General features: G+C 71.7%; 48 protein-coding genes and 5 pseudogenes (2 of these 53 only partly in view). 28 read left to right on the top strand and 25 right to left on the bottom strand.

Going from position 1 to position 56,277, the window contains the following annotated elements:
* Positions 1–655, bottom strand: the 5' portion of a protein-coding gene (locus ACZ6S6_RS10725) for a DODA-type extradiol aromatic ring-opening family dioxygenase (RefSeq protein WP_469705011.1). 95 nt of this gene lie to the left of the window's left edge; only the first 655 of its 750 coding nucleotides appear in the window; the start codon lies at positions 653–655; its stop codon lies beyond the left edge, outside the window.
* A 270-nt stretch (positions 656–925) separates the two neighbouring features.
* On the opposite strand from ACZ6S6_RS10725, the gene ACZ6S6_RS10720 reads away from it, so the two are divergent.
* Positions 926–1,399: a MarR family winged helix-turn-helix transcriptional regulator gene (locus ACZ6S6_RS10720; RefSeq protein ID WP_362963034.1), complete on the top strand. Its 474-nt coding sequence runs from the start codon at positions 926–928 to the stop codon at positions 1,397–1,399.
* A 41-nt stretch (positions 1,400–1,440) separates the two neighbouring features.
* Here ACZ6S6_RS10720 and ACZ6S6_RS10715 read toward each other — a convergent pair.
* Both ACZ6S6_RS10715 and ACZ6S6_RS10710 read right to left on the bottom strand, forming a co-directional pair.
* Positions 1,441–1,560: pseudogene (locus ACZ6S6_RS10715) on the bottom strand (pyridoxamine 5'-phosphate oxidase family protein); the annotation flags it as partial.
* A gap of 112 nt (positions 1,561–1,672) precedes the next feature.
* Positions 1,673–2,122, bottom strand: a pseudogene (locus tag ACZ6S6_RS10710) (fibronectin type III-like domain-contianing protein); the annotation flags it as partial.
* Between ACZ6S6_RS10710 and ACZ6S6_RS10705 the strand changes: the two are divergent.
* The gene (locus tag ACZ6S6_RS10705) at positions 2,111–3,238 is read left to right on the top strand and encodes a LacI family DNA-binding transcriptional regulator (protein ID WP_469704870.1); all 1,128 of its coding nucleotides are present in this window, start codon (positions 2,111–2,113) and stop codon (positions 3,236–3,238) included. The pseudogene ACZ6S6_RS10710 and the gene ACZ6S6_RS10705 overlap by 12 nt on opposite strands.
* Positions 3,239–3,359: 121 nt before the next feature.
* Here ACZ6S6_RS10705 and ACZ6S6_RS10700 read toward each other — a convergent pair whose 3' ends face one another.
* Both ACZ6S6_RS10700 and ACZ6S6_RS10695 read right to left on the bottom strand, forming a co-directional pair.
* A complete protein-coding gene (locus ACZ6S6_RS10700; protein ID WP_469704868.1) occupies positions 3,360–5,834 on the bottom strand; it encodes a polysaccharide lyase 8 family protein in 2,475 nt (824 codons plus the stop codon).
* 301 nt (positions 5,835–6,135) lie between these two features.
* Positions 6,136–7,059: an NmrA/HSCARG family protein gene (locus tag ACZ6S6_RS10695; protein ID WP_469704866.1), complete on the bottom strand. Its 924-nt coding sequence runs from the start codon at positions 7,057–7,059 to the stop codon at positions 6,136–6,138.
* 129 nt (positions 7,060–7,188) lie between these two features.
* On the opposite strand from ACZ6S6_RS10695, the gene ACZ6S6_RS10690 reads away from it, so the two are divergent.
* On the top strand, positions 7,189–7,755 hold the full coding sequence (locus ACZ6S6_RS10690; protein WP_469704864.1) for a TetR/AcrR family transcriptional regulator: 567 nt from the start codon (positions 7,189–7,191) through the stop codon (positions 7,753–7,755).
* A gap of 27 nt (positions 7,756–7,782) precedes the next feature.
* On the opposite strand, the gene ACZ6S6_RS10685 is transcribed toward ACZ6S6_RS10690, so the two are convergent.
* Together ACZ6S6_RS10685 and modA are read right to left on the bottom strand one after the other, a co-directional pair.
* Entirely contained in the window at positions 7,783–9,732 is a 1,950-nt protein-coding gene (locus ACZ6S6_RS10685) for an ABC transporter permease (protein ID WP_469704862.1), read from the bottom strand.
* Between the two features lie 76 nt (positions 9,733–9,808).
* A complete protein-coding gene (gene modA / locus ACZ6S6_RS10680) occupies positions 9,809–10,615 on the bottom strand; it encodes a molybdate ABC transporter substrate-binding protein (RefSeq protein ID WP_469704860.1) in 807 nt (268 codons plus the stop codon).
* 502 nt (positions 10,616–11,117) lie between these two features.
* On the opposite strand from modA, the pseudogene ACZ6S6_RS10675 reads away from it, so the two are divergent.
* Positions 11,118–11,318 (top strand): annotated as a pseudogene (locus ACZ6S6_RS10675) (TOBE domain-containing protein); the annotation flags it as partial.
* A 62-nt stretch (positions 11,319–11,380) separates the two neighbouring features.
* On the opposite strand, the gene ACZ6S6_RS10670 reads toward ACZ6S6_RS10675, so the two are convergent.
* Both ACZ6S6_RS10670 and ACZ6S6_RS10665 read right to left on the bottom strand, forming a co-directional pair.
* On the bottom strand, positions 11,381–11,884 hold the full coding sequence (locus ACZ6S6_RS10670) for a molybdopterin-dependent oxidoreductase (RefSeq protein WP_469704858.1): 504 nt from the start codon (positions 11,882–11,884) through the stop codon (positions 11,381–11,383).
* Between the two features lie 94 nt (positions 11,885–11,978).
* A pseudogene (locus ACZ6S6_RS10665) lies at positions 11,979–12,290 on the bottom strand (molybdopterin cofactor-binding domain-containing protein); the annotation flags it as partial.
* 312 nt (positions 12,291–12,602) lie between these two features.
* Here ACZ6S6_RS10665 and ACZ6S6_RS10660 point away from each other — a divergent pair.
* Positions 12,603–14,123 (top strand): PucR family transcriptional regulator, encoded by a 1,521-nt coding sequence (locus tag ACZ6S6_RS10660; RefSeq protein WP_469704856.1) that lies wholly within the window; start codon positions 12,603–12,605, stop codon positions 14,121–14,123.
* A 40-nt stretch (positions 14,124–14,163) separates the two neighbouring features.
* Here the strand turns inward: ACZ6S6_RS10660 and ACZ6S6_RS10655 are convergent, their stop codons facing one another.
* The gene (locus ACZ6S6_RS10655) at positions 14,164–14,571 is read right to left on the bottom strand and encodes a TOBE domain-containing protein (RefSeq protein ID WP_362963014.1); all 408 of its coding nucleotides are present in this window, start codon (positions 14,569–14,571) and stop codon (positions 14,164–14,166) included.
* A gap of 46 nt (positions 14,572–14,617) precedes the next feature.
* Here ACZ6S6_RS10655 and ACZ6S6_RS10650 point away from each other — a divergent pair, with 46 nt between their 5' ends.
* A complete protein-coding gene (locus ACZ6S6_RS10650; protein WP_362959134.1) occupies positions 14,618–15,709 on the top strand; it encodes an IS630 family transposase in 1,092 nt (363 codons plus the stop codon).
* A gap of 35 nt (positions 15,710–15,744) precedes the next feature.
* On the opposite strand, the gene ACZ6S6_RS10645 is transcribed toward ACZ6S6_RS10650, so the two are convergent.
* A complete protein-coding gene (locus ACZ6S6_RS10645; protein WP_469704853.1) occupies positions 15,745–16,353 on the bottom strand; it encodes a TetR/AcrR family transcriptional regulator in 609 nt (202 codons plus the stop codon).
* 241 nt (positions 16,354–16,594) lie between these two features.
* Between ACZ6S6_RS10645 and ACZ6S6_RS10640 the strand changes: the two genes are divergently transcribed.
* Genes ACZ6S6_RS10640 through ACZ6S6_RS10625 form a run of 4 tightly spaced genes read left to right on the top strand, consistent with a single transcriptional unit; the run spans position 16,595 to position 21,474 of the window.
* Positions 16,595–17,182, top strand: coding sequence for a 2Fe-2S iron-sulfur cluster-binding protein (locus ACZ6S6_RS10640; protein ID WP_469704851.1), 588 nt, complete (start codon positions 16,595–16,597; stop codon positions 17,180–17,182).
* On the top strand, positions 17,179–18,171 hold the full coding sequence (locus ACZ6S6_RS10635; RefSeq protein WP_469704849.1) for an FAD binding domain-containing protein: 993 nt from the start codon (positions 17,179–17,181) through the stop codon (positions 18,169–18,171). The genes ACZ6S6_RS10640 and ACZ6S6_RS10635 overlap by 4 nt, the downstream gene beginning before the upstream one ends.
* Entirely contained in the window at positions 18,168–20,333 is a 2,166-nt protein-coding gene (locus ACZ6S6_RS10630) for a xanthine dehydrogenase family protein molybdopterin-binding subunit (protein ID WP_469704846.1), read from the top strand. Before ACZ6S6_RS10635 ends, ACZ6S6_RS10630 begins: the two co-directional genes overlap by 4 nt.
* Positions 20,326–21,474 (top strand): XdhC family protein, encoded by a 1,149-nt coding sequence (locus ACZ6S6_RS10625; RefSeq protein ID WP_469704844.1) that lies wholly within the window; start codon positions 20,326–20,328, stop codon positions 21,472–21,474. Before ACZ6S6_RS10630 ends, ACZ6S6_RS10625 begins: the two co-directional genes overlap by 8 nt.
* Before the next feature lie 42 nt (positions 21,475–21,516).
* Here the strand turns inward: ACZ6S6_RS10625 and ACZ6S6_RS10620 are convergent.
* Positions 21,517–21,768: pseudogene (locus ACZ6S6_RS10620) on the bottom strand (glycoside hydrolase family 95-like protein); the annotation flags it as partial.
* Between the two features lie 279 nt (positions 21,769–22,047).
* Here ACZ6S6_RS10620 and ACZ6S6_RS10615 point away from each other — a divergent pair.
* The gene (locus ACZ6S6_RS10615) at positions 22,048–22,761 is read left to right on the top strand and encodes an NPP1 family protein (protein WP_469705009.1); all 714 of its coding nucleotides are present in this window, start codon (positions 22,048–22,050) and stop codon (positions 22,759–22,761) included.
* A gap of 24 nt (positions 22,762–22,785) precedes the next feature.
* On the opposite strand, the gene ACZ6S6_RS10610 is transcribed toward ACZ6S6_RS10615, so the two are convergent.
* Positions 22,786–23,298, bottom strand: coding sequence for an ROK family protein (locus ACZ6S6_RS10610; RefSeq protein WP_362963000.1), 513 nt, complete (start codon positions 23,296–23,298; stop codon positions 22,786–22,788).
* 20 nt (positions 23,299–23,318) lie between these two features.
* Between ACZ6S6_RS10610 and ACZ6S6_RS10605 the strand changes: the two genes are divergently transcribed.
* Both ACZ6S6_RS10605 and ACZ6S6_RS10600 read left to right on the top strand, forming a co-directional pair.
* Positions 23,319–23,711, top strand: coding sequence for a hypothetical protein (locus tag ACZ6S6_RS10605; RefSeq protein ID WP_469704842.1), 393 nt, complete (start codon positions 23,319–23,321; stop codon positions 23,709–23,711).
* Positions 23,642–25,195 (top strand): alpha-galactosidase, encoded by a 1,554-nt coding sequence (locus ACZ6S6_RS10600; protein WP_469705007.1) that lies wholly within the window; start codon positions 23,642–23,644, stop codon positions 25,193–25,195. The genes ACZ6S6_RS10605 and ACZ6S6_RS10600 overlap by 70 nt, the downstream gene beginning before the upstream one ends.
* A 134-nt stretch (positions 25,196–25,329) precedes the next feature.
* On the opposite strand, the gene ACZ6S6_RS10595 is transcribed toward ACZ6S6_RS10600, so the two are convergent.
* Entirely contained in the window at positions 25,330–25,560 is a 231-nt protein-coding gene (locus ACZ6S6_RS10595) for a hypothetical protein (RefSeq protein ID WP_362962996.1), read from the bottom strand.
* Between the two features lie 217 nt (positions 25,561–25,777).
* Positions 25,778–26,743 carry a TauD/TfdA dioxygenase family protein gene (locus ACZ6S6_RS10590; RefSeq protein ID WP_469704840.1) on the bottom strand — a complete coding sequence of 322 codons (966 nt, stop codon included), beginning with the start codon at positions 26,741–26,743 and terminating at the stop codon, positions 25,778–25,780.
* A 699-nt stretch (positions 26,744–27,442) separates the two neighbouring features.
* On the opposite strand from ACZ6S6_RS10590, the gene ACZ6S6_RS10585 reads away from it, so the two are divergent.
* Both ACZ6S6_RS10585 and ACZ6S6_RS10580 read left to right on the top strand, forming a co-directional pair.
* Positions 27,443–29,113 carry an MFS transporter gene (locus tag ACZ6S6_RS10585; RefSeq protein WP_469704838.1) on the top strand — a complete coding sequence of 557 codons (1,671 nt, stop codon included), beginning with the start codon at positions 27,443–27,445 and terminating at the stop codon, positions 29,111–29,113.
* 175 nt (positions 29,114–29,288) lie between these two features.
* A complete protein-coding gene (locus ACZ6S6_RS10580; protein ID WP_469704836.1) occupies positions 29,289–32,417 on the top strand; it encodes a GH92 family glycosyl hydrolase in 3,129 nt (1,042 codons plus the stop codon).
* Between the two features lie 74 nt (positions 32,418–32,491).
* Here ACZ6S6_RS10580 and ACZ6S6_RS10575 read toward each other — a convergent pair whose 3' ends face one another.
* Entirely contained in the window at positions 32,492–34,642 is a 2,151-nt protein-coding gene (locus ACZ6S6_RS10575; RefSeq protein WP_469704834.1) for an MMPL family transporter, read from the bottom strand.
* Between the two features lie 217 nt (positions 34,643–34,859).
* Positions 34,860–37,151 carry an exo-beta-d-1,3/1,6-glucosidase gene (locus ACZ6S6_RS10570; protein ID WP_469704832.1) on the bottom strand — a complete coding sequence of 764 codons (2,292 nt, stop codon included), beginning with the start codon at positions 37,149–37,151 and terminating at the stop codon, positions 34,860–34,862.
* Positions 37,152–37,425: 274 nt separating this feature from the next.
* On the opposite strand from ACZ6S6_RS10570, the gene ACZ6S6_RS10565 reads away from it, so the two are divergent.
* Together ACZ6S6_RS10565 and ACZ6S6_RS10560 are read left to right on the top strand one after the other, a co-directional pair.
* Positions 37,426–38,025: a TetR/AcrR family transcriptional regulator gene (locus ACZ6S6_RS10565; protein WP_362962984.1), complete on the top strand. Its 600-nt coding sequence runs from the start codon at positions 37,426–37,428 to the stop codon at positions 38,023–38,025.
* 112 nt (positions 38,026–38,137) lie between these two features.
* Positions 38,138–38,602, top strand: a complete 465-nt coding sequence (locus ACZ6S6_RS10560; protein ID WP_469704829.1) for a hypothetical protein — start codon at positions 38,138–38,140, stop codon at positions 38,600–38,602.
* Between the two features lie 65 nt (positions 38,603–38,667).
* Here ACZ6S6_RS10560 and ACZ6S6_RS10555 read toward each other — a convergent pair whose 3' ends face one another.
* On the bottom strand, positions 38,668–40,725 hold the full coding sequence (locus tag ACZ6S6_RS10555; protein ID WP_469705005.1) for a SpoIIE family protein phosphatase: 2,058 nt from the start codon (positions 40,723–40,725) through the stop codon (positions 38,668–38,670).
* Positions 40,726–40,936: 211 nt separating this feature from the next.
* On the opposite strand from ACZ6S6_RS10555, the gene ACZ6S6_RS10550 reads away from it, so the two are divergent.
* The 4 genes from ACZ6S6_RS10550 (at position 40,937) to ACZ6S6_RS10535 (ending at position 44,614) form a co-directional block, all read left to right on the top strand.
* Complete coding sequence (locus tag ACZ6S6_RS10550) at positions 40,937–41,191, top strand: WhiB family transcriptional regulator (RefSeq protein ID WP_362962980.1); 255 nt, start codon at positions 40,937–40,939, stop codon at positions 41,189–41,191.
* Between the two features lie 74 nt (positions 41,192–41,265).
* The gene (locus tag ACZ6S6_RS10545) at positions 41,266–41,577 is read left to right on the top strand and encodes a YkvA family protein (RefSeq protein WP_362962978.1); all 312 of its coding nucleotides are present in this window, start codon (positions 41,266–41,268) and stop codon (positions 41,575–41,577) included.
* 152 nt (positions 41,578–41,729) lie between these two features.
* Positions 41,730–43,898, top strand: a complete 2,169-nt coding sequence (locus tag ACZ6S6_RS10540; RefSeq protein WP_469704826.1) for a discoidin domain-containing protein — start codon at positions 41,730–41,732, stop codon at positions 43,896–43,898.
* A gap of 206 nt (positions 43,899–44,104) precedes the next feature.
* The gene (locus ACZ6S6_RS10535) at positions 44,105–44,614 is read left to right on the top strand and encodes a mycothiol transferase (RefSeq protein ID WP_469704824.1); all 510 of its coding nucleotides are present in this window, start codon (positions 44,105–44,107) and stop codon (positions 44,612–44,614) included.
* Positions 44,615–44,620: 6 nt separating this feature from the next.
* Here the strand turns inward: ACZ6S6_RS10535 and ACZ6S6_RS10530 are convergent, their stop codons facing one another.
* Positions 44,621–45,439 carry a helix-turn-helix transcriptional regulator gene (locus ACZ6S6_RS10530; RefSeq protein ID WP_469704822.1) on the bottom strand — a complete coding sequence of 273 codons (819 nt, stop codon included), beginning with the start codon at positions 45,437–45,439 and terminating at the stop codon, positions 44,621–44,623.
* Positions 45,440–45,578: 139 nt separating this feature from the next.
* Between ACZ6S6_RS10530 and ACZ6S6_RS10525 the strand changes: the two genes are divergently transcribed.
* A complete protein-coding gene (locus ACZ6S6_RS10525; protein ID WP_362963612.1) occupies positions 45,579–46,010 on the top strand; it encodes a DUF2000 domain-containing protein in 432 nt (143 codons plus the stop codon).
* 48 nt (positions 46,011–46,058) lie between these two features.
* Here the strand turns inward: ACZ6S6_RS10525 and ACZ6S6_RS10520 are convergent, their stop codons facing one another.
* The 5 genes from ACZ6S6_RS10520 to ACZ6S6_RS10500 form a co-directional block, all read right to left on the bottom strand.
* Complete coding sequence (locus ACZ6S6_RS10520) at positions 46,059–47,108, bottom strand: polyprenyl synthetase family protein (protein WP_469704820.1); 1,050 nt, start codon at positions 47,106–47,108, stop codon at positions 46,059–46,061.
* Positions 47,105–48,169: a tetratricopeptide repeat protein gene (locus ACZ6S6_RS10515; protein WP_362963616.1), complete on the bottom strand. Its 1,065-nt coding sequence runs from the start codon at positions 48,167–48,169 to the stop codon at positions 47,105–47,107. The genes ACZ6S6_RS10520 and ACZ6S6_RS10515 overlap by 4 nt, the downstream gene beginning before the upstream one ends.
* Positions 48,170–48,398: 229 nt before the next feature.
* Complete coding sequence (locus tag ACZ6S6_RS10510) at positions 48,399–49,691, bottom strand: phosphoribosyltransferase family protein (protein WP_362963618.1); 1,293 nt, start codon at positions 49,689–49,691, stop codon at positions 48,399–48,401.
* Between the two features lie 204 nt (positions 49,692–49,895).
* Complete coding sequence (locus tag ACZ6S6_RS10505; RefSeq protein ID WP_469704817.1) at positions 49,896–50,591, bottom strand: formylglycine-generating enzyme family protein; 696 nt, start codon at positions 50,589–50,591, stop codon at positions 49,896–49,898.
* A gap of 58 nt (positions 50,592–50,649) precedes the next feature.
* Complete coding sequence (locus tag ACZ6S6_RS10500; protein ID WP_362963622.1) at positions 50,650–51,042, bottom strand: nuclear transport factor 2 family protein; 393 nt, start codon at positions 51,040–51,042, stop codon at positions 50,650–50,652.
* A gap of 70 nt (positions 51,043–51,112) precedes the next feature.
* On the opposite strand from ACZ6S6_RS10500, the gene ACZ6S6_RS10495 reads away from it, so the two are divergent.
* The 6 genes from ACZ6S6_RS10495 (at position 51,113) to ACZ6S6_RS10470 (ending at position 56,166) form a co-directional block, all read left to right on the top strand.
* Positions 51,113–51,724 carry a PadR family transcriptional regulator gene (locus tag ACZ6S6_RS10495; protein ID WP_362963624.1) on the top strand — a complete coding sequence of 204 codons (612 nt, stop codon included), beginning with the start codon at positions 51,113–51,115 and terminating at the stop codon, positions 51,722–51,724.
* 9 nt (positions 51,725–51,733) lie between these two features.
* Entirely contained in the window at positions 51,734–52,435 is a 702-nt protein-coding gene (locus tag ACZ6S6_RS10490) for an alpha/beta fold hydrolase (protein ID WP_469704813.1), read from the top strand.
* A gap of 118 nt (positions 52,436–52,553) precedes the next feature.
* Positions 52,554–53,231, top strand: coding sequence for an ABC transporter permease (locus tag ACZ6S6_RS10485; RefSeq protein WP_469704811.1), 678 nt, complete (start codon positions 52,554–52,556; stop codon positions 53,229–53,231).
* Complete coding sequence (locus ACZ6S6_RS10480) at positions 53,228–53,905, top strand: ABC transporter permease (protein WP_362963629.1); 678 nt, start codon at positions 53,228–53,230, stop codon at positions 53,903–53,905. The genes ACZ6S6_RS10485 and ACZ6S6_RS10480 overlap by 4 nt, the downstream gene beginning before the upstream one ends.
* A complete protein-coding gene (locus tag ACZ6S6_RS10475) occupies positions 53,902–54,855 on the top strand; it encodes an ABC transporter substrate-binding protein (RefSeq protein ID WP_469704809.1) in 954 nt (317 codons plus the stop codon). Before ACZ6S6_RS10480 ends, ACZ6S6_RS10475 begins: the two co-directional genes overlap by 4 nt.
* Before the next feature lie 162 nt (positions 54,856–55,017).
* Positions 55,018–56,166 (top strand): serine hydrolase domain-containing protein, encoded by a 1,149-nt coding sequence (locus tag ACZ6S6_RS10470; protein ID WP_469704807.1) that lies wholly within the window; start codon positions 55,018–55,020, stop codon positions 56,164–56,166.
* A 39-nt stretch (positions 56,167–56,205) separates the two neighbouring features.
* Here ACZ6S6_RS10470 and ACZ6S6_RS10465 read toward each other — a convergent pair whose 3' ends face one another.
* Positions 56,206–56,277: the end of an ABC transporter ATP-binding protein gene (locus ACZ6S6_RS10465; protein ID WP_469704805.1), read on the bottom strand. Its footprint extends 1,092 nt past the window's final position; only the last 72 of its 1,164 coding nucleotides appear in the window; its start codon lies beyond the right edge, outside the window; it ends in the stop codon at positions 56,206–56,208.

Here is a 56,277-nt window from a genome sequence, read left to right as displayed (position 1 = left end):
GCAGCAGTGGGACGAAGTGGTCGGCCGTCGGATGGGCGACCGCGGCGCCGGGTGCCTTGTTGCGGTAGTCGGTGAGGGCGTCGGCGTCGCCCCGGGCGAGAGCGTCAACGGCCCATTCGTCGAACGCCGTGGTGTCGGCTGCGAGCTCCGGCCGGCGGAAGACGGCGAAGCTGTGCGTCATGAAGCCCGAGCCGAGAACGAGGATGCCTTCCTCGCGCAGCGGCCGCAGGCGTGCCCCGAGCTCGATCAGGGCGCTGGGGTCGAGGCTGGGCATCGACAGCTGCACGACCGGGACGTCGGCCGCGGGATACATGGCCATGAGCGGGATGAAGGCGCCGTGGTCGAGGCCGCGGTCGGCGAACTCGTGCACCGGCGTCCGGCCCAGCAGGCCCGTGAGCCGACGAGCCAGGTCGGTGGCGTCCGGGGTCGCGTAGGGAAGGGTCTTGTAGCGGGGGTGGAAGCCGCTGAAATCGTAGTGGAGCGGGGTGCCGGCGGCGGCCCCGGATATCGCGACCGGTGCCCGTTCCCAGTGCGCCGAGACGACAACGATGGCGCGGGGTTTGGGCATCGACCCGGCCCAGTCGAAGAGCTCGCCGAGCCACTGCGGGTCGTCGAGGGTGAACGGGGCCCCGTGGCTCACGAAGAGGCTGGGCAGGGGCCCGTCGGAGGGGGTCCACACCCGCTGCTCACGCGCCTTCGGCAGGACCCGGGCAAGGAGGTCGTCGTACGCCGCGGCCGGTGTGCGTAACGGGAAGGGGGAAGTCAGGCCGTTCGGGGAGGCCAGGCTGCTCGTGGTGGTCATCGAAACCAGCTCCTTCACTTGCCTGGGCAAGTGCTTTCACTTGCTCAGGCAAGTGAAAACGTAGCTCATTGAGAGTTGCCCAGGCAAGTGACCCGACTTGCCTGGGCAAGTATGATGGGGCTCATGGAAACCCAGTCACCCTGGCTCGACGACGACCAGCAGGACGTGTGGCAGGCGCTGCTCACGGTCGTGATCGCCCTCCCGGCGGCCCTCGACCGCCAGCTGCAGCGAGAGGCCGGTATCTCCAATTTCGAGTACGGGGTTCTGGCCCAGCTGTCCATGGCCGAAGCTGCCACGATGAGGCTCAGCGACCTGGCACGGGTCTGCGACAGCACCCAGCCCCGCCTGTCGAAGGTGATGGACCGCTTCGAGGCCCGCGGCTGGGTCGCCCGCCGACCCGACCCCGTCGACGGCCGGTACACCCTCGCCACCCTGAGCGAGGCCGGCCGGCAGAAGCTCGTCGAGAGCGCACCGGAACACGTCGCGCAGGTGAAGCGGCTCGTCTTCGATCCGCTCAGCGCCGCTCAGCGCCGCCATATGGGGGCCGCACTCAACCGCATCGCCGCTACGGTGCGCCGGGAACTCGAAGGAGGCTGAGCGCCCTCTTCGGGCGGGGCCTTCGGCCGGCCCGGCGTGAGTCAGGCCGGGGTCGTCCCGGCGGCCCGCTCCCATGTCCCGGGCGACCACACCCCCGAGCGGCGGAGGGCCGCCGGACAGTGGCGGAAGATCTCGTCGATCTCGACGACCAGGGCGAGTTCGGCTGCCGCCGGTCCGGGCCGTCACCGTCAGCCGGGCCTCGCGGGTCCGGTCCGAGGACGGGCCCGTCCCGATCGCGAACTCCCCCGGCTTCACGGCCCGTTCCAGCGCACGGGTGACGGGGGCCAGGGTCCGCGTCCCGAGCGGGAAGGAGACCTCGGTCCGCGCTCCGGGCACCAGGTCGACACGGGCGAAGCCGAGCAGCTCCCGTACACGCGGCCACGGCGTTCCGCCGAGCACCCGGCGCACGTAGAGCTGGACCGTCTCCCGCACGGGCCGGTCGCCCGTGTTGTGCACCTCCACCGTGCACAGGAGCGGTTCCGCCGGACCGCGAGGTCCGTCCGTACCGAACTCCGCCGCCGCAGCGGACGAGCGGGACAGCCGGGGGACGCCGTACTCGACCGACGTATAGCTCAGACCGTGGCCGAGGCTCACGCGATCACCAGGCGAACGATCGTATTGAACGCAAGCGTTCGATACGCTATCCGGCGATACCGTGACCTGCGGGGAGCCGCTCTCCGCGGCCGTCCGGCCTTGCCACAGGGGGAGCCCATGCGTCTGCATGTCGACCAGCGCCATGAGCGGGTACTCGAACTCGTCCGGCAGCGCGGCAGCCTCCGGGTCGCCGAGCTGGCCTCCGAACTCGGCGTCTCCGCCGTGACCTTGAGGCGCGACGTGGAAACGCTGGCCGCCCGGGGCAGCCTGCGCCGGCTGCACGGGGCCGTCGTGTGGCCGACGGATCAGCCCTCGGAGGCGGCACGGACCCCGGGCACCGAGGGTGCGGTGATCGGAATGATCGTGCCGACCACCACCTTCATCTTCGCCGATATCGTGCGGGGCGCCCGGGAGGCAGTGGAGGCCCAGGGCGGCCGGCTGGTGCTGGGGATGTCCGGATACGTGGACACCGAGGACCCGGTACAGGCGGATCATCTCCTGGCCGGCGGCGCCGAGGGCCTGCTGATCGCACCCAGCTGGTTCGGCGGGGTGCCCGCCGACGGCCAGGAGAAGTGGCTGCTGGAGTGTCCCGTTCCGGCCGTGCTGGTCGAGCGCTCCGCGCCGGCCGGCAACCCCGCCGCGGGACTCGACCGGGTCCGCACCGACCGGGCTCACGGCGCGGCGGAAGCGGTGGGCCACTTCGCCGAACTCGGGCACCGGGCCGTCGCCGCGGTGCTGCAGGAAGGGCCGCACGCCGCGCAGATCACCGCGGGGTACCTGGCCGCCGTGGAGTCGCTCGGGCTGACGCCCGTGCCGGGATCACCGGCCATCAGGGGGCACGGCGAGTACGACGAGATGGCGGATTACCTCGTCGACGCGGTCAGGAGCCGGGGGGTCACCGCGGTCCTCGTCCACAGCGACGAGGACGCGATCGTGCTGGTACCCCGGCTGCAGTCGCGCGGCGTCAGCGTCCCCGCCGACCTGGCCCTCATCGCCTACGACGACGAGGTGGCCGGGCTGTCCGACGTACCGCTGACGGCCGTCGCACCGCCGAAGCGCGCGGTGGGCGAGCTGGCGGCGAAGCTGATTCTGCAGCGCCTGGCCGAGCGCGCGTCGGGCGGTACGCCGACACCGCGCCAGCACCTCGAACTGCTGCCGGAACTGCGGGTGCGGGCGTCCTGCGGTGCGGGCGGAACGACTCCGCCCCCGCCAAGGACGGAGCCGACGCGTTCCGCGACGAGCTGACACCACGACGCGTTCCGCGACGAGCTGACAGCACGACGCGATCCGTCGGGGGCGGGCACCTCCGCCGGCCGGAGCGAGGCGGCCTGCGGAGGTGGCGGGGGACCGGTGGCGACGGGGACCGTCAGGCCGTGCGGACCTTGACCCGGTGGGTCGCTCCGTAGCTGCCGCTGAGGTCGCCGAACGTGAGGGTGAGCGAGGAGCCGGTCCGGGCACCGGTGACCGCGGGGGCCTTCGAGAGAACGGACGTGACCTGCCGTTTCCAGGTGAGGGTCAGGCTCTTGACGCTGCGGGACGGGTCGGCCACCGAGATCGTCGCCGTACCGTCGCGCCTCTCCCGGATCTGCACACTGACCGGCGCGTCGGCCGTGACCGTGCCGGCCGTGCCCGCGGCCCAGAAGTTGATCCCGGTGAAACCGAGGGAGGGCACGCGGATGCCGTGCTGCCGGGAGTTGTTGGCCAGGATCCGCAGCCACAGCGGGTCCAGGGCGCGGGCGGCGGTGCGGAGCTCGCCGGCGCCGGGCATGAGGATGTACGCGTACGAGGCGTCCCGCGGGTCCGTGCCGTGGTCCTGCCACAGGGTCAGGTAGCGCCGGGTGAACGGGGTGGGCGAACTGCCGGCGTTGATGTCCTTCCACGCGCCGGTGCGCTCCTCGCGCAGTGCGCTGATCCGGCTGCCGCCCGCCTGCGGGAAGACGTAGCCGGCGTGCCCCTGGATGTGTGCCCACTTGGTGTGCGTCCGCGTGGTGTGCCAGCCCTGGGCGCCCGGCTGGGGGATGCCGTTGAGGGTGAGTGCGGCGGTGCCCGACGCGCCGAGGTTGCGGTTGTCGATCACCGTTTCGACGGCGGCGCCGTCGGCCGAGGTGATGCCCGCGCCGAGGCAGACGATCGAGTCGTCGAGCCAGAACCACGACTTCCTGGCGGTCATCGTGCTGTCGATGCCCCGCAGGTGCTGCCCGGTGGTGCCGAACTCGCCGTCTGTGGTGCCCCCCACCCAGGTGGTGTCCGGTTTCGGATTGCCCCATTCGCCGCCGAACCCGTCCGGCAGGAGCTTCTTCGAGACGGTGACGCCGGGCAGCCGGTACGGGTCGACGGTCGGCCAGAAGGTGTCGGAGTACTGCGCCGGACCGTGGTCGCCGCCCCACCAGGACAGCCAGCCCGACCCGGTGTGGTAGCCGCGGGCGTGCTCGCCGTTGCCGAACTCGTAGTGCGCGATGCGGGCGGAGGCCATGCTGACCGACGCGCCCCAGTCACGGCGGCGGTGGGTGGCGCGGTCCATGTTGTGGAAGGTCCGGTGCTCGGCGGGCTCGGGCGACGCCTTGACCGTGTCGTCGTCGAACAGCTTCTGCAACAGGGCCGTGTTGACCAGGCTCAGCTTCGGATTCCCGAGGGCGGGACCGTACGAGTCGCGTTGCAGCCAGCCCTTGACCATGGAGTTCCAGCGGGCCCGCTCCTCGGCGCTCGCGCCCTGGCCGACCAGGACGACCGAGGCCATCACGCTGTGCGCGCGGGTGTGGTCGTCCTGGGGGAGCTGGAAGGCGTCGGCCTCCGTCAGCCCGCGGCTGATGCCCCGGCTGGAGACGTTGTCCATCATCAGGCCGTCGTAGATGAAGGGCGCGATGGCCTTGTCGACCGTGTCGAGGAAGAGCTGACTGCCCGGATCGTCCACCTGCCACGTCGAGTCCCGCAGCAGTGCGAACAGCCGGCCGAGGCCGTCGTGGAGCACCGCGCCGTAGCCTCCGATGTACGGGACGTCGGTGTGCTGGACGAACGAGCCGTCGGCGTAGAAGCCGTCGCCGGAGGTGACGTACGGGAAGACGGGGGACAGCGCGTCACGGCCGAGCTGGATCTTGGCCGCGCTGCCGCCGACGACACCGCGCAGGATGATCCCGCGGCACAGGTCGACCCGGTTGGCGCCGGTGCTGGTGCCGGTGTACTTCGCCACGGCCGAGTCCGGCAGGAACGTGTCCACGGACCGGCAGTAGGTGGTCAGCTGCTCGGCAGACAGATGCTCGTGGAGCAGCACGGCGGTGTCGAGGAGCGCCTGCGGTGAGCCGATCTGGAAGTTCCACCAGTTGCCGAACGGTGCGGCGTCCGCGCTGTAGACGTCCGAGCAGAGGTGGTCCAGGCCGGTGATGACGGCGTCGCGCAGGGCCGTGTCCCCGGTGACCCCGGTACCCGGCTGGGCGTACGCCTGGGCCATGGTGCTCAGCCGCGTGAAGCTGTCGTTCATCCGGGCCGAGTAGCCGTACGACTCCTGGTCGGTGTCCGGGGACGGATCGGCGTAGCCGAGGCCGGGCCAGAGCGAGCCCGCCGCCGGAACCATGGTGTCCCGGAGACCGGCCGCCTGGGTGCCGAGCGTGGCGAGCTTCGACCGGAAGGGCTCGGCGGTCGGGCTGAAGCCCTCACCGAGGATCAGCGTGCGCCACTTGGCGCGCAGTGCGGCGAACGCGTCGGCCGCCTCGGTGGCGGGCGGCGCGGGGGCGGCGGGGGCGGCCGAGGCGGTGCCGGTCTCGGCCAGGCCGGCCGCGAGTGCGGTGCCACCGGTGGCCGCGAGGAAGGTGCGGCGGGACCAGGGGGACGGGGGAGGGGGCGTCATAGGTGCTCCGGAAGCCGGGAGGTGGGAGGAAGAGCGCGCTGAAGTCAGCCGGTTTTTAACACGCATGCGCTCAACCGCTCAATAGAACCGACGGAATTGATCGTTTCGATCGATCCGAGCACCCACCATTCGGCACGCTATGCCGCAGACGTCATGCTTCGTCTTCCCGCTCGCGAATCCGCTCTACCCTGCTCCGCTCTACCTGCTCCGCTCTACCTGCTCCGCACCGCCTGCTCCGTTCCGCCTGCTCCGCACCGCCTCGATGGCATCGCGTCGTTCGGCTTCGCCGTCCCGCCCGTCGTCAGGCCGTGGCCCGCAGATGCCGCTGTGCCCATTCCTCGAACGTGGTGAGCGGGATGCCGAGAGCGCGCGCGTACTCCGGGCGCGCGGGCTGGCCGACCACGTTGATCCGCTCGTGCGAGGCGCCCATCCCCGGCATTCCGGCGGCGGTCGCCTCCTGTTCGGTCATGTCGGGTGCGGTCAGCTCGGTGCCCAGGGCGCGGGAGAGCGTCTCGGCGATGTCCGTCATGGACAGGTAGTCGCTCGCCAGCTCCAGCTCCACCCCGTCGAACCTCTCCGGTGCGGCGAAGGCCGCCGCGGCGGCCGCGCCGATGTCGTCCACCGCGACGAGAGACAGCCGGGTCCCGGGCTTCAGCACGCTCACCAGGCCGCCCTCGACGCCGCGCGGGAACAGGAAGGCCATGGAGGGGAGGAAGTTCTCCATGAAAAAGCCCGGCTTGAGGAGTGTCCAGTGCGCGAAGCCCGCTTCACGGACCCGGTCCTGGATGCCGGCCTTGGTCGCGAAGTAGGGCTCCATCGCGGCCCAGCGGCCCTCGGCCCAGCCGGGCGCCTCCGTGTGCTGCCCGGCTCCGGAGACGGAGGTGTGCACGAACTGCGGTACGCCCGCGGCCAACGCGCCCTCGATCAGATTGACCGCCTGGGCCGACTCGCCCTCGAAGCCCCGTCCGTTCATGTCGGGCATCTGCACCGAGAAGACGGCGCGGGCTCCCTCGGCGGCCCGGATCACCGAGTCGCGGTCGAGGAGATCGCCGGTGACCAGCTCGGCCCCGAGCGCTTCGACGGCCTTCGCCCGCCCGGTCGCCGGGTCGCGGACCAGTGCCCGGACGGGATGGCCCGCCGCGAGCAGGGCGCGCGCCGTGGCGCCGCCCTGCCGGCCGGTGGAGCCGGTGACGAGTACGGGCGCGGGTGCGGAATCCGTGGACATGACGCTCCTAGAATGGTGCGCAGGCTAAACGGCGGGCCCCGCCGTTTCTGGTTCGGTACGATACGGAGGGGCCCGCCGCTTAGCAAGCGGACAGCGGGCGCGGCGAATCGGAACCCAGGAGGTGGCGGCATGCCCGGCCAGCGCGCGGACGCCCGGCGCAACTATGCGCGCATTCTCGACATCGCCGAGGCGGAGGTCGCCGCGCACGGTGCCGAAGCCTCCCTGGAGCAGATCGCCCGCACGGCGGGAGTCGGATCGGCCACCGTGCGCCGGCACTTCCCCAGCCGTCGCGCACTGCTGGAGGCGGTCTTCCGCGAACGGATCGAGACGCTGTGCGCCCTCGCCGCCGAACTGGCCGGGACGGGCGACCCCGGGACCGCGTTGGTGGACTGGCTGGGTGCCGTCACCGAGTACGCCGCGTCCGCCCGGGGACTGGCCACCGCACTGACCCTCGACGGAGCGGCCGGTCCCGACGCCGCGCATGTGCAGGCCTGTTCGGCGAAGCTCACCGACGCGGGCGGCCCGCTGCTGCGCCGAGCCGCGCGGGACGGTGCGGTGACGCCCGGCGTGACCGTCGCCGACCTGCTCACCCTGATCGCCGGCATCGCCCTGGCCACGGAACACCACGCGGACCCCGCCGCCGAGGCGAACCGGCTGCTGGGCCTGACCGTGGCGGGAGTCAGCCCGCAGAGGTGAGAAGCGAGCCCCGGCGTCCGGCGGTGCTCACAGCGCCACGATCGTCGCCTCGGTCGCCTTGATGCTGGTCCACACCGCGACCCCGTCGGCGAGGCCGAGTTCGGCCGCCGCGTGGGGGGTGATCTCGGCGACGAGATCCGGTGCCTGCGGTGACGTGATGAGGACGCGCAGACGGCTGCCGCTGGTGGTGATCTCCCGGACGGTGCCCGCCCAGATGTTGCGCGGACTGCCGCCCGGCTCGGTGCGGTGCACGGACACGGCCTCGGGGGCGATGACCGCGAGCGCGGCGGTACCCGCCGGCAGCGGTTCCGCGATGACGAGGAGGCCGCCGCCGTGCAGCTGGAGTCCGTCGGCGGTCGCGGTGCCGGGCCAGGCGTTGCGGCCGAGCATGCGCGCGACCCAGGGGGAGTGGGGGTGCCGGGTGACCTCGCCCGGCGGGGCGTCCTGGAGGACGTGGCCGTCCTCCAGGACGAGGACGCGGTCGGCGAGGGAGACGGCCTCCACCGGGTCGTGGGTGACGATCAGGCAGACGCCGCCGAAGCTGTCGAGGTGGGTACGCAGGGTGTGCCGCACATGGGCGCGGGTGGTCTGGTCGAGCGCGGCCAGCGGCTCGTCGAGCAGCAGCAGCCGGGGCCGGGTGGCGAGCGCCCTGGCCAGGGCGATGCGCTGGGCCTGTCCGCCGGAGACCTGGGACGGCTTGCGGGAGGTCAGCTGTCCCACGCCGAGGCGGTCGAGCCATTCCTGGGCCCTGCGGCGGGCCTCGGCGCGCGGCACACCCTGGGCGCGCAGCCCGTAAGCGGTGTTCGCGAGTGCGCTGAGGTGGGGGAACAACGCGCCGTCCTGGGGCACCCAGGCGACCCCGCGGCGGTGCGTGGGCAGGGCGCTGACGTCCAGCTCGCCGAGCCGCAGCGCGGCGTGGGCGCGCGGGGTGAGCCCGAGCAGGGCGCGCAGGAGGGTCGTCTTGCCCGCGCCGTTGGGGCCGACGACAGCGATGGTGGTTCCGGCGTCGGCGTCGAGCGTGAGCTGGTTGAAGCCGGTGACCTCGGCGTGCAGCGGCCAGCTGTCCCGTCCGGTGTCGGGCTCGACGTGGTCCGGCAGGGCCGTTCGGATGTCCTCCGAGGGGACGGCGGCCGGTTCATCGGCAGAGGCGCGCGGCCCCGCAGCCGCGGCGCTCGGGGTCCCGGTCCATCGTCCCCGGAGCCCGAGGAGGACGAGCATGGCGATCGCGAGCAGGAGCAGGGAGACCGAGGTGGCTGCCTCCGGGTTGTCCTGGAGGAGCAGGTAGACCTGGAGGGGCAGGGTCTGGGTGGTACCGGGGAGGTTTCCGGCGAAGGTGATGGTCGCGCCGAACTCGCCGAGTGCCCGCGCCCAGGTGAGTGCGGCTCCGGCGGCGAGACCGGGGGCGACCATGGGCAGGGTGACGGTGAAGAACACCCGTACCGGCGAGGCCCCGAGGGAGGACGCCGTCTCCTCGTAACGGGGGCGCAGTCCGCCCAGCGCTCCTTCGAGGCTGATGACCAGGAACGGCATCGCGACGAAGGTCGCCGCGAGGACGGCGCCGGAGGTGTGGAAGGGCAGGGTGATGCCGAACGTGTCCTCCAGCCACGGTCCGAGCAGACCGCGGCGGCCGAAGGCCAGCAGCAGGGCGACACCGCCCACGGTGGGCGGCAGCACCATTGGCAGGAGCACGAGGGAGCGGACGAAGGTCTTGCCGGGGAAGTCGGTACGGGCCAGCAGCCAGGCCAGCGGCACGCCGAGTACGAGCGAGAGCCCGAGCGCCCAGAAGGAGACCAGCAGCGACAGCTTCAGCGCCTCGGTCGTTCCGGGGCTGGTCAGATGGTCGCCCAGCTCGCCCCAGGACGTGCGGGCGAGGATCCCGATCAGCGGCAGCAACAGGAAGGCGATGGCCAGCAGCGCGGGGATCGCCAGGGCGATCGGTGCGCGGGGGCCGGTGGCGCGGCTGCGAAGGCGTCTCATCGAAGTCCCTGAAGCTGGAAGTGCCGTGCGGGCGGCCGGGACCGAGGTCGGGCCGCCCGCACGGGGTGGTCACCGGTTACGGCTGCTGGAAGCCGGCGGCGGCGAGGATCTTCTGGGCCTCCGGGGTGGAGAGCCACTTCACGAAGGCGTCCGCGGCTTCGCTGTTCTTGGTGGCCTTCAGGGTCGCGGCCGGGTAGGAGGCCACGGCGTTCTGGGCGTCGGGGATGTCGATGGCCTCCACCTTGTCGGTGGCGGTGGCGGCATCCGTCTTGTAGACGAGACCGGCGTCGGCCTCACCGAGTTCGACCTTGCTCAGGACGGAACGGACGTCGAGCTCCTGGGAGACCGGCTTCACGTCGATCTTCTGGGCGTCCAGGATCTGCTTGCCGTAGCGGCCCACCGGGACCTCGGGGGCGGCGAGCACCACCTTCAGCCTGGTGTCGGAGAGGTCCTTCAGATTCTCGATCTTCTCCGGGTTGCCCTTGCCCGTGGCGATCACCAGGCGGTTCTTCGCGATGACGGTCGGCGTTCCGGTGTCGGACTTCAGCCCGTCCATGGTCTTGGTGTCCGCGGTGACCAGAGCGTCGGCGGGCGCACCCTGCTTGACCTGGGCGGCGAGCTGCTGCGACCCGGCGAAGGAGAACTTCACCTTGGTGCCGGGGTGCTCCTTCTCGTACGCCGCGCCGGCCGTCTTGAAGACATCGGTGAGCGAGGCGGCGGCCAGCACCGTCAGGCTTGCCTTCGGCGTCCCGGACCCGGACGCGGTGGCGTCGGCGCCCGAGTCCTTCTGGTCGTTGTCGCTGCCACAGGCTGCCAGCGGGACGAGGAGAGCCGCCGTGAGGATCGCGGCTGCGGTACGGCGTCTGGTGAAGGCGAGGGACATGAGGGTGGGAACTCCTTGGGGACGCGGTCGGCTGGTGCCGCCCGAGCGGATGGTGGTGAGCCGCGCCGGGGACGGGCGACGCCGCTTGATGGAGCTGTGGAGCTGTGGGGGCTTGTGGGGTGGTGGCTCAGGTGCGGTCGATGTGCACGCCGGTCGATGTGCCGCGGGTGGTGGTCACCCCGGCTGCGGCATCGCCCATGACGTAGGACTGCATGTGCCACACAATAGGTGTTCTGGGTTTGCATTTACAACGCGTAATGCGAAGCTCCATAGCAGATGCGTTGTCGTTCGGAGGAAACTCCGAAGTGGCCGCCGCAGGGATACGCCGAGGTGGGAGGCGGTCCGTGAACCCGCTGCCTCCGCTTTGCCGGGCGAGACGGTGGATCATCCTCGAGCCTGTGGCAGGCGGTCGGCCGGCCGTGCGGGAAATGTTTGCAGTGAGAAATGCAGAACGGGAAATACCCGGCATTTCACCCTGAATTCGAGGCGCTTCTCCATGAGCCTGAGCATCCGCAACCGGATCCCCGGCACCGTCACCGAGGTCGCCACCGGCGGCGCCATGGCGAGCGTCAAGGTCTCCGTCGAGGGCGGCGAGCTGACCGCGGCGATCACCAAGGACGCCGTGACCGATCCGCGACTCGCGTCGGGTGCGTCCGTCACCGCGCTGATCAAGTCGACCGAGGTCTCCCTCGCCGCGGCCTGAGCGGCGGACCGCGCGCGCCGCGCGGACCCTCCCGGTCACACGCACCGCGCGCACCCTTTCGGTTATGCGTCGTACCGTGCCGGCTGACCGGAGACCGGCCACGCTCCGACCCACACGTGCGTGATGGCGCTGATGTAGCGCGCGCCGCACCGGTCGGCGGGCACCACCAGCTGGCTTCCCGCCGCGTCCAGGCCCCGGCCGTCCATCCCGGTGGCCAGGAGGACCGGGACATCGCCGAAATCGGCGTCGACCTCCGCCCACGACAGCACCGTGTGGTGCCCGTCGCCGCCGGTGACCGCCACAAGGTAGCGGGACCGGTCCTTGCGCCTGCGGGCGTCGAACGCCGGATGGGCGTCGAGGACCACGTCGCGGAGCAGGGGCCCCTCGAAGCTGTGGTGCTGCGGGCCGTTGGCGGCACAGTCGAACACCACCTCGGCCCGGTGCTGCTCCCACCCGCTCCGCAGGTCCTCCACGGTCAGCGTGGCCGGTCGCTCGACGTCCCCGAGCAGGGTGAAGGGGGAGAGCAGCGGGGAAGGCGTGCGGGGTCGCGCGCTGAGTCGGCTCATGGGGATCCCCAAATCGGACGGCCCGCTGGGCGGCTGTCAGAAGGTATGCCCAGCAGCCGCCCCGAGAAATCGCGTGTACGAGGCAATGTCCGCCAGAAGCCTGGCTTTTGTGAACCGGAGTCATCGATACCGAGTGCTTCTGCCGCATCCCCGGATCACTGACCGCCCGGTCGTTCAGCCGGACGTTCTCGAAGAGCGTGGCACCCAGCGCCTGAGCGATGCCGCCCTCGACCTGGCCCCGGCACCGCATCGGGTTCATGACCTTGCTCGCGTCCGCCGCGTACACGCTGCGCAGGATCCTGATCTCGCCGGTTCCCGGGTCCACGGCGAGCCTGAACCAATGTGCGTTGAAGGCGACGGAACGCGGCGTCCCGCCGAAGTGACCGTCCGCCGCGAGTTCCCGGCCAGGCGTCGCCGGGCCTCCAGGGCTCGTGGGAACGGGCGTCACGCACGTCCCGCACGGTGTTGAGATCCATGTCGTTCTCCGCTCCGGCCGCTGCGTCGTCGGCCACCGAGAAGCTCAGTGAAGCAACGCGGCGGCCCCGCGCACGACTGGTGCACCACACGGAAAAACACGAGCCCACGCACCGCGACCTGGAGGATCGACCAAGAGGTGTATCGATCACTTCACCTGGCATTTACGATGACGGGACTCGCAATCGCCTCGTGAATGTGAGATGTCGGGCCCGGACCCGGCAGTCGCGCAAGGAGCCACACCATGCACGTCGAACACCTTCTCCAGCTCGAATCCCTCGGCCTGACCCTGCTGTGGGGCGAAGAGCCCCTGCCGGCCCGGGAGATCAGCGGGGTCACCGCCACCGACCTGGAGGACCCGACCCGCTTTCTCCAGCAGGGAGAGGTCGTTCTCAGCGGCCTGGTGTGGTGGCACCCCACCGATGGGCCCGAGAAGGCGGCGCGGTTCGTCACAGCGCTCCGGACGGCCGGAGCCGTGGCCCTGCTCGCGGGGGAGGAGACGCACGGCGCCGTGCCCGATGTCCTCGTCGACGCCTGCCGGACCCACGGCGTCACCCTCATCGCCGTCCCCGCAAGCACCAGCTTCCGGGCCATCACCGAGGCGGTCTACCTCCGGCAGCGGGGCGATCTCAGCCGCCGCCCCACCCACCACTACGCACTGCCCGAGAACGTACGCAACGAGCTCAGCGTCCTGCTCGCGGCCGGTACCGACCCGGACACCCTGCTCGACCGGGCCTTCGCCCACCTGGGAACCCCGGCCGCGTACCTCCTCAGCGCGACCGGACGCACCCTCGCGCGCACCCCGCCCGCCCCGCCGCTGACCGCGCGACGGGGCGCAGAATGCCTGCGCAGACCCACCGGCGCCACGCTGCGCGTCGAGTCGGACGCATCCCCCTACGACGTCTGGCACCTGTACGTCCCCGACACGGCCGGGGCGCCGCCCCGCGTGCTGCACGAGATAGCCGATGTCCTGGCCCAGCACCGGCAGCGCACCGCCCCCGGAGCGAACGCGGCACGCCGCAAGGGCGACGAACTCGTCTCGCTGATCGACGCCCCCCACACCGACGGGACATCGCTGCGCCTCGCACTCCACGGCTGCGGCCTCTCCGAGCAGGGTCCCTACCAGGTCATCACCGCGCGGCCGGCCCATGAGGACGACGCGAGCGCGGCGGCGGACGCCCTGACCGAGGCCCTGCGCCACGACCCCGAGCGGCCCTTCACCGTGGGCAGGCTCGCGGGAGGCACGGCCGTGGCCGTCGTCCAGGGCGAACCGGGAGACAGCGAAGGCCGGCTGCACACCCTCTGGCCCGTTCTGGAGGACTGCCACCCCGGCACGGCACTCCACGGCGGGGTGGGGGCGCCGGCCGCCGGTCCCGAGGGCCTGCACGGCAGTCTCGTACAGGCGCGCTACGCCCTCACGGCATCCCGCACCACGGAACCCGCGGCGTCCCGGCTGACCTCGGTGGACGACCTCACCACCCTGCACACGCTGCTCGCCGGTCTTCCCCAGGAGGTGCGCGAGGTCTTCAGCGCCCGGGCCCTGGGCCCGCTGATCGACGGGGACGGCGCCTCGCAGCGCATGATGCTGCACACCCTGGAAGTCTTCCTCGCGCACAACTGCTCCTGGGCGCGCGCCGCCGAAGCCCTCCACCTCCACGTCAACACGGTCCACTACCGTGTCCGGCGCATCGAGCAGCTCACCGGACGCGACCTCTCGCGCCTCGACCACAGGCTCGATCTGCGGGCCGCTCTGATGTGCCGCTGACCGCTGGGGCCTCTCGCTTGGATCAGGCAAGGGCCAGGGCTCAGCCCCGGCCGCCCGGCCGGTCGATGTGCACGTTCGTCGACTTCACCCGTGCCGTGGCCATGACCCCGACCTCCAGGCCGAGTTCGTCGACGGACTCGCGGCTGATCAGCGACACCAGCCGGTGCGGCCCCGACTGGATCTCCACCTGCGCCACCACGCCGTCGGCCTTCACCGCGACGACGATCCCGGCGAACGAGTTCCGTACCGACGTCAGGACCTCCCCGGGTACCGGATGGAGCCCCGCGGCACGCTCCGTGGCGAAGCCCGCGAGGCTGACACCGTCGATCACCCGGTTTCCCGAGCCGCCGCGGTCCATCGCGAGGTGACCGCCGTCGGCCCAGCGGCGGACGGTCTCGGGACTCACGGCCAGCAGCTCAGCGGCCTGGCCAATGCTGTACGAAGGCACCCGCGCACTCTAGTGACCTGAGTCAGAGGTTTGGCGTTAGTTGGTTATGAGTCGTCCGGGGCCGAAGATTCCGCCGTTGTCACTGACCACTGCGCAACGGGCTGTGCTGGAGGGCTGGGTGCGTCGGCGGACGACCGCGCAGGCGCTGGCTCAGCGGTCACGGATCGTGCTGGAGTGCGCGGACGGCCACTCGATCATGGAGGTGTCCCGTCGGCTGCGGGTTGCGCCGGACACCGTCCGCACCTGGCGGCGGCGCTTCCTGGAGAACGGCTTGGACGGCTTGTGTGACGAGCCCAGGCCGGGTGTCCCGCGGAAGATTACCGACGCGGATGTGGAACGAGTGATCGTCAGAACGCTCGAGGAGAAACCGAAGAACGCGACGCACTGGTCGACGCGCTCGATGGCCGCCGTGACGGGCATGTCGCAGTCGACGGTATCCAGGATCTGGCGGGCATTCGCTCTGGCCCCGCACCGCTCGCAGACCTTCAAGCTCTCCACCGATCCGTTCTTCATCGACAAGGTCCGCGATGTCGTCGGCCTCTATCTCGACCCGCCGGAGAAGGCTCTGGTTCTCTGCGTGGACGAGAAGTCGCAGATCCAGGCCCTGGACCGGTCCCAGCCGGTCCTGCCGATGATGCCTGGGGTTCCCGAGCGCCGAAGTCACGACTACATCCGCGCCGGCACCACCACTCTCTTCGCCGCCCTGGAAGTCGCGACGGGCAAGGTGATCGGATCGCTCCACCGCCGTCACCGGGCCGTCGAGTTCAAGAAGTTCCTGGCCAAGCTCGACAGGGAAGTCCCGGCCAGCCTCCAGGTCCACCTGATCCTCGACAACTACGCGACGCACAAGACGCCCGAGATCAAGAAGTGGCTGCTGGCACACCCGCGCTTCCACCTGCACTTCACACCTACCAGCGCGTCGTGGCTGAACCTGGTCGAGCGGTGGTTCGCCGAACTCACGCAGAAGAAGCTCAAGCGCGGAGTGCACCGCTCCGTCCAGGCCCTCGAACGCGACGTCCGGGCCTGGCTGGCCGACTGGAACGACCAACCCAGGCCCTTCATCTGGACCAAGACGGCCGACGAAATCCTCGACAAAGTCGCCGCCTACTGCCACCGAATCTCTGACTCAGGTCACTAGGGCCTGTCCGGCGGATCGTGCCGGACCCGCCGGGCTCAGGTCCGTCCGTCCTCCGGCGCCGGGCGGGCCCCGCCGGGTGCCCCCGCCAGCAGTCCGTCCATCACCAGGTCCAGCAGCCGGGCGGCGCGCGGCGGCCAGTCGCTGTGCGGGTCGATCTGCCAGAGCCCGGCGATGGCGAGGAGGAAGTCCTCGGCGGTCAGCCCCGGACGGATGGTGCCGGCCTGCTCGTTGGACTCCAGCAGGAGCGTGACGGCCCGGGTCACCGGGCCGTGGCCCAGCTGGGCCAGGCCGCCGTGCCGGCTGACCGTCGTGCGCAGCGCCTCGGCCAGACCGGCCTTGGCCATGGCGAACTGCGCGAGCCGGTCCATCCACTCCCGCAGCGCCCGGTCCGGATCACGGGTCAGGAGCAACTGGGCCGCGGCGTCGGCGACCTGTTGCATCTCGTGGCGGTAGACCTCCAGGACGAGCGCCTCGCGGTTGGGGAAGTTGCGGTAGAACGTCCCCTGCCCGACGCAGGCCTTCTTCGCGATCACGCTCACCGGGGCGTCAGCGGCCCGCGTCAGCTCGGCCAGCGCGACGTCCAGGATGCGCTCGCGATTGCGCTGTGCGTCCGGACGCAGAGGGGCGTCCTTCTCCTCCTGCACAGGTCCTCCTTCGGGCCCACGGCCACGGCCGCTCTTGATAACCGGACAGCTGTCCACTAGGTTTGATCACCGGCGGACAGCTGTCCGCTTAGCCTTACCTTACCGGTAGAACCAGCCATTACGGCCGACCGGTGCCCCGTCCATATCTGCGCAGTTCACCTGAATCGCCTCTCTCCCTCCCGGACCGTCTGCCGGGATCGTCTCGTTCGACGCGCATCAGTAATGCGAAAGAAGGCTGATCATGGCCCCATCGACGTCCAGTGCCATCACCCTGAACATCAATGGCGAAAAGTACACGCTGCCCGTCGACCATCGCACCACCCTGCTCGACGCCCTGCGTGAGCATCTCGATCTGACCGGCACCAAAAAGGGCTGTGACCAGGGCCAGTGCGGCGCCTGCACGGTACTGCTCGACGGACGCAGGGCCGTGGCCTGCCTGCAGCTCGCAGTCGCGGCCGAGGGGCGCGCGATCACCACCATCGAAGGCGTGGCCGACGGCGATCGGCTGCACCCGGTCCAGCAGGCCTTTCTCGACCTCGACGGCTATCAGTGCGGCTACTGCACCCCGGGCCAGATCTGTTCGGCTCTCGCGGTGATCGAGGAACACGCGGCGGGCTGGCCGAGCGCCGTTACCGGCGACGTCAGGCCGGAGGCGGGAGTGCCCGCACTCACCGCCGAGGAGATCCGCGAGCGGATGAGCGGCAACCTGTGCCGCTGCGGCGCCTATGTGTCGATCGTGCAGGCGGTCGCGCGGGCGGCGGAGGCCTCCGCCGCCGATGTCTCCACGTCCCGGGCCGCCGCGTTCCAGGACAAGGAGCCGGTGGCATGAGGGAATTCGGCTACGAGCGCGTCTTCGACGTCTCCGGAGCGGTCGCACTGCTCGGCACGGACCCGGACGCCCGCTTCCTCGGCGGCGGCACCAACCTCGTCGACCTGATGAAGGCCGGCGTGGAACGGCCCGCGCTTCTCATCGACGTCCAGGAACTTCCGCTGGACACCGTCGAGTTCACGCCGGACGGCGGCCTCCACATCGGCGCGACCGTCACCAACAGCGATCTCGCCGCCCACGCCGAGGTACGGCGTCACTACCCGGCACTGGCGCAGGCGCTCCTGGCCGGGGCCTCCGGACAGCTGCGCAACATGGCCACGGTCGGCGGGAATCTGCTCCAGCGCACCCGCTGCGGCTACTTCAGCGACCTCGCCAAGCCGTGCAACAAGCGTGCCCCCGGCAGCGGTTGCCCGGCCATCGCGGGCGAGCACCACAACCACGCGATCCTCGGGGCCTCCGAGCACTGCGTGGCGACACACCCCTCGGACATGGCGGTCGCGCTCGCGGCCTTCGACGCCGTCGTCACGTACGAAACGGCCGACGGGCCCGGTGAGCTGCCGATCGCCGACTTCTATGTGCCGGTGGGCGACACCCCGCACATCGAGACCGCCCTGCCGCCCGGCGCCCTGATCACCGGAGTCACACTCCCGCCGGCCTCGGTCGCCGCGCACTCCCGCTACCGGAAGGTGCGCGAGCGCGCCTCGTACGCCTTCGCGGTCGGATCCATCGCCGCCGCGCTCGACGTCCGGGACGGCGTCGTGACCGACGTGCGCCTCGCGTTCGGGGCGGTCGCGTCCAGGCCGTGGCGGGCCCGCGCGGCCGAGCGGGCGCTGACCGGCCGACCGGCGAGCGCCGAGGCGTACGCCGCCGCCGCGGACGCCGAACTGGCAGCCGCCGAGCCGCTCCCGGAGAACGGATACAAGGTGACGTTGATGCGCAACCTGGTCGTGGCCGTGCTCACCGAACTCGCCGAGGAGACCGCCCGATGACCACGACGACCGACAGCGCGGCATTCACCGGCACCGTCGGCTCCGGCCGCACCCGGGTGGAGGGCCGGGACAAGGTCACCGGAGCGGCCCGCTACGCCGGCGAGATCCCCTTCGCGGAACTCGCCCACGGCTGGCTGGTGCTCTCGACCGTGGCCCGCGGCCGGGTGCACCCGGTGCAGGACACGGCCGTGCTGGCCATGCCCGGAGTCCTCGCCGTGCTGCACCACGGGAACGCGCCGCGCGTCGACACCGACTACGTCGGCATGCTGGGACGGCCCAACCCGGTCGTCGGGCTCTTCCAGCACGACCGGGTGCCCTACGTGGGCTGGCCGGTGGCGATGGTCGTGGCCGAGACGTCCGAGCAGGCCAGGGAAGCGGCCGAGGCGCTGGTCGTGCGCTACGACGAGGAGCCGCACGACGTGGCGTTCTTCGCCGGGCACCCCGGCGCGTACACGCCGGAGACCAGCACGATGGCCGACGCCGAGACGGCGAAGGGCGACGTGGAGGCCGAACTCGCAGCGGCCGCCTTCGTCGTGGACGAGGAGTACACCACTCCGGAGGAGCACCACAGCTCGATGGAGCCGCACGCGGCGACGGCTCGCTGGGACGACGGCCGGCTCGACGTCGTCGACTCCAACCAGGGCAGCACCTGGGTGGCCGCCGAGCTCGCCCAGCTCTTCTCCCTCGACCCGGCCTCCGTACGGGTGCGGGCCGAGCATGTCGGAGGGGCCTTCGGCTCCAAGGGCCTGAGCCCCCATCAGGTGGCGGCCGTCATGGCGACGACCCTCCTCCACCGCCCCGTACGCGTAGTGATGACCCGGCGCCAGATGTTCGCGCTCGTCGGGTACCGCAGCCCCACGGCACAGCGGATCAGGCTCGCCGCCGACGCGGACGGCCGGCTGCGCGCGTTCGACCACCAGGCGCAGAGCCAGACGTCGACCGTGCACGAGTTCGTCGAGACGAGCGCCGCGCTGGGGCGCGTCCTGTACGACGCCGACGCGCATCACACCCTGCACACCCTGGTACGGCTCGACGTGCCGTCCCCGACCTGGATGCGCGCACCGGGCGAGGCGCCGGGATCCTTCGCCGTCGAATCGGCGCTCGACGAACTGGCCGAGAAGTGCGGCGTGGACCCGATCGCGCTGCGCACACGCAACGAGCCCGCGGTGGGGCCCGTGTCGGGGCTGCCGTTCAGCAGCCGCAATGTGCTCGCCTGTTTCGAGGAGGGCGCCCGCAGGTTCGGCTGGGCCGGCCGGGACCCGCGCCCCGGCCTGCGCCGGGAGGGGCGCTGGCTGATCGGGACCGGAACGGCCGCGGCCACCTACCCCTCGGGGGTCGGCCCGTCCACCGCGGCCGTGACCGCTGAGCCGGACGGAAGTTTCACCGTGCGGATCAACGCGGCGGACATCGGGACCGGCGCCAGGACCGCGATGACCCTCGTCGCCGCGGACGCGCTCGAAGTGGACCCGGACCGCATCCTGGTGCGCATCGGGGACAGCGATCTGGGCCCCGCGATGATCGCCGGCGGCTCGATGGGCACCCGCTCCTGGGCCTGGGCGGTAAGGCTCGCGGCGGGTGAGCTGCGGGAGCGGCTGGCCCTGGGCGGAGGCATTCCGCCGGAGGGAATCACGGCCAGGTCGAACACCGCCGAGGCCATCGGCGCCCTTCCGAAGATGGAACGGCACTCCTTCGGGGCGCAGTTCGCCGAGGCGGCGGTGGATGTCGGCACCGGCGAGGTGCGGGTACGCAGGCTGCTCGGCATCTACGCCGCGGGCGCCATCGTCAACCCGCTGACCGCACGGAGCCAGTTCATCGGCGGAATGACCTGGGGGCTGTCCATGGCCCTGCACGAGGAAGCGATCAGGGACCGGGCCTCCGGCGGCCATGTAGGCGCGGACCTCGCCGGCTACCACTTCGCCTCGCATGCCGATGTGCCGGTCATCGAGGCGGACTGGGTGGACGACCACGTTCCCGACGACCCGGTAGGGATCAAGGGCATCGGTGAGATCGGTGTCGTCGGCGTGGCCGCCGCGATCGCCAACGCGGTGTGGCACGCGACCGGCGTCCGCCACCGGGAGCTGCCGATCCGTCCCGACCGTGTCCTGCGTGCGGCGCAGGAAGCCCGGCGGCGGGCGGCGGCGGGGGAAGCGCCGAGTGCTTGACATAGCGGACGCCCTGCGCCGCTGGTTCGAGGAGGGCCGGGACTTCGCGGTCGCCACCGTCGTGGCCGTGGGCGGCAGCGCACCGCGCGGTCCCGGCGCCGCCCTGGCCGTCGACAGCGACGGCACCGTCATCGGCTCCGTCTCCGGCGGCTGCGTGGAAGGGGCGGTGTACGAGCTGTGCGTCCAGGCGCTCCAGGACGGGCGGACAGCGCGCGAGCGGTTCGGGTACAGCGACGAGGACGCCTTCGCGGTCGGGCTCACCTGCGGCGGCGTCATCGAGGTCCTGGTCACACCGGTGCGCTCGGCCGCGCCCGTGTTCCGGGCCGCGGTGTCGGCCGCGGACCGGGGGGATTCCGCGGCGCTCGCCCGGGTGGCCGGGGGACCGGGCGAACTGCTCGGCAGGGCGCTGCTCGTGCACGCCGACGGCTCGTACGAGGGCGGCATCGGCGGGCATCCGGAGCTCGAACGGACGGCGGTGGCGCAGGCCCGCGCGATGCTGGACACCGGCCGTACCGGTACGGTCGAGATCGCCGAGGACGGCTCGCGCTGCCCCGGTGGCGTCACGCTGTTCGTGGAGTCGAGCGTGCCGCCGCCCCGGATGATCGTCTTCGGTGCCGTGGACTTCGCCACTGCACTGGTGCGGGCGGGCAAGTTCCTCGGCTACCACGTGACCGTGTGCGACGCCCGGCCGGTCTTCGCCACCCGCGCCCGCTTCCCCGAGGCCGACGACCTCGTGGTCGACTGGCCGCACCGGTATCTGCGCGGCACCGCGACCGACGGACGAACGGTGCTGTGCGTGCTCACCCACGACGCGAAGTTCGACATACCGCTGCTGGAGGCGGCCCTGCGGCTGCCGGCCGCGTACGTCGGCGCGATGGGCTCGCGCCGCACCCACCAGGACCGCGACCGGCGCCTGCGCGAAATCGGGCTCACCGAGGACGAGTTGGCCCGGCTGCGCTCCCCGATCGGCCTCGACCTCGGCGCCCGCACCCCGGAGGAGACCGCGCTGTCCATCGCGGCGGAGATCGTCGCGTCGCGCCGGGGCGGTTCGGGTGCGCCGCTGACCGGTTCGGGTGCGCCCATCCACCATGACACCGACGGACGGCAGGAGGGCGGGTCCCGCTCCCCGGCGGCGGCGTGACCCGGACCGGGGCACGCCGCCCACCGTCCGTAGGGGCCGGGGTCAGAACTTCCGCAGGGCGACCGACCCGCCGGGCCGCAGCTCGACCCGCCGCGTCACGCCCTTCCAGCTCACCTCGGTGGTGCGGCCGCCGACGCTGCGGATCCGTGCCTCGCGCACCTTTCCGTCGCGCCAGCTCAGATCCACCACGAAGCCGCCACGCGCGCCCATCCCGGTGACGGACCCTGAGCCGGCCCAGGCCGCCGGCAGGGCGGGAAGCAGCTCGATGTGGCCCGGCCGGGAGTAGAGCAGCATGCGTGATTCGCATTCAATTCTTGCGCGGGCCAACCGTGTTGATCGGGTGCTCGACCGTGTTCTGGTATGCCGGGCAGGCCTCGCCCGGCCTGCCGCCCGGCCGTTGGCCGAGCCTTCACCCCTGCGAAATCCACCGTACCCGGCAGGGCTTCGGGGTTCCCTGAGTGTCGACATGGGCATGTCATCGCATGGCATGGCCCGACACGCTTCGACCAGGAGGAAGCAGTGAAGAACAGACGACGGATCCGCAAGGTGTCACTCGTGCTGGCCGCGGCCGGGATGCTGGTCCTGGCCTCGCCGGGCAGCGCCTTCGCGGACGTGCCGGGTGCGCTGCCCGCGAACGCGGACGGACTGGAACAGACCTTCCAGCCGGCCTACGACTACGACGGCGACGGCTGCTATCCGACCCCCGCCATCGGTCCCGACGGCACCATCGCCCCCGGGCTGAAGACAACCGGCGCAGTCAACGGCAGCTGCCACGACTCCTGGGACCTGGACAACACCAACGGCTACGCACGCTCCAAGTGCAACAACGGCTGGTGCGCCATCATCTACGGCCTCTACTTCGAGAAGGACCAGGCCGTGGCCGGGAGCGGTCTCGGCGGGCATCGCCACGACTGGGAGCACGTCGTGGTCTGGGTGCAGGACAACGAGGCGAAGTACGTCTCCACCTCGGCCCACGGCGGCTTCAGCGTCTACGGCCGCGATCAGATTCAGTGGGACGGGACCCACCCCAAGGCCGTCTACCACAAGGACGGGATCGGTACGCACTGCTTCCGACCCGCGACCTCGGGCGACGAGCCGCCCGAGAACCACTACCACCAGTGGCAGTTCCCCGACCTCGTCGGCTGGAACGGCTACCCCGAGGGCATCCGGGACAAGCTGGTGCAGGCCGACTTCGGCAGTGCCGTCTTCGGCCTGAAGGACGGAAACTTCGCCGGCCATCTGGAGAAGGCGATGCCCGCAGGCATCCCCTTCGACCCCAACGCCTGACGGGGACGGGGCGGCGCGCGCTGGTCAGTGCCCCGCCGCCCCGGCGGACCGGGCGGGAAGCGGGGCGAAGACGCGGTGGGCCGCCATCGCCGCGCCGCCGCGCGCCCACGTCTCGAACGGCAGGGGCCGCACCACGAGTTCGCACCTGGCGGCCGCGCCGAAGGCCTGGTCGGCGAAGGTCCGGCGGATCTCGTCGGAGAACAGGTCGTACGCCGCCACGCCCTCGCCGGAGATGATGATGCGCTCCGGGCCGATGAGGTTGGCCACCGAGGCGATCCCCAGCCCCAGCGCCCGCCCGGCCCGGGTGAAGACGCCGCGCGTCGTGGCGTCCCCGGACCGGGCCAGGCGCACGGCGTCGGCGAGGGACAGATCCGCGTCCCCCGTCTGCTCCCGCACCTGGTCGACAATGGCCTGCGTCGACGCGACGGCCTCGACGCAGCCGGTGTTGCCGCAGGTGCAGACCCGGTCGCTGCCGCCGACGGGCAGATGTCCCAGCTCGCCCGAGACCCCGAACGTACGGAGCCCCGCCCCTCCCACTGGTTTCGAGAGGACGTGCCATGACCCGCATCACCACCCGGATCGCGCACCTGCGCGCGGCCGGGGTGAGTTTCGTCGTCGAACTCCGTGCTCCGCTGCCCCGTGTCCTGCACTGGGGTGAGGACCTCGGTGAGCTGACCGGCGACGGTCTCGCGGCCCTCGGGCTGACGGCGGACGCCGCCGCGCTCAACAACGCCCCCGACGAACCAAGGCAGTTCACGGTCTGGCCCACCGAGGCCGACGGCTGGCTGGGCACCCCGGCCCACCAGGGCCACTGCGCCGGGACGGCCACCGCGCCTTCACCGGCAAGTGGTGCCGCGAACGCTCCCCGCAGCGTGGCCGGCTGGCGTTCGCGGGCCATGTCCGCGAGGTGCGCCGGGGCAAGCCCGGACTGGACGCGCCGCACCTCCTGACGGTCGGTGTGCCCGGCTTCGGGTTCCGTACGGGCGAGGTCTGGGCCCTGCACGTGGGATGGAGCGGCAACCAGCGCTGGCTCGCGGAGCGGCTGCCCGAGGGCGCGGGGGTGCACGGGGGAGTCCTCGGCGGCGGCGAGCTGCTGGCACCCGGCGAGATCCGGCTGGCTCCGGGCGGCAGGTACGAATCGCCCGAGTGCTTCTTCGCCTGGTCGGGCGAGGGCCTGGACGGACTGGCCGGCCGCTTCCACACGATGCTCCGCGCCCGCCCGGAGCATCCGTCCACGCCGCGTCCGCTGACCCTGAACACCTGGGAGGCGGTCTACTTCGACCACCGCCCCGAACGGCTCCTGGCGCTGGCCGACGACGCCGCCGCCGTCGGGGTGGAACGCCTGGTCCTGGACGACGGCTGGTTCCTCGGCCGCCGGGACGACACGGCGGGACTCGGTGACTGGACGGTGGACCCGCGGGTGTGGCCCGAGGGGCTGACCCCGCTGGCGGACCGGGTGCACGCCCACGGGATGCAGTTCGGGCTGTGGGTGGAACCGGAGATGGTGAATCTCGACTCCCGGATGGCCCGGGAGCATCCCGAGTGGATTCTCGGCCCGTCGGCGGGAGTGGGGCCGAGCTCCCGCCATCAGTACGCGGTGAACGTCGCCGACGAGCACGCGTTCGCCCACCTGCTGGAGCGGCTTGACGCCCTCGTCACCGAGTACGGCATCGACTACCTCAAGTGGGATCACAACCGGGACCTGCACGAAGCGGTGCGGCGCGGTGCGCACGGCACCGACCGGCCCGGTGTGCACGCCCAGACGGCGGCCCTCTACCGCCTGATGGACGCGCTCAGGTCACGCCACCCCGCGCTGGAGATCGAGTCGTGCTCCAGCAGTGGCGGACGCGTCGACCTCGGCGTTCTCGCCCGTACGGACCGGGTCTGGGCATCGGACTGCAACGACCCGCTGGAGCGCCAGTCGATCCAGCGCTGGACCGGGCAGCTGCTGCCGCCCGAGCTCGTCGGCGCCCACGTCGGAGGCCCGCGCAGCCACACGACGGGGCGGGTCGCCGACGACTCGTTCCGGCTGATCACCGCCTTGTTCGGCCACGCGGGCATCGAGGACGACCTGACCGCGCGCACCCCCGCGCAACGCGCGGCGCTGGGCCGGTGGGCGGCGCTGTACAAGGAGCTGCGCGGGCTGCTGCACGCCGGACAGGTCGTCAGGGCGGACCTCGACGACGAGGCCACACAGCTGCACGGCGTGGTCGCGCCGGACGCCGGGGCCGCGCTGTACTGCTGGGCGCGGACGGAGACCTCCGTGCCGGGTCAGTCCGGCCGGGTCCGCCTGCCGGGCCTCGCCCCCGGCCGGTCCTACCGGGTCCGGATCCGTACGGAGGCGGGGCTGCCGGCCCCCCCCACCAGGTCACGGGTCCCGTCTGGTGCACGGCGGCACTCGACGGCTGGGTCCCGATGCCGGGCGCCGTGCTGACCGGTGCGGGGCTGCCGATGCCGACGCTCAATCCGGGGCAGGCCCTGCTGATCGAGGTCGCGGCCCGGCTGCCCGCGAACTGACCGCCGGCCCACCGGCCGGCCCCTCGCGGGCCGGTGGGCCACCGGGTGGCGTCACGGGCTCGCCGCGTCGTAGCCGTAGCGCAGCGGTCCGTCGCCTGCGGGCAGGCCGAGCCGGTAGACGTACAGGGCCTCGGCCCGGACGCCGCCCGGCGGGGCCTCCACCTCGCAGGGGCGGGTGACCTGTACGACCGGCGGCCGGTCGGTGACGCGCATGCGCAGGCCGTGGGCGGGGCCCCCGACGAGCACCGCGTGCTCCTCGCGTGTCGTGCAATCGGTATCCATGACCATACTTTAAAGGTTGCGCAATAAAAGAACTGTGTCCCGTCCCTGAAACCGGCTCAATGCGCACCGCGAGCAGGACTCCCCGCACGGGTTCGCCCTTCACAGCATGCACGGAGCCGGGACACAGCATGCACGGAGCCGGGACACAGCATGCACGGAGCCGGGACGGATCCGACGCCCGGTTCGCCGTCGAGGGCGAACCGGAAGCCGCGCTCGTTCAGGCGCCGGCCTTCTCGGTCACCGGGGCGGCCGAGGCACCGGACGCGATTCCGAAAGCCGGGTCGGGCACCTCCGTGGGGCTGATGAGGGTGGAGGGGCGGCCGTCCGTGCCGACGGGGACGTCCCCGTCGATGGTGACGCGGCGCAGCTTGCGCTCGTGGGTGCCGGAGTCGTCCACGCCGTAGTGCTGGGTGGCACGGTTGTCCCAGATGGCGACGTCGCCGGGCTGCCACTGCCAGCGCACGGTGTTCTCCGGGCGCTCGATGTGGGACTGGAACAGCTCGATGAGGGCCCGGGAGTCGCGGCCGTTCAGCCCGCTGATGCGCTGGACGAAGCTGCCGAGGAGCAGGACCCGTTCGCCCGTCTCGGGGTGGACGCGGACCACCGGGTGTTCGGTGAGGAACTTAGTCGAGGTGAACACCTTCCGGTACTGGGCAAGCGCCTCGGGCAGGGCGTCCGGACGCTGCGCGACGTAGTCGTAGTCGTTGGAGTGGACGGCCCGAAGGCTGTCGGCCAGGGTGCGCAGCGGCTCGGGCAACTGGGCATAGGCGGCAGCGGTGTTGGACCACAGGGTGTTGCCGCCGTAGGGCGGGACGGTGACCGCGCGCAGGATGGAGAAGGCCGGATAGGCGGGCACGAAGGTGACATCGGTGTGCCACTGGTTGGCCCGGCCGCCGTGGTCGGAGTCGATCCCGAGCGAGTAGCGGCCGTCGGTGGACGGGACGGTCGGGTGGGCGACCGGGGTGCCGAGCAGCCGGCCGAACGCCTCGTGGCCGTCCTCGTCCAGGTGGTCCTGGCCTCGGAAGAAGACGACCTTGTTGGCCAGCAACGCGGCTCGGACGGCCGCGACGGTCTCGGGGCCGGGGTCGCCGCCGAGGCGCACCCCGGAGATGACGGCGCCGATGCGGCCGCCGGCCTTCTGGACGCTGACGGTGGAAGCGGGAGCGGTGGTTGCCGAGGACATGGCGGCATTCCTTTCGAAGGGCACGCCCGCCCCTGACCGTTCGCGGAACCCGGTCAACGGCGGGCTTGATTGATCTCGGAGAGGAAGAAAACGGACCCTGGGACGGTGAGGCACCCGCCGTCGGACGCGGAACGGTCCGAGTACGGATGCGGAACGGTCCGGGTACGGATGCGGATGCGGATGCGTGGGCGGTGTGGAGCCGCGCGAAGCGGAATCGCGGTGCGACAGCGGCCGGTCAGGCAGCGCTACAGCGGCCCGGACACCCGGGCGGCACTGCGGTGCCGCCGTCGCGCGGGGCGGGCCGCGCATCGGGAGAGGCCGTCGCGAACATGTCCCGGAGACTCGCAGCGCCCCTCCGCGTACGTCAAGCACGTACCCGCTCCCCGCAGAGCGTCCGGCAGCGGTCCGGCCGGCGCCTGCGCGCAGCCCGCGACCTATCCGGACGGGCACCATCAAACCCTCTGCGACCAGGGGTTTTCCCGGTCCTCCCGGCGCCCGCGCGCCCCGCCCGTGAGCCTGCTGCGAGGCCCCGCACGAATTCACGCCGCCGTAACGTCGGGCCCCCGTGACACCGGACCGAGGGGCCGGGGCCTCCATCGAATGGCGGGGGGTGACGGGCAGGACTAATGTCGTGGAAGTGAACGAATGCGTTCACTCCTGGTCTGAGTTGCAAGCGATCTTTGAGTTGCCAGCGATCCCATGACGGACTCCCACGCGACACCCCGGCAGGCTGCCGAATCCCCGGAGCGGGCACGAGGCAGCCGGATCGCCCTACTCGTCATCTGCTCCTGCCAGTTGATGGTGGTTCTCGACATCACCATCGTGAACATCGCGCTTCCGCACATCCAGGCCGCGCTGGGCTTCTCCACCGAGAACCTCTCCTGGGTGGTCAACGCCTACACGCTGACGTTCGGCGGGCTGCTCCTGCTGGGCGGGCGGCTGGGCGACATCCTCGGCCGTCGCAGAGTCTTCATGTTCGGCGTCGTGCTCTTCGCCTTCGCCTCGCTGCTCGGCGGTCTCTCCCAGGAATCCTGGCAGTTGCTGGCGGCGCGTTCACTCCAGGGCGTCGGTGGCGCCATCGCCTCGCCGACCGCCCTCTCGCTGATCACCACGACCTTCCGCGAAGGGCCCGAGCGCAACAGGGCGTTCGGTGTCTTCGCCGCGGTCTCGGCCGGCGGCAGCGCCATCGGGCTGCTGGCGGGCGGACTCCTGGTGGAGTGGCTCGACTGGCGGTGGATCTTCTTCGTCAACGTCCCCATCGGGCTGCTGATCGTGCTCGCCACGCCCCGCTACATCCGGGAGTCCGAACGCCATCCGGGCCACTTCGACGTCGTGGGAGCGGTGACGGCCACCCTGGGCATGGTGCTGCTCGTCTACGGCTTCATCCGCGCGTCCGAGAAGGGCTGGAGCAACCCCCTCACCCTGGGAGCCTTCGCCGCGGCCGTCGTGCTGCTCGCCGTGTTCATCGCCATCGAGGGCCGGTCGAGGCAGCCCATCACGCCGCTGTGGATGTTCCGCGACCGCAATCGCGCGGGCGTGTACGGAATGATGCTGTGCCTGGCAGCGGCGATGTTCGGGATGTTCTTCTTCCTGACTCTCTTCGTGCAGGACATCCTGGACTTCAGCCCGCTCCGGGCCGGTCTCGCCTTCCTGCCGGTCAGTGCGATCATCGCGGTGGGCGCCGGCATCACCTCCCAGCTGCTTCCCAGATGGGGGCCGAAACCCTTCATGGTGACCGGCGCCGTCCTGTGCGCCGTGGGACTCGGCTGGCTGACGCAGGCCGACGCGAACAGCACGTACCTGGGCAGCCTTCTCGGCCCGGTGCTGGTGTTCGGGCTCGGCATGGGGCTGCAGTTCGTGTCGCTGACGCTGATGGCCGTGTCCGGTGTGGCGGCGCGGGAGGCGGGAGCGGCGTCCGGAATCCTCAACACCACGCAACAGGTGGGCGGTTCGCTCGGCCTCTCCATCCTCGTCACGGTCTTCGGGACGGCCAGCCGCAACGAGGCCACCGATCAGGTCCCCCGCTTCCTGTCGCGAGCGACCCCCGCCGAGGTGGCGCAGTTCCGCAGGACCGGCCAGCTCCCCGGGCACTGGGGCGACCAGGTGCTGGTGACGGGCATCTCCCGAGCCTTCGTGTGCGCCGTCGTGTTCGCCGTCGTGGCGGCGCTGATCGCCATGATCGTCATCCAGGTGCGCCCCTCGGACCTGGAGCGTCTGCGTGGCAGCGGCCCCGGGATGCCCGGCGCGGGGGCCGGAGACGTCCCGCAGGGAGCGGCCGGTGCGGTCGGACCGGACCCCGCTCGGCAGCAGCCGCAGCCGCCGCAGCCACCGGGGCTGGGCGGTCCGGAGCGCCCCGATCCGGACCGGTGACTCCCAGGTCTTGACGGAACACGGCCATGTCGCCGAGTGTGTGGTGGGTTTGAGCCGCACCACACCGGAGGCGTAAGTGAGACGTTGGAGTACCCGGAGCGCAGTGACCGCCGTCGCGGCGGCACTGCTCGTCGCGACCGTGCAACCCGCCGTGGCAGTCGGCAGCCTGACAACGTTGTCAGCCGCTTCGGCGAGTGGCGCGCACCTGGTCGAGGACCCCGCCGGCCATGTCGACCCGCTCATCGGGACCGGCCGCGGCGGCTCGACCGTGGGGGAGATCAACAACTTCCCCGGTCCCGCCGCCCCGTTCGGCATGATGCAGTTCTCGCCCGACACCCCCGGCTCGTACGCCGGGTACCAGTACCACAGCGACCAGATCCGCGGCTTCAGCCTCGACCACGCCTCGGTCGGCTGCACCGCCTTCGGTGATGTGCCGATCCTCCCGGTGACCGGGGATGTCGGCTCCGCGCCCTGGGACCGCAGCGAGCACTTCTCGCACACCGGTGAGGAGGCGGAGCCGGGGTACTACGCGGTGACGCTCGACGACTCGAAGGTGCGGGCCGAGCTGACGGCGACGACGCGCACCGGTCTGGCCGCCTTCACCTTCCCCGAAGGCGCCGACGCGGCCCAGGTCCTCGTCAAGGGCGGCGGCAGCCTGGCCGGCAACAAGAAGGCCGATCTGCGGATCGTCGGCGACCGGGAGGTCACCGGCTCCGCCACCACGGGCAACTTCTGCGGCAAGGGGAACGAGTACACGCTCCACTACGCGATCACCTTCGACCGTCCCTTCACCCGGCACGGCACCTGGGACGGCAAGTCCGTCACGAAGGACAGCGACACCGTGGACGCGCCCAAGGCCGGCGCCTATCTCACGTTCGACACGGACGGGGCGCGCACGGTACGGGCCAAGGTCTCCATGAGCTACGTCTCGGTGGCCGGTGCCCAGGCCAACATGGCCTCGGAGGCGCCCGGCTGGAGCCTGCCTGACCTGCGGAAGCAGACCCGTGACCGGTGGAGCGAGGCGCTGGGCAAGGTGCGCGTCGCCGGCCGGGACGACGACGAGCTGAAGACGTTCTACACCTCGCTCTACCACTCGCTCATGCACCCGAACACCTTCAACGACGCCGACGGCCGCTACATCGGCTTCGACGACAAGGTGCGTACCCTCCCCGAAGGGCGCACCCAGTACGCCAACTTCTCCGACTGGGACACCTACCGCTCGCTCGCCCCGCTTCAGGCCATGCTGTGGCCGAAGGAAGCGAGCGACATGGCCCAGTCGCTCGTCAACGACGCCGTACAGGGCGGCTGGTGGCCGCGCTGGCCACTCGCCAACAGCTACACGGGCCAGATGACCGGCGACAACTCCGTGGCCCTCATCGCCAACCTCTACGCGTTCGGCGCCCGCGACTTCGACCTCAAGACGGCGCTGAAGTACCTGGTCAAGGGCGCGACGACGGTGGACGGCACACCGGGCGCCTACAAGGAACGCCCGGACATCGCCAACTACGTCGAACGCGGCTACGCACCGAACAACGACGCCTCGCGCGGCGACCACCAGCGCGTGGGCGGCTCGGTCACCCTCGAATGGGCGATCGACGACTTCGCCATCGCTCAGCTCGCCCACGCCGCGAAGGACACCGCGACCGAGCGCGCCTTCACCCGGCGCGGGCAGAACTGGCAGAACATCCTCAACCCCGCAACGGGCTACCTCCAGCCCCGAGGCGAGGACGGCCGCTTCCCGGACGGCCCCGGATTCCAGCCGCCGCCGGAGGGCAAGTTCGGCCAGGACGGTTTCGACGAGGGCAACGCCGCGCAGTACAACTGGCTCGTGCCGCAGAACACCGCGGGCCTCATCGACGCGATGGGCGGCCGCGACGTCGCCTCCGCGCGGCTCGACACCTTCTTCACCCAGCTCAACGCGGGCCCGAACGAGCCGTACATGTGGGCGGGCAACGAGATCAACTTCGGGGTCCCGTGGGTCTACAACCACCTCGGAACGCCGTGGAAGACCCAGAAGGCGGTACGGGACGTCGCCACGACGCTGTTCAGCCCGACACCCGACGGCGAACCGGGCAACGACGACCTCGGGGCGCAGTCCTCGTGGTACGTGTGGGCCGCGCTCGGCCTCTACCCCTCGACACCGGGCACGCCCGATCTCACCGTGCACAGCCCGCTGTTCGAACGAGCGGTGCTGGATCTGCCGGGCCGGGGCGCCGATCTGGACATCCGGGCTCCCAAGGCCTCGGCGCAGACCCCGTACGTGCACGAGCTGAAGCTCGACGGGCGCGACTGGGAGCGCACGTACCTGCCCCGGTCGACGGTGCGCGACGGCGGACGCCTCGACTTCTCGCTGTCCGGCACCCCGGACACCCACTGGGCGACCTCCGCGAAGGCGGCGCCCCCCTCGTACCGCACGGGTGAACGCCCCTTCCTGGCCAACGCGACACCCAACCAGGCCACCGCCGAACCCGGCGGCGAGGGCGCGGTGCTCAAGGTCGCCGGGCAGCGTCTGGCCGGCCACGACCGGACCCTGACGGTCACCGCCGACGCGCCCGAGGGGCTGAAGGTCAGCGCGCGGAAGACCACGATGAAGCTCGGTGCGGGAGGCTCGGGCAGCGCGGCGCTCACGGTCACGGCCGGTCCGCGGACGCCGGAGGGCTACTACGAAGTGCCGCTGACGGTACGGGGGAGCGGAGCCGCCGATCCCGTACGGCTGTCCGTCACCGTTCTGGTGGCACCGGAGGGCAGCCTCTCGGCGGCCTACGACAACACCGGCATGTCCGACGACTCCGATCACGGGCAGGGCGACTACGACGGGGACGGCAACAGCTACTCCCGGCAGGCGCTGGCCGGGGCCGGGCTGCGCGGCGGCGCACCCGCCGAGGTGTCCGGCACCTCGTTCACCTGGCCGGCCGCACCGCAGGGCAGGCCGGACAACGTGGCCGCGGACGGCCAGTCGATCGTCCTGGGCAAGGCCGGAGAGGACGCCCGGCGGCTGCTGTTCGTCGGCTCGGCGACCGACGGCGACCACAAGGGCAGCGCCACAGTGACCTTCACCGACGGCAGCACGGCCGAGGCGGACCTGTCGTTCGGTGACTGGACCCTGCCGGGCGGCGGCACGGAACCGGTCCTCGGCAACGCGCTCGTCGCCCGGACGGACCACCGCAACCAGTCCGGCGGCAGTGGTCCCGCGGCACATGTCTTCGCCACCACACCGTTCGACGTGCCCGACGGCAGGCGGATCAAGAGCGTGACGCTGCCTCACGACCCCGACCTGCACGTCTTCGCCGTCGGACTCGGCTGACAGCGGCGGTACGGGAACGGCGTGGCGCGGACCGGAGGAGCCCCTGTCCTCCGGTCCGTCAGGCGGGGGCGCGGCTATGCCTTCATGGCCGGTGCCCCCGGCTCGCCCTTCGCCGCGGCGTCCTCGCGGGCCAACCGGTTCGGCCACCACACGCGCGGGCCGATGTCCAGGAAGAGCGAGGTGACCAGCACCGACCGTACGACGAACGTGTCCAGCAGTACGCCCAGCGCCACCGCGAAACCGATCTCGGCGAAGACCACGACCGGCAGGGTGCCGAGCGCCGCGAACGTGCCGGCGAGGACCAGACCCGCCGATGTGATCACCGCACCCGTCGCGGCGAGGCCCGCCACCACACCCGCCCGGGTGCCCTGGAGAACTGCCTCCTCGCGGATCCGCGTCGACAGGAAGATGTTGTAGTCGATGCCGAGAGCCACCAGGAACACGAAGACGAACAGCGGGAAGTCCGTGGGCTCGCCCGCGTAGTCGAAGACATGACGGAAGGCCAGCGCGCTGACGCCGAGCGCGGCCGCGAAGGACAGCACCACCGTCGCGATCAGCAGCACAGGCGCCACCAGGGCACGCAGCAGCAGCGCCAGGATGATCAGCACCACCAGCAGCACCAGGGGAATGATCAGCATGTTGTCGTGCCTGGTCGCGGCATCCATGTCGATCAGCGCCGCGGTACTGCCACCCACCTGGGCATCCGCGTCCGGCACCCGGTGCACCGCACCGCGGATCCGCTCCACCGTGTCCTTGGCCCGGCCGCTGTCCGACGGAGCCGTCAGGGTCGCCTCGATGATGACCCGGCCGTCCACCTCCGGCCGCGCACCCGGCGGTACGCCGACGGAGCCGCGCACCACACCGGGCGTCGCCGCCACCGCGCCGCGGACCGCGTCGCCCCGGCCGGCCGAGGCGACGACCAGCAGGGGATCACCACTGCCCGCCGGGAAGTAGCGGTCCTGCACCTCCTGGCCGGTGATCGAATCCGGCTTGCCGGTGAACGAGTCGGCATTGCTGAGGCCCGAGGCGTTCAGCTGCGACAGCCCCAGGGACAGGGCGGCGAGCACCAGAGCGGTGGCGACCCAGACCGTACGGGGACGGCGTGCCAGCCGCTGCCCCGTCCGGGCCCAGAACCCGTGCACGGTCGGCTCGGCGGAGCCGAAGTGCGGGACGACCGGCCAGAAGACCCATCGGCCGAAGATCACCAGCAGAGCGGGCAGCAGCGTCAGCATGGCGATCAGGGCGACCGCCACGCCGATCGCGGCCACCGGCCCCAGCCCCCGGGTCGAGTTCATCTCCGCGACCAGCAGCACCAGCATGCCGAGGACCACGGTGCCGCTGCTCGCCAGTACCGCGGGCCCGGCCCGGTGCAGCGCCCGAGCCATCGCCTCGTGACGGTCCTCGTGCCGGCGCAGCTCCTCCCGGTAACGGGCCACCAGCAGCAGCGCGTAGTCCGTGCCCGCGCCGAACACCAGCACCGTGAGGATGCCCGCGCTCTGGCCGTTCACCGTCAGACCCGCGTGCGCCGCGAGCAGATAGATCAGGGCCTGTGCGCTGAAGAGGGCGGCCACGACCGCGATCAGGGGCAGGAGAAGCAGGGTGGGGCTGCGGTAGGTGATCAGCAGCATCACGATGACCACGCCCAGCGCCGCGATCAGCAGCGTCGAGTCGATGCCCGAGAAGGCCTTCGCGGAGTCGGCCGCGACCCCGCCGGGACCGGTGACGTGCACGGCGAGCCCGTCGCCGCTGCCGCCCACGAGGTCCCGGACCGAGTCGACGGCCGGCCCGATCTGCTTCCAGCCGTTGTCACCCATCGTGATGGGGACGAAGATCTGCGCGGCCGAGGGGGAGACCCTCTTGTCGAAGACCGGGCCCTGGGTCTGCGTACCCCGTACCCCGTGCGCGTGCACCGTTCGCAGCTCTCGCGCGTCCCGTGCGATCCGGGAGCGGTCCGCCCCGGTGAGGCCGCCCTCACGGGCGTAGACGACGACGGTGGTGATGATCTGGGGCCTGAAGTCCTTCGAACTCTCCAGGACCTTGGTGGACTCCGCGCTGCTGGGCAGCCAGGTCGTGGCGTCGTTGTCCTGCGCGCCGGTGAGTTTCTGGGCGAGCGGCGCCGCGACGACGAGGACGATCAGCCACAACGCCACCACCAGCCATTTGGTGCGCCGGCCGCAGACCAGCGCCGCCGCCCCCGGCCGTCGACGCCGTTGCAGGTCCGCCATGCCACTCCCCGTACTCCGTCAGGAGTGACGTCGTCATCGAGGGGGCGGCGGCCGCCGTGTGACCGGCGCCGCACCGATTCCGCACGTCACCCGCTCCCAGGTTCCGTGCCGGTGACAGTAGGCCGCGGTCCGCGGGGCACTCCGGCGACCCGCCGCCGGGCGGCTGCCGGGCCCCGGTTGGACTATCCGTCCGTGCGGGGCCCGGCGGGCGCGGGGCTCAGCCCTTGACGGTGAAGGCCGCCCGCAGCAGTGCCTCCTCGCGCGAGGACGGACCGACGAGCAGCTCGAACGCGCCCGGCTCCACGACACGGTTGCCCTCGGCGTCCACCAGGCTGCAGTCCGCGGCGGGCAGTTCGATGACGACCTCACGCGACTCGCCGGGTTCGAGCGTCACCTGACGGTAGGCCTTCAGCTCCTTCTCGGCCCACGTCACCGACGTGACGGTGTCGCTCACGTACGCCTGCACGGTCTCCAGCACCGGCCGCTCGCCGGTGTTGCGGACCAGGACGCGCGCCCGCAGGGTGTCGCCCGCGCCGAGAACCTCGGTGAGCACCTCCAGCTCCGTGTACGCGACACTCGTGTAGCTCAGGCCCTCCCCGAACACGAACGCCGGACTCTGCGTCAGGTCGGCGTAGCGGGAGCCGTGCTGGCCGCGCACCTGGTTGTAGTACGTCGGCTGCTGCCCCGAATGACGTGCGAAGGAGACCGGCAGCCGGCCGGACGGCTCGACGAGGCCGAGAGCCAGCTCGGCGACGGCCCGGCCGCCGAGCATCCCCGGATTGAAGGCGTGCACGATCGCGGCCGCGCTGTGCGCCGAGGGCGGCAGCACCAGCGGCTTGGAACTGATGACGACCACCACCAGCGGCTTGCCCGTCGCGGCGAGCGCGTCGAGCAGCGCGATCTGACCGCCGATCAGCTCCAGGGTCGCGGTCGAACGCCCCTCACCGATCAGCTCGATCCGGTCACCGACGACCGCGACGACGTAGTCGGCGGCCCGCGCCGCGGCGACGGCCTCGTCGATCAGCGCATCGGAGGGCTCCGCCGGGACGACGATCTCCGGCCGGGGCTGCCCGTCGGGGAAGAAGGCCCCCTGGGGGTCGGGCCCCACGGTGAGGATGTCTGCCCCACGCGCATGGGTGACGGTCCAGCCGTCCGGCACGTGCTCCCGGAACCCGTCCAGCACGGTACGGATCATGTCGCGCGGATGGCCGTCCGGCAGCCAGTCCGCCTGACCGGAGGACCCCGCCCAGTCACCGAGCTGGGTCTGCGCGTCGTCGGCGTTGGGCCCGATGACCGCGACCGTGCGCGGCGCGTCGCCGGGTGCCGCGAGCGCGCGGCCGTCCGTACCGGCCCCGAATCCGCCGGCCAGCGGCAGGGTGCCGTCGTTGGTGAGGAGCACCAGCGAGCGGCGGGCCGCTTCGAGGTTCAGCCCGGCGTGCCCGGCGCTGCCGATGACCGCTGCCTGCCGGTCCCGGTCGGGGTGGCGCGGGTTCTCGAACAGGCCCAGCTCGAACTTGAGCGTCAGGATCCGGCGGACCGCCGCATCGATCTCCGCCTCGTCGAGCGTGCCCCCGGCGACCGCCTCCTGCGCGCCGCCGAAGAAGTCCGGCGTCGTCATCACCATGTCGTTGCCCGCGCGGACCGCGGCGGCGGCCGCCTTCGCGTGGTCGGCGTAGACCCGCTGCTCCCACACCATGCGGCCGACGTTGTCCCAGTCGGTCACCAGCGTCCCGGTGTAGCCCCACTCACCGCGCAGCACCTCGTTCAGCAGCCAGTTGTTGACCGTGATCGGGACCCCGTCCATGGACTGGTACCCGAGCATGAACGTCCGGCAGCCCTCCCGGGCGACCCGCTCGAACGGGGGCAGGAACCACGAACGGAGCTTGCGGCGCGAGATGTCCGCCTCGCTCGCGTCCCGGCCGCCCTGGGTCTCCGAGTAGCCCGCGAAGTGCTTGGCGCACGCCAGGATCGCCGTCGGGTCGTCGAGGCCGTCGCCCTGGTACCCGCGCACCATCGCCGAGGCGAGCTCGCCGATGAGGAAGGGGTCCTCGCCGAACGTCTCGCTGACCCGGCCCCAGCGCAGGTCCCGGGTGATGCACAGGACCGGGGAGAACGTCCAGTGGACGCCGGTCGCCGCGACCTCGACAGCGGTCGCCCGCGCGATGCGCTCCACGAGGTCCGGGTCCCAGGTCGCGGCCATGCCGAGCTGCGTGGGGTAGATCGTGGCCCCCTCCCAGAACGAGTGGCCGTGGATGCAGTCCTCCGCGACGAGCAGCGGAATCCGCAGCCGGGTCCGCTCGGTGAGCGAGGCCGCTTCCAGGACGCGGTCGGGGGAGGCGTGCAGGATCGAGCCCGCGTGCATGTCCTCGATGAGGTGCCGGACCCCGTCCTTCGCGTTCAACTGGAGCATCTGGCCGACCTTCTCGGGCAGCGTCATCCGGCCGACCAGATCGGCGACGCGCTCGGGGACGGACAGTGCGGGGTCGAGATAGGGCAGTGAGGAGCCCACAGGAGTTCCTTTCACAACGTCGGTGACGTTCTCATCGGGCGGACATCAGGGTGGTGGAAGGTACCGGCCGGCGCACGGGCCGCGGTCTGTCGCCGCAGACGCGTCATGGCCGCGCTCCTGCTGTTGTCATCGTCCGAGGCCTCCTGCGGTCGGCACGGCACGGCTCAACTCGCCGCCCGGACCCACCGTACGCCGAATCCCGACCGGGTGGTAAGTATGTGGGTATGGGACTGTACTCAGTGATGCCGTCCGAGACGGCCGGGGAGGGTGGCACGTGACTGGCGATACGCGGCGCGGCTACGCCAAGGGCCGGGCCAGACGCGTGGAGATCCTCGACCAGGCCATGGCCATGTTCGGCGAGGTCGGCTACCGGGGCGCCTCGCTGCGCGTGATCGCCACCCGCTGCGGGATCTCGCACCCCGGTCTGCTGCACCACTTCCCGACCAAGCAGTCGCTGCTGCTCGCGGTGCTGGAACACCGCGACGAGGTGGACGGGCAATGGCTCGCCCTCGGCGGTCCGAGGGGCGTCGACCGGCTGCGCCGCCTCGTCGACCTCGCCGCGCTGAACGCCGAACGCCGGGGGATCGTCGAGCTGTTCTCCGTACTCGCCGCCGAAGCGACGTCCACCGGGCACCCGGCCCACACGTACTTCGTGGAGCGCTACCGCACCTCGGTCCTCACCACGGCCGTCTCCTACCGGGAGGCGCGGGACGAGGGCGCGCTGCGCGCCGGCATCGCGCCCGACGAGGCGGCGCAGCAGCTGATCGCGCTGATGGACGGACTCCAGGTCCAGTGGCTCCTCAGCGGCTGCGCGACGGACATGGCGGGCGTGCTGCGCGCCCATGTACAGGCGCAGTTGACCGTGGAGCTCTGAGCGGCCGCCCGGCACCCGGACGGCCGTACCGGAACACATCTCTGCGAGCGGTCCGGCGCCCCGCTGCCTATGATCGACAAGGGGCCTTGGACCTGATCTGTGGAGGCTTCCGATGTTGTCGGCGCTCGAACCGCGTGACATTCCTCCGCGCCTCGCCACTGGCGCGTTCATCCTGAACTCCGGCCTGGGCAAGCTCAAGGCCGACGAGGCGACCGCGCAGACCCTGCACGGCATGGCCCGCACCGCGTACCCCTTCCTCGACAAGATCGAGGCCGAGCGGTTCACCCGGCTGCTCGCCTGGTCCGAGATCGCGGTCGGTGGCGCGCTGCTGCTCCCCGTCGTGCCGACCCGGCTCGCCGGACTGGCGCTGGCCGGGTTCTCCGGCGGGCTGCTCGGCCTGTACCTGCGGGTTCCCGGGATGCGTGAGCCGGGCAGTCTGCGCCCCAGCCAGGCCGGCGTCCCGCTGGCCAAGGACGCCTGGATGTTCGGCATCGGGCTGGGCTTCCTCGGTGCGGGAGCGCACCGGTGCGGCCCGTCGGCCCGCCGCTGCCGCCGGCACCGCAGGTGCGGCCGCTGAACCATCCCCGCGGCGGGCGGTGGCACGGGTCCCGCGCCACCGCCCGGTGAGTGCCGGCCGCGGTGTCAGTCGCGGACCCGGGCCATCAGCAGTGCCACGTCGTCGTGGTGACTGGGGTCCCGCAGCTTGCGCAGCAGCCGGTCGCAGGACTCCTCGAGCGACGGATCCGGCTCGCGGAGCAACTCGCACAGCGCGTCCAGCCTGGTGTCTATGTCCTGGTCGCGGGTCTCGACCAGGCCGTCCGTGTACAGGACGAGCCGGTCACCCGGCCCGAGGTCGAACGTGACGTCGCTGAACGGCACACCGCCCACGCCGAGCGGTGCCCCGGCCGGCAGATCGAGCAGTCGCGGCGGGCCCCCGGCCGGTATCAGCACCGGCGGAAGGTGCCCGGCGGTACTCACCCGGCAGGTGTTCCGGTCCGGGTCGTACACGCCGTAGACGCAGGTGGCGAACCACGGGTCCAGATCGGCGGTGATCTCGTCGAGATGCCGGAGTACCTCGGCGGGCCGGAGGTCGATCCGGGACAGGGTCTGGGTGGCGGTACGCAGCCGCCCCATCGCGGTGGCCGCGTTGATGCCGCTGCCCATGACATCGCCGACCACCAGGGCGGTCCCGCCGTCCCGCAGCGGGATGATGTCGAACCAGTCGCCGCCGACCTCGTACCGGGAGGCGGCCGGCCGGTAGCGGGACGCCACCTCCAGCCCGGCCGGAATGTGGTGGTTGTGCGGCAGCATGCTGCGCTGGAGGGTGAGTGCGGTCTCGCGCTGCTGCCGGAACAGCCGGGCATTGTCGATACAGACCGCCGCGCGGGCGGCCAGCTCGCCGGCCAGTACTTCGTCGTCCTCGGTGAACGGCAGCGGGTTGTCCGTCCGGATGAGGTCGAGAGCGCCGAGCACCTCGCCGCGGGCGATCAGCGGCACCGCCAGGTAGGAGTGGGCGCCGGCCTCCGCCAGCAGTCCCGCCGAACGGCTGTCGCGGGCGACGCGCGACAGCTTCTCGGCGTCGAGATACGGCTCCCGGACCGGCTTGGCCGTGCGCACGCAGCGGGTGATCAGCCGGTCGGCGCCGTAGTGGGCCGCGTGGCCCGGCGGATCGGCCGCCTCGACGACCGGCGTGGGCCGGGCGGCGACGACGGCCAGGGCCTGGATGAGGGCCGGGCCGTCGGTCTGGCGGGGGTGCCCCTTCAGCACACTGTCCAGGACATCCACGGCCGCGACGTCGGCGAGCTCCGGAACCGTGACCTCGGCCAGTTCCCGCGCGGTCTGCTCCAGATCCAGGGTGGTCCCGATGCGCACCGAGGCGTCGGCGACCAGCGCCAAGCGGTGCCGGGCCCGTTCCGCCTCGGCCTCGGCCCGGTGGTGGTCGGTCATGTCGATCAGTGAGACGGCGAGCCCGAGAACCTGACCACCGGAGTCGTCCAGCCGGTACAGCGACATCGACCAGACACGGTCGGTGTCCGGATCGGCCGGGGTACGCCCTTCCACCTGACGGCCCACCTGCGGCACACCGCTCTTCAGGACCTCGCGCATCGCCGCCTCGACCTCGTCGCCGTCGAGGAGGGGCAGCGCCTCCCCGGCCCGGCGGCCGAGGTGCTCGGCCGCGCTCAGAGCGTTCATCCGCTCCAGCGCGGGATTGGCCGCCAGATACCGCAGATCGCTGCCCAGGACCGCCAGACCGATCGGGGACTGGTCGACCAGACGCACGGACAGCGCCAGATCGCGCTCCACCTGCCGCAGCGTCGCCCCGTCCGTGGCCAGCCCCAGCGCGTAGAAGTCGCCGCGGTCGTCCTGCAACCGCATGTTGCGGAACTCCAGCAGTCTGGTGGAGCCGTCCTTGCACCGTACGGGGAAGCTGCCCGCCCAGGTCTCACCGCTGCTCATCACCTCGGAGAACAGCCTCAGCACCAGCTCGAAGTGCTCTTCGTCGACCAGGATGCGGGCGGCGAACCGGCCCAGCGCCTCCTGCGGTGTGTAACCCAGCAGCCGCTCGGCCTGCGGGCTCCACAGCGCGATGCGGCCCTCGGTGTCCAGCACCATCGCGGCCGTGCCGAGGACGTCCACCAGACCGCCCTCGGGAGAGCGGCGCACACCTGCCCGGTGGCCGTCGTCCCAGCCGGTCCGCATGTCATCACTGCCGTCCACGGACCATCCTTCCCAAGCCGTCACCGTGCCCGGACACAAGGTTCGCTGACTCCCATGGTCGCCCCGGACCCGCCGCCCCCGCAGCTTTGGCGGAACCGGAGATCCCGCCGCGGGGGGTTTCGGAAGCCCCATGACGGTCACCCGCAGCGTACTGAGCCGAACAGCCGAACACGACCGCGAGGAGCGAGACCACATGGAGAACTGGCGCGAGCACGCGGCTTGCCGTGACACGGACCCCGACCTCTTCTTCCCCATCGGAAGCACCGGCCCCGCACTCGTACAGACCGAGGACGCCAAGGCCGTCTGCCACGGCTGTCCGGTACGGGACGCGTGTCTGCGGTGGGCCCTGGAGAACGGCCAGGACTCCGGTGTCTGGGGCGGTCTGGGGGAGGACGAGCGGCGCGCGCTGAAGCGCCGCAGCCGCAGGCGGGCCAAGGAGCGCGGATGACGACGAGGGCACCGTCACACCCCCGGCGGCCCTTCCGTGTGATGGTTCGCCGGCTGCCGGGTACACGATGAAGCATGGACACCACGGCCTGGCTCATCATCGGCGCGGTTCTCGCGCTGCTCACCATGGGTGTCGCCGGCGTCCTCCTGGTACGGGTGTTCCGTGCCAGGAAACTGCTGGCCGACGCCGGAATCCCGCTGCACAACAAGGCGCTGGTCTGGGCGGCGGTGATCTACACCGTGTCGCCCGTGGATCTGCTGCCGGACCCCGTGTACCTCGATGACATCGGATTCCTGATGCTGGCGCTGCGCTCCCTGCACGCCGCGGCGCGGGCTGCCGGAGCAGGCGGTCGCGCCGAGCGGGGGACAGAGGCCCTCGTGCCGTAGCGCGCGTTCCCGGCCCCCTCGCGCAGGCGGTTCGCCGAACCGGAAGCGTCAGGCTCGTTGACAGTTGAACGGGTACACGTCACTCTCCTGGGAGAGCGCTCTCCCATTCGGTTACGGGACATCGATCCCGCACTCTTCCGCCAGGAGTGAATGTGCACAGACCTTGCGCAGCCCTGCCCGCGAGACCACGTTCGGGCACGCTGCTGATCACCCTTCTCGCCCTTCTCGCATCGTCGCTCGTGATGCTCACGGCGTCGTCCGCCGGAGCCGCCGAGACCCTGCTCTCGCAGGGGAGGACCGCCACCGACTCCTCCCACGAGGGCGAGGGCTACGCGGCCTCCGCCGCCGTGGACGGGAACCTGACCGGCACCCGCTGGGCCAGCGAATGGAGCGACCCGCAGTGGATCCAGGTGGACCTGGGCGCCACCGCGGACCTGAGCAGGGTCGTCCTGACCTGGGAGTCCGCCTTCGGCAAGGCGTACGAGATCCAGGCCTCCGACAACGGCTCCGACTGGCGCACCCTCAAGGCCGTGACCGACGGCGACGGCGGCACCGACGAACTGGCCGTCTCCGGCTCCGGACGGTACGTGAGGATGTACGGCACCGCCCGAGCCGGCGGGTACGGCTACTCCCTGTGGGAGTTCCAGGTGTACGGCACCACCGGCACGCCCCCCGCCACCGGCGGCGCCGTCCGGGTCACCGGATCGGAGGGCGACTGGCAGCTGACCGTCGACGGCAAGCCCTACCAGGTCAAGGGACTGACCTGGGGACCGTCCGTCGCCGACGCGGCACGCTACCTGCCCGACCTGAGGTCGATGGGCGTCAACACCATCCGTACCTGGGGCACCGACGGTTCCTCCAAGCCGCTGCTGGACGAGGCCGCGGCCAACGGCATCCGGGTCGTCAGCGGCTTCTGGCTCCAGCCGGGCGGCGGTCCGGGCAGCGGTGGCTGCGTCGACTACCTCACCGACGACGCGTACAAGGCCTCCTCGCTCACCGAGTTCGCCAAGTGGGTCGACACGTACAAGAACCACCCCGGCGTGCTCATGTGGAACGTCGGCAACGAGTCGGTTCTCGGCCTCCAGAACTGCTACGGCGGTGACGAACTGGAGAAGCAGCGCGACGCCTACACCTCCTTCGTCAACGACGTGGCGAAGAAGATCCACACGATCGACCCCGATCACCCCGTGACCTCCACCGACGCCTGGACGGGAGCCTGGCCGTACTACAAGCGCAACGCCCCCGACCTGGACCTGTACTCGGTCAACTCCTACGGCGACATCTGCGGGGTCCGCGGGGCGTGGGAGTCCGGCGGCTACACCAAGCCCTACATCATCACCGAGGGCGGCCCGGCCGGTGAGTGGGAGGTACCCGACGACGCCAACGGCGTCCCGGACGAGCCCACCGACGTACAGAAGGCCGAGGGGTACACCAAGGCCTGGAACTGTGTCACCGCCCACCAGGGCGTGGCCCTGGGCGCCACGCTCTTCCACTACGGAACCGAGCACGACTTCGGCGGCATCTGGTTCAACGTGGTGCCCGACGGCAAGAAGCGGCTCTCGTACTACGCGCTGAAGAAGGCGTACGCCGGCTCCACCGCCGGCGACAACACCCCGCCGGTCATCAGCGGTATGACGGTCCAGAACGCCAACGGCGCCCCGGCGGGCCGTGAGTTCACCGTCGGAGCCGATATCCGGGACCCGGACAACGATGTGCTGACGTACAAGATCTACCTGAGCGGCAACTACGCCACCGGTGACAAGGCCCTGGTCGAGGCCACCTGGCGGTCCACCGGCAACGGCACCTTCGCGGTGACGGCGCCGGAGCGGCTCGGGGTGTGGAAGGTCTACATCCAGGCCGAGGACGGACACGGCAACGCCGGCATCGAGACCAAGTCCGTGAAGGTCGTCGTGCCGCCGGCCACCGGCACCAACCTGGCCCTCGGACGGCCGGCCACCGCCACCTCCGCCCAGGCCGACAGCACCGGTTGCCCCTGCACCCCCGCGATGGCGGTCGACGGCAGGATGGACACCCGCTGGGCCAGCGACTGGAGCGACCCCCAGTCGATCCAGGTCGACCTCGGTGAGCGGAAGTCCTTCCGCCACCTCCAGCTGGTGTGGGACCCGGCCTACGCCAAGTCGTACGAGGTACTGGTCTCGGACGACGGCGGCAACTGGCGTTCGGTGTACTCCACCACCACGGGGAACGGCGATGCCGACGATCTCGACATCGCCGAGACCGCCCGCTACGTGAAGCTCAACCTCACGCAGCGGGGCACCGCTTGGGGCTACTCGCTCTGGGAGTTCGGGATCTACGGCTGATCACCCGGCGGGGGGCGGGGGGGGGGGTGGGACCACCCCCCCCCCCCCCCCCGGGGGGGGGGGGGGGGGGGGGGGGGGGGCGGCCGGCCCCCCCCCCCCCCCGCCCGGCCGCCCCCCCCCCCCCCCCCCCCCCCCCCCCCCCCCCCCCCCCCGCCGGGGGTGTGTCGGTGGCGGGGCCGGGGCAGGAGAGCGGCCATGGTGAGGACATGAACGTCGCAGACATTTTGGTGGACGGGTTCACCCGCGTCCGGGAGACAGTGCACTCGGCCGTCGAGGGACTCGGACCCGACGACCTCCACGCCCGGCTCGACGAGGGCGCGAACTCCATCGCCTGGCTGGTGTGGCACCTGACCCGTGTCCAGGACGACCACATCGCGGACGCGGCCGGGACCGAGCAGATCTGGTTCACCCAGGACTGGCCCGCCCGCTTCGATCTGCCCTTCGCCAAGGACGCCACCGGCTACGGGCAGACCAGCAAGCAGGTCGAGGCCGTACGGGTGGGCTCGGCGGAGCTGCTGATCGGGTACTACGACGCGGTGCACCTCCAGACCGTCGGCTTCGTCCAGGGCCTCGACGGCAAGGCGCTGGACCGCGTCGTGGACGAGGCCTGGTCGCCGCCGGTCACCCTGGGCGTACGGCTGATCAGCGTGCTGTCGGACGATCTCCAGCACGCCGGGCAGGCCGCATTCGTCCGCGGTTCACTGGAACGCCGGTAGGCGTCGTCAGGCGGCGGGCGGGGCGAGCGGTCCGCGGGTGCGGGCGTAGTGCCCCGGGCTGGTGCCCACGACACGCTTGAAGTGACGCGCCAGATGGGACTGGTCGTAGAAACCGGCGGACGTCGCCACATCGGGCGCCGGCAGCCCCTTCAGGAGCAGCCGGCGCGCGAGGTCGACCCGGCGCCCCGTCACGTACTGGTGCGGTGCCATGCCGAACTCACGGCTGAAGGCCCGCACCAGATGCGTGTGGTGGGCGTGCAGACGCAGCGCCGCCTCCTGGAGGGTGATCCCCTCCACGAACCGTTCGTCGAGGAGATCGCGCAGCCGGTGCGCGACCCTGCGGTCGTGCACGTACCGGACGGGTTCCAGCCGGTTGCGCAGATGCTGGTCGAGCCGCTCGGCGACCAGGGCGAGCCGGCTCGCCGCCTCCAGCTCGTCGCCCGGTTCGGCGAGCGTCGTGTGGAGCCGGGCGATCCGGCGGCGCAGCGCCGGATCGTGCAGCACGGGGCTGTCGACGGCCATGCCGATCAGCTCCTCGTCGACCTGCGCGGTGTTGAGATACAGGACGCGTTTGCGGAAGCCCTCGGCGGTCGCGGCGCCGCCGTTGTGCGGAATGTGCGGCGGCAGCAGCGTCACCACATGGGTGAGCACCCCGTGCTCGTGGTGGTCCAGGTCGTAGCGGACCATGCCCTCGTCCACGATGAGCAGGGTCCACGCGTCGTGCGTGTGCATGGGATAGGAGTGGTCGATGAAGTGGGCGTGGAAGACCTCTTCGATCCCCTCCACGGGCGGACACCACGCGGTGATGTCCGGACGAGCAGCCATGACCCGATCGTACGCCCGGCGGACGCGGTGCCCGCTCCCCGCGGCGGTCGCGGGCGGGCAGCCGGGACAGCGCGGCGCCGGGGCGGTCATGCAAAGTTCGTACAAGACAGCCGGGGGACGGCCGGGCAGGCTCGGAGCCATGACAGATGATCTCGCCCCCGTCCGCTTCGACACCAAGATCGCCGTCCTGCTCCGGGACGACCTGCAGACCTGGCAGCGGCTGAACGTCACGGCCTTCCTGGTCAGCGGCCTCGGCACGGCGGTGCCCGAACTGGTCGGCGAACCGTACGCCGACGCCGACGGCACCCCGTATCTGCCGATGTTCCGCCAGCCGGTCCTGGTCCTCGAAGGAGGGAAGGAGACGCTGACGACGGCCCACACCCGTGCGGTCGGCCGGGGTGTGGCCCTGTCGGTGTTCACGTCCGACCTCTTCTCGACGGGCAACGACCGGGACAACCGGGCCGCCGTCCGGGCCGTGCGGCGGGACGGGATGGACCTGGTCGGGCTGGCCGTCCACGGTCCCCGCAACGCCGTGGACAAGATCCTCAAGGGTGCGTCCATGCACTCCTGAGCGAGGCCACCGCCGGCCCGCCGTGGCGCGGGGCGCCGGGCGGGCCGGTCACACGGTGCGTTCGACGAGGAACGGGAGCAGCGCCAGGAGTTCCCCGACGGCGTCCGGCTCCAGCGCGACGCTCTCCAGGCAGGCGCGGGCGTTCTCCAGGTGCCGGTGCGCCTCGGCCACGGTGGCCGAGCGCCCGCCGGCCTTCTCGACCAGACCGGCCGCCCGCCGGGCCGAGCCGTCGTCGAGCGGCTCGCCCGTACGCAGCAGCGCGCCCAGTTCCAGCGCCGCCCGGTCGCCCGCGGCGAGCGCGGTGAGGACGGGGTAGGTCTTCTTCTGCCGGCGCAGATCGCTGTGCACCGGCTTGCCCGTGACCTCCGGGTCGCCCCAGATGCCGAGCACGTCGTCCATGGCCTGGAAAGCCACCCCGAGATGGCGTCCCGCCGCGGTGAGGGCGTCGGCCTCGGTCCGCCCGGCCCCGCCGAGCACGGCACCCAGACCGGCGGCGCAGCCGAGCAGCGCGCCCGTCTTGCGCTCGGCCACCAGCCGGTACTCGTGCGGCCGCACGGCATCGGGACCGGTCCAGGGCCGGGACTCGAAGAGCAGGTCGTCGGCCTGACCGCGGACCAGGTCGTTCAGCGTCGCGGACAGCAGCCGGACCGCCGCCACGCAGTGCGCGCCGGGGGCGTCGGCCAGGGTCTGCACGGCGAGCGCGAAGAGCGCGTCACCCGCGAGGACGGCGGGCCCGGTCCCGTAGGCCTTCCAGGCGGTGGCCCGCTGCCTGCGGGTCTCGTCGCCGTCCATGATGTCGTCGTGGAGCAGGGAGAACGTGTGGATCAGCTCGACCGCGACAGCGCCCCGGACCGCGCTCTGCGCCTTCGCGCCGACTGCCTCGGCACCGAGCACGGTGAGGGCCTGCCGGATCCCCTTGCCCTGCGTGCCGGGGACGCCCCGGCCGTCGGGCCCGTCCCAGCCGAGCGAGAACGCGGTGATCTCGGCGTGCCACGGATGCAGTTGCCGCACGGCCCGGCCGAGAGCCGGACGGACGAGGGCGCGGCAGCGGGCGAGTATCTCCGGCGCTGTGGCCCGCTCGGTCACCGGGGGCGTCATCGGAGGCCGTCTTCCCCGGCCGCCGTGCCACCGGCCGGTGACACACCGAGTTCCGCGTAGGCCTTGTCGACCATGTCACGGGCGTTGAGCAGTCCGATCCGGTCGAGCGTGACGCGCAGGCCGTCCAGCTCCGCGGCGGTCTCCGCGGAGTCGCGGCCCAGCCGGGCGAGCGACTTCACCAGACCGAGGCGGGCCAGTGCCTCGCCCCGGGGTTCCGTCATCGCGCTGAACTCTCCCAGTGCCTCCTGGTAGACCTCACGGGCCTCCTCGTACCGCCCGGCGCGGTAGAGCACGTTGGCGCGCATCTTGTGGTTGTAGGCGAGGGCGCTGGACAAGTTCATCTCACGGCAGGTGAGTTCGGCCTCGGACAGCAGGGCGAGCGCGCGTTCCGGGGCGTTGTCCCGTACGGAGATGATGTCGGCCATGCCGCGCAGCGCCCAGGCCCGGCCGCGCCGGTCGTCCGCGTTCCCGGCCAGTTGCGCGGCTTCCTCGAACATCGCCAGGGCGGTGTCGAACTCACCGGTGTTGCGATGTATCTGCGCGATGCCCTCCAGGGCCCAGACGGTGTGGCGCGCCTCGCCGCGGGCTCGCGCCTCGGCGAGCAGCTGCTCATGGAGTACGGCAACGGTCCGGTAGTCGCCCTGGATGCGCCCGGTCTCCGCGAGCCCGGCGAGCGAATAGCCGCGGGCGACCACATCGCCGCCCTTCTTGCCCAGGTCGGCCGCCAGGCCCAGCAGACGGAAGGCGAGGCGCAGCGCGCCCCGCTGGCGGGCGAGCGTCCCACCGCTCCACAGCGCCCACGCCATCGCCCCGGTGTCCCCGGCCGACCTGGCCGCCCGGTAACTGGCCTTCCAGGCACGGTCGGCGTCCTGTACATGGCCCAGCCTGCGGTGCGCCTCGGCCACCGCGAGGCCGGTGCGGGCCACCTCCTGCTGGGAGCCGGAGAGTTCCGCCGCCCTCAAGTGGCGTTCCCCCTCGGCCAGTACGTCGGTGAGGGAGGCGTTCACGGACATCTTGGTGAGGGCGCCTTGGTATTCGGGCGCCAGCGCTTTGCTGTGCATGGGGGGCCTTTCGCGGGCGAACGGGCCGGCCGCATCAACTATGCTCCCAATGTATACATTCAGTGCATAGTCGCTCGGTGCTCTGACCTGCGCGCTCATGGGGGGTCGGACGAAGCTTGACGTGTGCGGTGTGCCGCCTTGCTGTGGATCAAGACGGCTGATGCGCGCCGAGGGTTGCTTCGCGATCGGCCGATCCGTGCAGAAATTCTTCCCCGAGGCGGTCGCCGGGTCAGCCGGACCGGTCCGTCAGGTGGTCGCTGAACCACTCCCGGGCCAGCTCGGCGACCTCGTCCAGCGCGCCCGGCTCCTCGAAGAGGTGCGTCGCACCCGCGACGACGTCGAGCCGGTTCTCGCAGCGCAGTTCCGCCTGTGCCTGCCGGTTCAGCTCCAGGACCCGGGCGTCGCGGCCGCCCACGACGAGCAGTGTCGGCGACCGGACGTCGCCGAGGGCGGACCCCGCCAGGTCGGGCCGGCCGCCGCGGGAGACGACCGCACCGATCCCGGTGCCACGCTCCCCTCCGACGGCCGCCGCTGCTCGCAGCGCGGCCGCGGCTCCGGTGCTCGCCCCGAAGACGCCGATGGGAAGCGACTCACGGCGTCGCAGCCAGCCGGTGGCGTCCACCAGCCGTTCCGCGAGGGTCCCGACGTCGAAGACGTTGGCACGCACCGCCTCCTCGGCCGGTGTGAGCAGGTCGAAGAGCAGGGTGCCGAGGCCCGCCCGGTTCAGCGCCGCCGCCACCGAGCGGTTGCGCGGGCTGTGCCGGCTGCTGCCGGAGCCGTGCGCGAACACCACGAGAGCGCGGGCGGAACCGGCAGCGGTGAGCTCACCCGGCAGGATGACGCCACCCGCCTCCACGTCCACCTCGACGGCCGTCCGCGCCGAGGCCCGGTCCGCGGCCCGCGCCAGCAGCGCGACGACCTCCTCGTCCGGGGTCTGGCCGAAGTCCCGGTACCACTCACCCACCGCGGAGAACCGGGGCGGAGTGGACAGGCACACCAGCTCGTCCACCTGGCCGCGCAGCCTCTCGGCGGCGTCCGGCGGCGCCACCGGCACGGCCAGTACGACGTGGGCCGCACCCTGCGCACGTGCCACCTCGCACGCGGCCAGGGCGGTCGCACCGGTCGCGATGCCGTCGTCCACGATGATCACGCGGCGCCCGTCGAAGGGGATGCGCGGCCGGTCGCCGCGGAAGGTCCGGGCCCGCCGCAGCAGCTCGGCCGTCTCGGCGCGCTCGACGGAGGCGAGATCCGCCGCCGATGCCCCGCTGCGGCGCAGGATGTCCTCGCTGATGACCCGTACACCGCCCTCGCCGATGGCGCCGAAGCCCAGCTCCGGGTGGCGGGGGACGCCGAGCTTGCGGACCACGATCACGTCGAGCGGTGCGCCGAGCTCCTGAGCGACCCGGAAGGCCACCGGTACTCCGCCGCGGGGCAGGCCCAGCACGACGGCATCGCTGCCTGCCAGCGGGCGGAGAGCCTCGGCGAGCCGTTGCCCGGCGTCGGCGCGGTCGGAGAACAGCACGGGGATTCACCCCAGACCGGGAGAGAGAGGTGTGCAGCTACCCGCACACCTCCTACGAATGAACCCCATGCACCACGGGTCCGCAAGCCGGAGACGTCAGCCGTTCCGCCGTTCCGCCGTTCCGCCGTTCCGCCGTTCCGCCGTTCCGCCGTTCCGCCGTTCCGCCCCTCCGCCCCTCCGCCGGGAACGACGCCGTGCGGACCGTCACAGGACGGAACGTGCCACCCGGAACCCCGTGTCGTCGATCCGGAACGTCGGGTGGCTGCGCCGCCGCACCGAGGCCCGGCAGCTCCAGCGCTCGTCGAACCAGCCGCCGCCGCGCAGCACCCGGTAGCTGCCGTAGACCTCGGCGTCGTAGACGTCCCAGCACCACTCCCAGACATTGCCCAACGTGTCGTACAGCCCCCAGGCGTTGGGCTGCCTTCCGCCCACCTCGTGCATCCGCTCCCGCGAGTTGCCGCGATGCCAGGCGATGTCGTCGAGCGCGCCGTACCGTGCGCCCGTCGTGCCGGCGCGGCACGCGTGCTCCCACTCGGCCTCGGCGGGCAGCCGGTACCCGTCGGCCGCCGTGTCCCAGCCGACGTCCTCGACGCCCGCCGCGTCCTCGGTGCCGGAGCCGAGGCGGTACGCGGGCGTCAGTCCCTCGTACAGCGACAGGGCGTTGCAGAACCGGACCGCGTCCAGCCAGGAGACGCCCTCGACCGGCAGCCGGTCGCCCTGCGCGGTACTCGGGCGCTCGCCGGTGACCCGCGTGTACTGGGCCTGGGTGACCACGCAGGCCGCGAGCCGGTACGGGGCCAGCTCGACCGCCCAACTCCGCTGTGTGCGCCGGTCCGACAGGGTGACCTGCCCCGCGGGGACGGTGATCATCCGGATGTCCGTGCCTGTGTCTGTGCCCATGGGGCGGTGATCGTACCAACGCCGTTGGTGCGCCACGCCGCTTCGCGCCCGGCCGTGATCAGCCTGCCGACGCCTGACGGGTGATCTCGCCGAACCGCGCGCCCATGGCCGCGGCCAGTGCCTGTGCCGCGGAGAGGGGGCGGACCATCACCATCAGGTCGTCGATCTCGCCCGCCTCGTTCATGTGCAGGAAGTCGCAGCCGTTGATCTCCCGGTCGCCCACTTTCGCGACGAAGACGAGCGCGTGGTCCCGTCCGTCCTCGCTCGCGGTCTCCCGGACGTACCGGAAGTCCGTGAACACCTCGGAGACCGCACGCAGGATCGCGGCGGTGAGGGGCTTTCCCAGGTACGGCTTGAACACCACCGGGCTGGTGAAGACGACGTCCTCGGCCAGCATCGCCTCGGCCGCGTCGAGGTCGTGCGCCTCGACGGCTTTGCGGAAAGGGTGCATGTGGCGCTCCATAGTCAATTCGTTGAATAGGTGTGAAAGAGATTAATCACATCGGTGTTAGCCTGTCCAGATGTCTCTCAAGTACGCGGTCCTGGCGGCGCTGCTGGAAGGTGAGGCCTCCGGCTACGACCTGGCCAAGGTCTTCGACGTCTCGGTGGCGGACTTCTGGTCCACCACACCGCAGCAGCTCTACCGGGAGCTGGACCGGCTGGCGGAGAGCGGCCTGATCGGGGCGCGGGTGGTCGAGCAGCAGCGCAGGCCGAACAAGAGGGTGTTCACCCTCACCGGGGCGGGCCGCACCGCGCTGGCCGCGTTCACCGCCGAACCTCCCCGCCCCACCGCCATCCGGGACGAGCTGCTGGTCATGACCCAGGCGGTGGACGGTGGCGACCAGGACGCGGTACGTGCCTCGGTCGAGGAACGCATGGAGTGGGCGCGCGCCAAGCTCGCCCGCTACGAACGGCTTCGGGACCGCATGCTGGACGGCCGCGACGAGGAGACCTTCGTGGCGGAGGCCGGACGCATCGGCCCCTACCTGACGCTGATGCGCGGACGGGCCTTCGAGGAGGAGAACCTGCGCTGGGGCGAGAAGGTGCTGGAAATCCTGGACCGGCGGGCGGCCCCGGAGACGGGCGGCCCTGGAGACGGGCGGGTCAACGGCGTTGTCAGACCACTCGGTTAGGTTTTCCCCATGACTGAATTCGTACTGGTGGCGGGCGCCTGGCTGGGAGCGTCGGCATGGGACGAGGTGGTGCCGGGGCTGCGCGCGGCCGGGCACGGCGCCCACCCGGTGACCCTGAGTGGTGTCGGTGAGAAGCAGGGCCTGCCGGTCGGGCCGCAGACCCATGTGGCCGATATCGTCGACGAGGTGGAGCGCCTCGGCCTGCGCGATGTCGTTCTGGTCGGCCACAGCTACTCGGGCATCCCGGTCGGTCAGGCCGCCGGCCGTATCGGCGACCGGCTGGCCCGTGTCGTCTTCGTGGACGCCAGTGTCCCGGCCGACGGGGAGTCCTTCGTCTCGACGTGGTGGCAGGGCCCGGCGGCGCTGGAGGCCGAGATCGCGGGCAACGGCGGAGTCTGGGCGCCGCCGACCGCGCCCGACTTCGAGGGCCAGGGGCTCACCGACGAGCAGACCGCGCGGATCGTGGCCGGCGCGACGCCGCACCCAGGCGCCTCGCTGAGTGATCCCGCCGTGCTGAGCGGCCCGCTCGGCGGCCTCCCGGTCACCTATGTCAAATGCCTGCTCGACGGTCCCGAACCGGCCGACGACGTGGCCGCGTTGCTGACCGGAGAGAGCTGGGAGCTGGTCACCCTGGACACCGGGCACTGGCCGATGTTCTCCCGGCCGCGGGAGCTGGTCCGGATCCTCACCGGGGCGGCCGCGCGGTCCTGAGCCGTACCGGGCGGCGAATCCCCTTGAACGGAACCGTCGCCCTCCGGCCGGCATCGCGCGCCCACGAACAGTCGATCAGGACGCGCGCTCCCGAGGTGTTCCGGGCTGAAATGGGCAGGTGATCGCGCCCCCGGACGACTGCCTCGCGCGCAACGAATGGATCTGCGGCGCCTATCTGACCAGCCGGCGGCACATCCTGTGGGACGCGGTACTCCAGCACCTCCAGCTGACCGTGATCGCCGTGCTCATCGGGCTGGTTCTCGCGCTGCCGCTCGCCCTCGCCGCCCGCCGTTGGCACTGGGCGGCCGGTCCGGTGCTCGGGGTGACCACCGTCCTCTACACCGTCCCGTCGCTCGCCATGTTCTCGCTGCTGCTGCCGGTGTACGGGCTCTCCGCCGCGCTCGTCGTCGCGGGCCTCGTCCTGTACTCCCTCACGCTGCTCGTACGGAACATCCTGGCCGGACTCCGAGCCGTACCGGAGGAGACCCGTCAGGCGGCTCGCGGCATGGGATACGGCCCCGTACGCCTGCTCGTCGCGGTGGAACTGCCACTCGCCCTGCCGGCCGCCATGGCGGGCCTGCGCATCGCCACCGTCTCCGCGGTCTCCCTGGTCACCATCGGCGCGATCGTCGGCTACGGCGGGCTCGGCAACCTCATCTACTCCGGGATGAACACCTACTTCAAGGCCCAGGTGCTCACCGCGTCCGTGCTCTGCGTCGTCATCGCCGTCGCAGCCGACCTGCTGCTCCTCCTCGTGCAACGCCTGCTGACCCCCTGGACGCGGAGGCAGTCGTGAACACCCTCGCCAAGGCCTGGTCCTGGCTCACCACCTCCGCGCACTGGTACGGCGACGACGGCATCTGGACCCGGCTCGGCCAGCACCTCTACCTCACCGTCGTCTGTCTGCTGATCAGCTGCCTCATCGCACTGCCCGTGGCACTGGTCCTCGGCCATCTCGGCAAGGGCGGCGCCCTGGCCGTCAACATCTCCAACGTCGGCCGGGCCGTTCCCACCTTCGCCGTCCTGGTGCTGCTCCTGCTCACCCCGGTCGGACGGTTCGGAGAGGGGCCGACGATCGTCGCCCTCGTCCTGTTCGCCGTACCGCCGCTGCTCACCAACGCCTACGTCGGGATGCGGGAGGTCGATCAGGACGTCGTGCGGGCAGCCCGGGGCATGGGCATGACGGGCAGGCAGCTGCTCCTCCAGGTCGAGGTGCCGCTCGCCCTGCCGCTGATTCTCACCGGCGTACGGATCGCGGCCGTGCAGCTCGTCGCCACCGCGACCATCGCCGCACTGGCGGGCGGCGGCGGCCTGGGCCGGATCATCACCGCCGGATTCAACCTCGCCTCCACCGCCCAGGTGGTCGCCGGAGCGGTGCTGGTCGCCGCGTTCGCCCTGATCGTCGAAGGGCTCTTCGAGGTGGCGCAGCGGCTCGCCCCCGACTGGGTGCGTGACGGGAACACCGGATGAGGGCCCAGCGCACAGCCCAAGTGATCCTGCTGCTCCTGCTGCCGGTGACGGCCTGTACCACCGGGCCCGCGCTGGAGAACCAGGGCGAGGTCACCGCACCGCCCGGCGACAGCAAACACCTCACCATCGGCTCGGCGGGCTTCACCGAGAGCGACCTGCTCGCCCAGATGTACGCCCTGCTGCTCGACCGGGCCGGATACTCCACGAAGATCATCTCCGTCACCAACCGGGAGATCTACGAACCGGCGCTGGAGAGCGGCCAGATCGACGTCGTACCGGAGTACGCCGCCACCTTCGCCGACTGGTTGAACGCCAAGAAGAACGGCGCCGACGCGGCGCCTGTCGGCTCGCCGGACCTCGCCACCACCATGAAGGCCCTGCGCGCCCTGGCCGCACCGCGCGGCCTCACCGTCCTGGACCCCGGCCGCGCCGTCGACCAGAACGCCTTCGCGGTCACCTCCGCCTACGCGACGGAGCACCACCTGAAGTCGCTGAGCGACCTGGGGAAGCCGGGGCTGCCGGTCCGGCTGGCCGCGGGTGACGAATGCGTGCAGCGCCCCTACTGCGCACCCGGCCTGAAGAAGACGTACGGCATCGACATCACCGCCGTCGACCCCAAGGGCGTCGGTACCACCCAGGCCAAGCAGGCCGTCCAGAGCGGACGGGACCAGATGGTGCTGACCACGACCACCGACGCCACCCTGGACGATTTCGGGCTCGTCCTGCTCGCGGACGACAAGCACCTGCAGAACGCCGACTACCTCGTCCCCGTAGTCAACCGGTCCCGGGCGGGCAGCGAGGGCGTGCGCACCGCGCTGGGCAGGCTGAACACCGTACTGACCACCGCGGACCTGGCCCGGCTGAACGAGCGGGTGGACAGCTGGCGACGGCTCCCCGAGGACGTGGCGCGCACCTACCTGCGGTCCGAGCACCTCGTCCCGGCCGGCTGACCGCACCCCGGTTCACCGGACAGCAAGCACTCTCTCCTCGCGGAAACCCAGGCTTTGCGCCGTGTTCCGGTCAAGAGATCCGGGCCGGGGTCGGCGCGGTCCGATGAGTTCGCGCCTCCCGTGGAGTCATCCTGTTGACCCCACAGCTGAGAAGGCGGAGCGATGAGCACCCTGCGCGAAGTACTCGAAACGCATGTCCGTCACGGATCGGTGCCCGGCGCGGTGGGCCTGGTGGCCCGCGGCGAACGCATCGACGTGGCGGCGGTCGGCTCCGCCTTCACGGACGGCGGCGTGCCGATGGCCCGGGACTCGATCTTCCGGATCGCCTCGATCACCAAGCCGCTCACCGCGGCGGCGACCATGACGCTGGTCGAGGACGGCAGGATCGCCCTGGCCGACCCGGTCGGGCCGTGGCTCCCCGAACTGGCGTCACCGAAGGTCGTACGCACCCCGGACGGCCCGGTCGACGACGTGGTCCCGGCGGTCCGGCCGATCACCGTGTTCGACCTCCTCACCTTCCGCGCCGGGTACGGATTCCCGTCCGACTTCTCGCTGCCCGCTGTCGCGCCCCTGTTCAGCGAGTTGCACCAGGGTTCGCCGGAGCCGGAGGCCGTCGCCGAGCCGGACGCGTGGATGGCGGCGCTGGCCCGGGTGCCGATGCTGCACCAGCCGGGGGAGGCGTGGCTGTACAACACCTGCTCCGACATCCTGGGTGTGCTGATCGCCAGGGTCTCGGGGCAGTCGTTGCCGGAGTTCATGGCGGAGCGGCTGTTCGATCCGCTCGGCATGCCCGACACCGGATTCGCGGTACCCGCGGACCGGCTCGACCGGTTCACCGGCTACTACCGGGCCGGTTCGGAGGGGAAGCTCGAACTGGCGGACGCCCCCGACGGCCAGTGGAGCAGCATGCCGGACTTCCCGTCCGGCGGCGGCGGGCTCGTCTCGACGGTCGACGACTGGTACGCCTTCGCCCGGATGCTGCTCGACGGCGGGGCCGTGGGCAGCCGCAGTCTGCTGACGCCCGAATCGGTGCGGCAGATGACGACCGATCACCTGACGCCCGCGCAGCGCGCGGCCAGCGGACTCTTCACCGAAGGGCAGGGCTGGGGGTTCGGCGGCTCGGTCGACGTCGAGACGCTCGATCCGTGGAACGTTCCGGGGCGCTACGGATGGGTCGGCGGCACCGGCACGACGGCGCACATCATCCCGGCCACCGGCACGGTCGCCGTCATGCTCAGCCAGGTGGCGATGGCCGGTCCCACCCCGCCCGTGCTGATGCGGGACTTCTGGCGGCACGCCACGAGCGTCTGAACCCCCGGCGTACGGTGGCGGACCGCCGCGGCGCACCCGTCAGGCGTCCGCCACCGAGTCGAACTCCACCTCCTCGCGCCCGACGCCCTGCGCGTCCGCGTCCACCGAGCG

The sequence above is a fragment of the Streptomyces sp. NPDC048671 genome, assembly GCF_055587045.1.
The sequence above is the reverse complement of the archived record's forward strand: the minus strand, read 5'-3'. Positions and strand labels throughout refer to the sequence as shown.

Coding starts and splice junctions, on each gene's coding strand:
- ACZ6S6_RS10530 (WP_469704822.1), bottom strand. CDS start 45,439: ATGGCTGCTCGTCCGGACATCACCGCGTGGTGTCCGCCCGTGGAGGGG.
- ACZ6S6_RS10560 (WP_469704829.1), top strand. CDS start 38,138: ATGTTGTCGGCGCTCGAACCGCGTGACATTCCTCCGCGCCTCGCCACT.
- ACZ6S6_RS10685 (WP_469704862.1), bottom strand. CDS start 9,732: ATGAGACGCCTTCGCAGCCGCGCCACCGGCCCCCGCGCACCGATCGCC.
- ACZ6S6_RS10705 (WP_469704870.1), top strand. CDS start 2,111: ATGCGTCTGCATGTCGACCAGCGCCATGAGCGGGTACTCGAACTCGTC.
- ACZ6S6_RS10690 (WP_469704864.1), top strand. CDS start 7,189: ATGCCCGGCCAGCGCGCGGACGCCCGGCGCAACTATGCGCGCATTCTC.
- ACZ6S6_RS10555 (WP_469705005.1), bottom strand. CDS start 40,725: ATGCGGACCGGCTGGGACGACGGCCACCGGGCAGGTGTGCGCCGCTCT.
- ACZ6S6_RS10515 (WP_362963616.1), bottom strand. CDS start 48,169: ATGCACAGCAAAGCGCTGGCGCCCGAATACCAAGGCGCCCTCACCAAG.
- ACZ6S6_RS10475 (WP_469704809.1), top strand. CDS start 53,902: ATGAGGGCCCAGCGCACAGCCCAAGTGATCCTGCTGCTCCTGCTGCCG.
- ACZ6S6_RS10595 (WP_362962996.1), bottom strand. CDS start 25,560: ATGGATACCGATTGCACGACACGCGAGGAGCACGCGGTGCTCGTCGGG.
- ACZ6S6_RS10700 (WP_469704868.1), bottom strand. CDS start 5,834: ATGACGCCCCCTCCCCCGTCCCCCTGGTCCCGCCGCACCTTCCTCGCG.
- ACZ6S6_RS10550 (WP_362962980.1), top strand. CDS start 40,937: ATGGAGAACTGGCGCGAGCACGCGGCTTGCCGTGACACGGACCCCGAC.
- ACZ6S6_RS10640 (WP_469704851.1), top strand. CDS start 16,595: ATGGCCCCATCGACGTCCAGTGCCATCACCCTGAACATCAATGGCGAA.
- ACZ6S6_RS10520 (WP_469704820.1), bottom strand. CDS start 47,108: ATGACGCCCCCGGTGACCGAGCGGGCCACAGCGCCGGAGATACTCGCC.
- ACZ6S6_RS10470 (WP_469704807.1), top strand. CDS start 55,018: ATGAGCACCCTGCGCGAAGTACTCGAAACGCATGTCCGTCACGGATCG.
- ACZ6S6_RS10615 (WP_469705009.1), top strand. CDS start 22,048: ATGCTGGTCCTGGCCTCGCCGGGCAGCGCCTTCGCGGACGTGCCGGGT.
- ACZ6S6_RS10660 (WP_469704856.1), top strand. CDS start 12,603: ATGCACGTCGAACACCTTCTCCAGCTCGAATCCCTCGGCCTGACCCTG.
- ACZ6S6_RS10670 (WP_469704858.1), bottom strand. CDS start 11,884: ATGAGCCGACTCAGCGCGCGACCCCGCACGCCTTCCCCGCTGCTCTCC.
- ACZ6S6_RS10545 (WP_362962978.1), top strand. CDS start 41,266: ATGGACACCACGGCCTGGCTCATCATCGGCGCGGTTCTCGCGCTGCTC.
- ACZ6S6_RS10495 (WP_362963624.1), top strand. CDS start 51,113: ATGTCTCTCAAGTACGCGGTCCTGGCGGCGCTGCTGGAAGGTGAGGCC.
- modA (WP_469704860.1), bottom strand. CDS start 10,615: ATGTCCCTCGCCTTCACCAGACGCCGTACCGCAGCCGCGATCCTCACG.
- ACZ6S6_RS10720 (WP_362963034.1), top strand. CDS start 926: ATGGAAACCCAGTCACCCTGGCTCGACGACGACCAGCAGGACGTGTGG.
- ACZ6S6_RS10505 (WP_469704817.1), bottom strand. CDS start 50,591: ATGGGCACAGACACAGGCACGGACATCCGGATGATCACCGTCCCCGCG.
- ACZ6S6_RS10635 (WP_469704849.1), top strand. CDS start 17,179: ATGAGGGAATTCGGCTACGAGCGCGTCTTCGACGTCTCCGGAGCGGTC.
- ACZ6S6_RS10535 (WP_469704824.1), top strand. CDS start 44,105: ATGAACGTCGCAGACATTTTGGTGGACGGGTTCACCCGCGTCCGGGAG.
- ACZ6S6_RS10590 (WP_469704840.1), bottom strand. CDS start 26,743: ATGTCCTCGGCAACCACCGCTCCCGCTTCCACCGTCAGCGTCCAGAAG.
- ACZ6S6_RS10695 (WP_469704866.1), bottom strand. CDS start 7,059: ATGTCCACGGATTCCGCACCCGCGCCCGTACTCGTCACCGGCTCCACC.
- ACZ6S6_RS10575 (WP_469704834.1), bottom strand. CDS start 34,642: ATGGCGGACCTGCAACGGCGTCGACGGCCGGGGGCGGCGGCGCTGGTC.
- ACZ6S6_RS10490 (WP_469704813.1), top strand. CDS start 51,734: ATGACTGAATTCGTACTGGTGGCGGGCGCCTGGCTGGGAGCGTCGGCA.
- ACZ6S6_RS10525 (WP_362963612.1), top strand. CDS start 45,579: ATGACAGATGATCTCGCCCCCGTCCGCTTCGACACCAAGATCGCCGTC.
- ACZ6S6_RS10585 (WP_469704838.1), top strand. CDS start 27,443: ATGACGGACTCCCACGCGACACCCCGGCAGGCTGCCGAATCCCCGGAG.
- ACZ6S6_RS10630 (WP_469704846.1), top strand. CDS start 18,168: ATGACCACGACGACCGACAGCGCGGCATTCACCGGCACCGTCGGCTCC.
- ACZ6S6_RS10500 (WP_362963622.1), bottom strand. CDS start 51,042: ATGCACCCTTTCCGCAAAGCCGTCGAGGCGCACGACCTCGACGCGGCC.
- ACZ6S6_RS10650 (WP_362959134.1), top strand. CDS start 14,618: ATGAGTCGTCCGGGGCCGAAGATTCCGCCGTTGTCACTGACCACTGCG.
- ACZ6S6_RS10605 (WP_469704842.1), top strand. CDS start 23,319: ATGACCCGCATCACCACCCGGATCGCGCACCTGCGCGCGGCCGGGGTG.